The organism is Actinobacillus porcinus (assembly GCF_901764995.1).
Lineage (GTDB): Bacteria > Pseudomonadota > Gammaproteobacteria > Enterobacterales > Pasteurellaceae > Exercitatus > Exercitatus porcinus.
Genome location: NZ_CABFKI010000010.1, coordinates 1 through 57,671, shown reverse-complemented (window position 1 = coordinate 57,671; position 57,671 = coordinate 1). Strand labels below are relative to the sequence as shown.

51 protein-coding genes, 2 tRNA genes, 1 pseudogene and 1 CRISPR repeat array (1 of these 55 running past the window's edge) are annotated in these 57,671 nt (G+C 40.3%); of the genes and pseudogenes, 43 read left to right on the top strand and 11 right to left on the bottom strand.

Annotated elements, in window-relative coordinates:
• Positions 1–54: the final stretch of a Holliday junction branch migration DNA helicase RuvB gene (gene ruvB, locus E7T07_RS08200; protein ID WP_135710668.1), read on the top strand. It extends 954 nt beyond the left edge of the window; the window shows 54 of its 1,008 coding nt (coding positions 955–1,008); the start codon falls outside the window, past its left edge; its stop codon occupies positions 52–54.
• 39 nt (positions 55–93) lie between these two features.
• Here the strand turns inward: ruvB and E7T07_RS08195 are convergent, their stop codons facing one another.
• Positions 94–411 carry a DUF5339 domain-containing protein gene (locus tag E7T07_RS08195; protein WP_135710667.1) on the bottom strand — a complete coding sequence of 106 codons (318 nt, stop codon included), beginning with the start codon at positions 409–411 and terminating at the stop codon, positions 94–96.
• Between the two features lie 463 nt (positions 412–874).
• On the opposite strand from E7T07_RS08195, the gene E7T07_RS08190 reads away from it, so the two are divergent.
• The 31 genes from E7T07_RS08190 to cas2 (E7T07_RS08040) all read left to right on the top strand — a co-directional run bounded on the left by E7T07_RS08190 (position 875) and on the right by cas2 (E7T07_RS08040) (position 32,781).
• Positions 875–2,437 (top strand): cytochrome ubiquinol oxidase subunit I, encoded by a 1,563-nt coding sequence (locus E7T07_RS08190; protein WP_135710666.1) that lies wholly within the window; start codon positions 875–877, stop codon positions 2,435–2,437.
• 12 nt (positions 2,438–2,449) lie between these two features.
• Complete coding sequence (gene cydB / locus E7T07_RS08185; RefSeq protein WP_135710665.1) at positions 2,450–3,586, top strand: cytochrome d ubiquinol oxidase subunit II; 1,137 nt, start codon at positions 2,450–2,452, stop codon at positions 3,584–3,586.
• Between the two features lie 257 nt (positions 3,587–3,843).
• Positions 3,844–4,248, top strand: a complete 405-nt coding sequence (ybgC, locus tag E7T07_RS08180; protein WP_135710664.1) for a tol-pal system-associated acyl-CoA thioesterase — start codon at positions 3,844–3,846, stop codon at positions 4,246–4,248.
• Between the two features lie 67 nt (positions 4,249–4,315).
• Positions 4,316–5,002 (top strand): protein TolQ, encoded by a 687-nt coding sequence (gene tolQ, locus E7T07_RS08175; protein WP_135710663.1) that lies wholly within the window; start codon positions 4,316–4,318, stop codon positions 5,000–5,002.
• Positions 5,003–5,074: 72 nt separating this feature from the next.
• Complete coding sequence (tolR, locus tag E7T07_RS08170; RefSeq protein WP_135710662.1) at positions 5,075–5,500, top strand: colicin uptake protein TolR; 426 nt, start codon at positions 5,075–5,077, stop codon at positions 5,498–5,500.
• A 37-nt stretch (positions 5,501–5,537) separates the two neighbouring features.
• Entirely contained in the window at positions 5,538–6,722 is a 1,185-nt protein-coding gene (gene tolA, locus E7T07_RS08165; protein ID WP_135710661.1) for a cell envelope integrity protein TolA, read from the top strand.
• 32 nt (positions 6,723–6,754) lie between these two features.
• Entirely contained in the window at positions 6,755–8,044 is a 1,290-nt protein-coding gene (gene tolB / locus E7T07_RS08160) for a Tol-Pal system beta propeller repeat protein TolB (RefSeq protein ID WP_135710660.1), read from the top strand.
• Positions 8,045–8,066: 22 nt separating this feature from the next.
• Complete coding sequence (pal, locus tag E7T07_RS08155) at positions 8,067–8,522, top strand: peptidoglycan-associated lipoprotein Pal (RefSeq protein ID WP_273405377.1); 456 nt, start codon at positions 8,067–8,069, stop codon at positions 8,520–8,522.
• Between the two features lie 211 nt (positions 8,523–8,733).
• Positions 8,734–8,809, top strand: a tRNA-Lys gene (locus E7T07_RS08150).
• A gap of 352 nt (positions 8,810–9,161) precedes the next feature.
• Positions 9,162–9,692, top strand: a complete 531-nt coding sequence (locus E7T07_RS08145) for a prepilin-type cleavage/methylation domain-containing protein (protein ID WP_135710658.1) — start codon at positions 9,162–9,164, stop codon at positions 9,690–9,692.
• Positions 9,692–10,426 (top strand): type II secretion system protein J, encoded by a 735-nt coding sequence (locus E7T07_RS08140; protein WP_135710657.1) that lies wholly within the window; start codon positions 9,692–9,694, stop codon positions 10,424–10,426. Before E7T07_RS08145 ends, E7T07_RS08140 begins: the two co-directional genes overlap by 1 nt.
• On the top strand, positions 10,423–11,100 hold the full coding sequence (locus E7T07_RS08135) for a DUF2572 family protein (RefSeq protein ID WP_135710656.1): 678 nt from the start codon (positions 10,423–10,425) through the stop codon (positions 11,098–11,100). The genes E7T07_RS08140 and E7T07_RS08135 overlap by 4 nt, the downstream gene beginning before the upstream one ends.
• Positions 11,084–11,377 carry a DUF5374 domain-containing protein gene (locus tag E7T07_RS08130; protein ID WP_135710655.1) on the top strand — a complete coding sequence of 98 codons (294 nt, stop codon included), beginning with the start codon at positions 11,084–11,086 and terminating at the stop codon, positions 11,375–11,377. Before E7T07_RS08135 ends, E7T07_RS08130 begins: the two co-directional genes overlap by 17 nt.
• Before the next feature lie 80 nt (positions 11,378–11,457).
• Positions 11,458–14,802 (top strand): exodeoxyribonuclease V subunit gamma, encoded by a 3,345-nt coding sequence (gene recC, locus E7T07_RS08125; RefSeq protein WP_135710654.1) that lies wholly within the window; start codon positions 11,458–11,460, stop codon positions 14,800–14,802.
• A 65-nt stretch (positions 14,803–14,867) separates the two neighbouring features.
• Positions 14,868–15,977, top strand: coding sequence for a murein transglycosylase A (gene mltA, locus E7T07_RS08120; RefSeq protein ID WP_135710653.1), 1,110 nt, complete (start codon positions 14,868–14,870; stop codon positions 15,975–15,977).
• The gene (tcdA, locus tag E7T07_RS08115; protein ID WP_135710652.1) at positions 15,977–16,741 is read left to right on the top strand and encodes a tRNA cyclic N6-threonylcarbamoyladenosine(37) synthase TcdA; all 765 of its coding nucleotides are present in this window, start codon (positions 15,977–15,979) and stop codon (positions 16,739–16,741) included. The genes mltA and tcdA overlap by 1 nt, the downstream gene beginning before the upstream one ends.
• A 68-nt stretch (positions 16,742–16,809) precedes the next feature.
• Complete coding sequence (gene znuA, locus E7T07_RS08110) at positions 16,810–17,784, top strand: zinc ABC transporter substrate-binding protein ZnuA (protein ID WP_135710651.1); 975 nt, start codon at positions 16,810–16,812, stop codon at positions 17,782–17,784.
• 56 nt (positions 17,785–17,840) lie between these two features.
• The gene (locus E7T07_RS08105; RefSeq protein WP_135710650.1) at positions 17,841–20,582 is read left to right on the top strand and encodes a YdbH family protein; all 2,742 of its coding nucleotides are present in this window, start codon (positions 17,841–17,843) and stop codon (positions 20,580–20,582) included.
• Positions 20,579–20,776: a YnbE family lipoprotein gene (locus tag E7T07_RS08100; protein WP_135710649.1), complete on the top strand. Its 198-nt coding sequence runs from the start codon at positions 20,579–20,581 to the stop codon at positions 20,774–20,776. Before E7T07_RS08105 ends, E7T07_RS08100 begins: the two co-directional genes overlap by 4 nt.
• A gap of 83 nt (positions 20,777–20,859) precedes the next feature.
• Entirely contained in the window at positions 20,860–23,469 is a 2,610-nt protein-coding gene (gene cas10 / locus E7T07_RS08095) for a type III-A CRISPR-associated protein Cas10/Csm1 (protein WP_135710648.1), read from the top strand.
• A 19-nt stretch (positions 23,470–23,488) separates the two neighbouring features.
• Entirely contained in the window at positions 23,489–23,899 is a 411-nt protein-coding gene (gene csm2, locus E7T07_RS08090) for a type III-A CRISPR-associated protein Csm2 (protein ID WP_135710647.1), read from the top strand.
• On the top strand, positions 23,896–24,597 hold the full coding sequence (csm3, locus tag E7T07_RS08085; protein WP_246046184.1) for a type III-A CRISPR-associated RAMP protein Csm3: 702 nt from the start codon (positions 23,896–23,898) through the stop codon (positions 24,595–24,597). The genes csm2 and csm3 overlap by 4 nt, the downstream gene beginning before the upstream one ends.
• Before the next feature lie 8 nt (positions 24,598–24,605).
• A complete protein-coding gene (gene csm4 / locus E7T07_RS08080) occupies positions 24,606–25,550 on the top strand; it encodes a type III-A CRISPR-associated RAMP protein Csm4 (RefSeq protein ID WP_135710646.1) in 945 nt (314 codons plus the stop codon).
• Positions 25,550–27,079: a type III-A CRISPR-associated RAMP protein Csm5 gene (gene csm5, locus E7T07_RS08075; protein WP_167874949.1), complete on the top strand. Its 1,530-nt coding sequence runs from the start codon at positions 25,550–25,552 to the stop codon at positions 27,077–27,079. Before csm4 ends, csm5 begins: the two co-directional genes overlap by 1 nt.
• Positions 27,079–27,999: a CRISPR system precrRNA processing endoribonuclease RAMP protein Cas6 gene (cas6, locus tag E7T07_RS08070; RefSeq protein WP_135710644.1), complete on the top strand. Its 921-nt coding sequence runs from the start codon at positions 27,079–27,081 to the stop codon at positions 27,997–27,999. Before csm5 ends, cas6 begins: the two co-directional genes overlap by 1 nt.
• 64 nt (positions 28,000–28,063) lie before the next feature.
• Entirely contained in the window at positions 28,064–28,354 is a 291-nt protein-coding gene (gene csx16 / locus E7T07_RS08065; RefSeq protein WP_135710643.1) for a CRISPR-associated protein Csx16, read from the top strand.
• Between the two features lie 8 nt (positions 28,355–28,362).
• On the top strand, positions 28,363–29,535 hold the full coding sequence (locus E7T07_RS08060; RefSeq protein WP_135710642.1) for a Card1-like endonuclease domain-containing protein: 1,173 nt from the start codon (positions 28,363–28,365) through the stop codon (positions 29,533–29,535).
• Positions 29,535–30,668, top strand: coding sequence for a CRISPR-associated ring nuclease Csm6 (gene csm6, locus E7T07_RS08055; RefSeq protein WP_135710640.1), 1,134 nt, complete (start codon positions 29,535–29,537; stop codon positions 30,666–30,668). Before E7T07_RS08060 ends, csm6 begins: the two co-directional genes overlap by 1 nt.
• 446 nt (positions 30,669–31,114) lie before the next feature.
• The gene (gene cas2, locus E7T07_RS08050; protein ID WP_135710638.1) at positions 31,115–31,399 is read left to right on the top strand and encodes a CRISPR-associated endonuclease Cas2; all 285 of its coding nucleotides are present in this window, start codon (positions 31,115–31,117) and stop codon (positions 31,397–31,399) included.
• Between the two features lie 9 nt (positions 31,400–31,408).
• Positions 31,409–32,482, top strand: a complete 1,074-nt coding sequence (gene cas1, locus E7T07_RS08045; RefSeq protein ID WP_135710636.1) for a CRISPR-associated endonuclease Cas1 — start codon at positions 31,409–31,411, stop codon at positions 32,480–32,482.
• 8 nt (positions 32,483–32,490) lie between these two features.
• Positions 32,491–32,781 (top strand): CRISPR-associated endonuclease Cas2, encoded by a 291-nt coding sequence (cas2, locus tag E7T07_RS08040; RefSeq protein ID WP_135710634.1) that lies wholly within the window; start codon positions 32,491–32,493, stop codon positions 32,779–32,781.
• Positions 32,782–32,954: 173 nt separating this feature from the next.
• Positions 32,955–34,348: a CRISPR direct-repeat array (repeat unit 37 nt; unit sequence GTCGAAAGACCTTGCCCTGTATCAAAGGGATTGAAAC).
• 219 nt (positions 34,349–34,567) lie between these two features.
• Here cas2 (E7T07_RS08040) and rlmB read toward each other — a convergent pair.
• Together rlmB and rnr are read right to left on the bottom strand one after the other, a co-directional pair.
• Positions 34,568–35,305, bottom strand: a complete 738-nt coding sequence (gene rlmB, locus E7T07_RS08035; RefSeq protein ID WP_135710632.1) for a 23S rRNA (guanosine(2251)-2'-O)-methyltransferase RlmB — start codon at positions 35,303–35,305, stop codon at positions 34,568–34,570.
• A 15-nt stretch (positions 35,306–35,320) separates the two neighbouring features.
• Positions 35,321–37,813, bottom strand: a complete 2,493-nt coding sequence (rnr, locus tag E7T07_RS08030; RefSeq protein ID WP_135710630.1) for a ribonuclease R — start codon at positions 37,811–37,813, stop codon at positions 35,321–35,323.
• Between the two features lie 257 nt (positions 37,814–38,070).
• Here rnr and pnp point away from each other — a divergent pair, with 257 nt between their 5' ends.
• The 3 genes from pnp to E7T07_RS08015 all read left to right on the top strand — a co-directional run bounded on the left by pnp (position 38,071) and on the right by E7T07_RS08015 (position 43,153).
• Positions 38,071–40,194 carry a polyribonucleotide nucleotidyltransferase gene (gene pnp, locus E7T07_RS08025; protein ID WP_135710628.1) on the top strand — a complete coding sequence of 708 codons (2,124 nt, stop codon included), beginning with the start codon at positions 38,071–38,073 and terminating at the stop codon, positions 40,192–40,194.
• Positions 40,195–40,279: 85 nt separating this feature from the next.
• Entirely contained in the window at positions 40,280–41,212 is a 933-nt protein-coding gene (gene nlpI, locus E7T07_RS08020) for a lipoprotein NlpI (protein WP_167874948.1), read from the top strand.
• Positions 41,213–41,296: 84 nt separating this feature from the next.
• Entirely contained in the window at positions 41,297–43,153 is a 1,857-nt protein-coding gene (locus tag E7T07_RS08015; RefSeq protein WP_135710625.1) for a DEAD/DEAH box helicase, read from the top strand.
• Between the two features lie 58 nt (positions 43,154–43,211).
• On the opposite strand, the gene dauA is transcribed toward E7T07_RS08015, so the two are convergent.
• Positions 43,212–44,957 carry a C4-dicarboxylic acid transporter DauA gene (dauA, locus tag E7T07_RS08010; protein WP_135710623.1) on the bottom strand — a complete coding sequence of 582 codons (1,746 nt, stop codon included), beginning with the start codon at positions 44,955–44,957 and terminating at the stop codon, positions 43,212–43,214.
• 184 nt (positions 44,958–45,141) lie between these two features.
• Between dauA and E7T07_RS08005 the strand changes: the two genes are divergently transcribed.
• A tRNA-Ser gene (locus E7T07_RS08005) sits at positions 45,142–45,231 on the top strand.
• A gap of 440 nt (positions 45,232–45,671) precedes the next feature.
• Here the strand turns inward: E7T07_RS08005 and cpxA are convergent.
• The 4 genes from cpxA to yejK form a co-directional block, all read right to left on the bottom strand.
• Positions 45,672–47,090 (bottom strand): envelope stress sensor histidine kinase CpxA, encoded by a 1,419-nt coding sequence (gene cpxA / locus E7T07_RS08000; RefSeq protein ID WP_135710621.1) that lies wholly within the window; start codon positions 47,088–47,090, stop codon positions 45,672–45,674.
• 50 nt (positions 47,091–47,140) lie between these two features.
• On the bottom strand, positions 47,141–47,842 hold the full coding sequence (locus E7T07_RS07995; protein WP_135710619.1) for a response regulator: 702 nt from the start codon (positions 47,840–47,842) through the stop codon (positions 47,141–47,143).
• 22 nt (positions 47,843–47,864) lie between these two features.
• Entirely contained in the window at positions 47,865–48,278 is a 414-nt protein-coding gene (bamE, locus tag E7T07_RS07990) for an outer membrane protein assembly factor BamE (RefSeq protein WP_135710617.1), read from the bottom strand.
• Positions 48,279–48,339: 61 nt separating this feature from the next.
• Entirely contained in the window at positions 48,340–49,356 is a 1,017-nt protein-coding gene (gene yejK, locus E7T07_RS07985) for a nucleoid-associated protein YejK (RefSeq protein WP_135710615.1), read from the bottom strand.
• 104 nt (positions 49,357–49,460) lie between these two features.
• Here yejK and E7T07_RS07980 point away from each other — a divergent pair, with 104 nt between their 5' ends.
• The 7 genes and pseudogenes from E7T07_RS07980 to E7T07_RS07950 form a co-directional block, all read left to right on the top strand.
• The gene (locus tag E7T07_RS07980) at positions 49,461–49,673 is read left to right on the top strand and encodes a YejL family protein (protein WP_135710613.1); all 213 of its coding nucleotides are present in this window, start codon (positions 49,461–49,463) and stop codon (positions 49,671–49,673) included.
• 18 nt (positions 49,674–49,691) lie between these two features.
• Positions 49,692–51,494 (top strand): DUF3413 domain-containing protein, encoded by a 1,803-nt coding sequence (locus E7T07_RS07975; protein WP_135710691.1) that lies wholly within the window; start codon positions 49,692–49,694, stop codon positions 51,492–51,494.
• Between the two features lie 191 nt (positions 51,495–51,685).
• Entirely contained in the window at positions 51,686–52,675 is a 990-nt protein-coding gene (locus tag E7T07_RS07970; protein WP_135710611.1) for an amidohydrolase family protein, read from the top strand.
• Between the two features lie 209 nt (positions 52,676–52,884).
• Positions 52,885–53,589, top strand: a complete 705-nt coding sequence (gene pepE / locus E7T07_RS07965) for a dipeptidase PepE (RefSeq protein ID WP_135710610.1) — start codon at positions 52,885–52,887, stop codon at positions 53,587–53,589.
• Between the two features lie 9 nt (positions 53,590–53,598).
• On the top strand, positions 53,599–54,891 hold the full coding sequence (gene dcuC, locus E7T07_RS07960) for a C4-dicarboxylate transporter DcuC (RefSeq protein ID WP_135710609.1): 1,293 nt from the start codon (positions 53,599–53,601) through the stop codon (positions 54,889–54,891).
• A gap of 45 nt (positions 54,892–54,936) precedes the next feature.
• Positions 54,937–56,202 carry a M20 family metallo-hydrolase gene (locus E7T07_RS07955; RefSeq protein WP_135710608.1) on the top strand — a complete coding sequence of 422 codons (1,266 nt, stop codon included), beginning with the start codon at positions 54,937–54,939 and terminating at the stop codon, positions 56,200–56,202.
• A 75-nt stretch (positions 56,203–56,277) separates the two neighbouring features.
• A pseudogene (locus E7T07_RS07950) lies at positions 56,278–56,517 on the top strand (transposase); the annotation flags it as partial.
• 143 nt (positions 56,518–56,660) lie between these two features.
• On the opposite strand, the gene E7T07_RS07945 reads toward E7T07_RS07950, so the two are convergent.
• From E7T07_RS07945 to E7T07_RS10980, 3 genes are all read right to left on the bottom strand, one after another.
• On the bottom strand, positions 56,661–56,990 hold the full coding sequence (locus tag E7T07_RS07945) for a hypothetical protein (protein WP_135710607.1): 330 nt from the start codon (positions 56,988–56,990) through the stop codon (positions 56,661–56,663).
• A gap of 99 nt (positions 56,991–57,089) precedes the next feature.
• The gene (locus E7T07_RS07940) at positions 57,090–57,305 is read right to left on the bottom strand and encodes a hypothetical protein (RefSeq protein WP_135710606.1); all 216 of its coding nucleotides are present in this window, start codon (positions 57,303–57,305) and stop codon (positions 57,090–57,092) included.
• A gap of 1 nt (position 57,306) precedes the next feature.
• On the bottom strand, positions 57,307–57,671 hold a 365-nt coding region (locus tag E7T07_RS10980; protein ID WP_167874947.1), incomplete at its 5' end, for a hypothetical protein.

The window sequence follows — 57,671 nt, the reverse complement described above, 5'->3', positions numbered from 1 at the left end:
ATTGCTACTTCGCAAACCTATCGCCATTTTGGGTTACAAAAGTTAACGGAATAAAAAGAAAAAGGCTTATTCATTATAAATAAGCCTTTCTCATTAGTTGGTCTCTTCTTGTCCTTTATTTAAATGGGTTAATTTAGCCAGACCGTGATCACAACTTTTAATTTGTGTGGCTAATTCCATTTCAAGAATTTGTTTTTTACTTTGGTTAAGTTTGCTTTGAATTTTATTAATTTGTGTATGTGTGCCGGGTTGATTTTTAGCTTCGGTGATTAATTTATCTGTTTCACTGAATAACTTTTGGCATTGTAACGGTAATTTTTCATCTACTTTTTGCTCTGCAGCTTGAGCATTGGAATGAATAAATAAAAGACCAGAAAAAAGCGCGGTCAAAAAAATAGCGTATTTTTTCATACTGAAAATCCTTAGAAAATTTTGTCGCTAAATCCATATAACATATATAAAAATACGTTTATAGTGGGCATTAGCCATAAATTCTTACAATAAAATTGAACAGAAAATAACAGAATCAAAAGGGTTTGTCTATAGCTTTACTCAAAATGCGTGGAGTTATGTTGTAAATTGTGAGAAAAAACGTATAATTTGCGCTAGATCAATTTTTAAAATTTTTATTTATTTCATAAATTTGATTTTATTTTTAAAAATGTGATCTGGGTAACATTTTCACTATTTTTTATCCTTACAAATAGTAGTAGAATGAGTACCATTTTAGAGTTATCTCTATAGATATCGTGCTTAGTGCGGTTGTTGTGGAGTTAATTCTATATTCACACAAAAAATGTAGATCGTTGCTTTGTGTGGCTGGGGTGGTTACATTAGTAATCATGAGCTTGTAGCATTTACAAGGAGTTACGAGATGTTAGACGTTATAGAACTCTCTCGTTTGCAGTTTGCGTTAACTGCGTTGTATCACTTTTTGTTTGTGCCTTTAACATTGGGTCTTTCTTTCCTTCTTGTGATCATGGAAACGACTTATGTGGTAACGGGCAAACAAGTTTACAAAGATATGACAAAATTCTGGGGCAAATTATTCGGTATTAACTTTGCTCTTGGTGTCACAACCGGTATCACAATGGAATTCCAATTTGGTACTAACTGGTCATATTATTCTCATTATGTGGGCGATATTTTCGGTGCGCCATTGGCGATTGAAGCATTGCTTGCATTCTTCCTTGAATCAACATTCGTTGGTTTATTCTTCTTCGGTTGGGATCGTTTATCAAAAGGTAAACATTTGCTAACAACTTATTGTGTGGCATTTGGTTCTAACTTATCGGCAATGTGGATTTTGGTGGCAAATGGCTGGATGCAAAACCCGGTAGCATCAGAATTTAACTTTGAAACCATGCGAATGGAAATGACAAGTTTTATGGATTTATGGATGAACCCTGCGGCTCAAAGTAAATTCCTACACACATTATCTGCCGGCTATGTTTCTGGTGCCATGTTTGTTCTTGCAATCAGCTCATACTATATTTTGAAAGGTCGTGACCTTGGTTTTGCAAAACGTTCATTCTCAATTGCTGCAACCTTTGGCTTTATTGCTTCTATTGGTGTAATGATTATGGGGGATGAGTCCGGCTATGATGTGGCGAAAACACAACCGGTTAAATTAGCCGCAATGGAAGCGGAATGGCATACTCAACCTGCACCGGCTGCATGGAATGCACTTGCTATTCCTAACCAAGCAGAACGTAAAAATGATTTTGCGATTTCAGTGCCAATGTTAGGTGGTATTATTGCAACGCGTTCTTTAGATAAACAATTCCCGGGTTTAGTTGATCTTGAAGCACGCAATGAAGAACGTGTACGTAATGGTATGGTTGCCTATGGTTTATTAGAAGAGCTACGTGCACAGAAAAAAGCAGGCCAAATTGACGAAGCTACAAAAGCGCAATTCTTAAATGTACGTGAAGATTTAGGCTATGGTCTATTATTAAAACGTTATACAGATAAAGTGGTTGATGCGACTGATGCTCAAGTGAAAGCAGCGGCGGCAGACAGTATTCCTAATGTCGCTCCTGTATTCTGGTCATTCCGCGTTATGGCTGCAGTAGGTGGTTTGCTCATTATGCTGTTATTGGGGGCATTTGTGCAAAACTTACGTGGCAAAACAGAACAAAGTGGTTTGTTACTTAAAGCATTATTATGGGGCTTACCATTGCCTTGGATTGCAATTGAATGTGGTTGGTTCTTAGCTGAATATGGCCGTCAACCATGGGCAATTACCGATGTATTACCTGTGGGTGTGGCTAACTCATCATTGGGTGTGGGTGATCTTTGGTTCTCAATTGCGTTGATCTGTGGTCTTTACACAATCTTCCTTGTTGTAGAAATGTATTTAATGTTCAAATTTGGTCGTTTAGGGCCAAGTTCATTAAAAACAGGTCGTTACTACTTCGAGCAATCAACTAAATAGTAGGAGTTTATTATGATTGATTATGAATTTTTACGCTTTATTTGGTGGGTGCTTGTTTGTGTACTTCTTATCGGTTTTGTGATTACAGACGGTTTCGATATGGGGATGGCGAATTTGCTTCCTTTCATGGCGAAAAAAGAAGTTGAAAAACGCATTTTAATTAACTCTGTGGCACCACACTGGGATGGTAACCAAGTTTGGTTATTAACAGCCGGTGGTGCAATGTTTGCTGCTTGGCCACTTGTTTATGCTGCTTCATTTTCAGGCTTCTATATTGCAATGATTTTAGTGCTTGCGGCATTATTTTTCCGTCCGTTAGCCTTTGATTATCGTTCAAAATTAGATGATGCAAAATGGCGTAGTGCATGGGACTGGGGACTATTTATCAGTGGTTTCGTACCAAGCTTAGTCTTTGGTGTGGCATTTGGTAATTTATTACAAGGTGTGCCATTTGAATTCAACGATTTAATGCAAGTAAAATACACGGGTTCATTCTTTGAATTGCTTAATCCATTTGCATTACTTTGTGGTTTAATCAGCTTTGCTATGTTAACGACTCATGGTGCAGCTTGGTTACAAATGAAAACCACTGCAGAGCTACGTAATCGTGCACGCGCGGTAACCCAAGTAGGGGCATTTGCAACCTTGATTTTATTTGTATTAGCCGGGGTTTGGTTGTTGTTTAAAGAAGGTTATGTTGTGACAAGTGAAATTGATCACTTTGCACCATCATCACCATTAGGCAAAACTGTAGAAACAGCGGTTGGTGCATGGTTCAATAACTATAATGAAATGCCTGTGTTATATGTTTTACCGGCATTAGTTGTAGTGGGTGCATTAGCCAATATTGGTGCATCAAAAGCAAATCGTTCAGGTTCTTCATTCTTCTTCTCATCATTAACAATGATTGGTGTGATTTTAACCTGTGCAGTTGCGATGTTCCCATTTGTGATGCCATCAATCACACACCCTGAAATGAGTTTACTCATGTGGGATTCCACATCAAGTGAATTAACCTTAACCTTAATGTTAGGTTTAGCGTTAGTGTTTGTGGTGATTTCATTGGCATATACTATCTGGTCGTACGTGAAAATGTTTGGTCGTTTGGACGCTGAGTTCATCGAAGAAAACAAAAACTCATTATACTAATGTAAGGAGATATTTATGTTCTATGCAATTTGGGTAGTGGGCGTGTTGGCTGCGATCTGGGCAAGCGTTACAATCACCAAAAAAATTGAAAATAAAGGTGGTTTTGATTCTAAATAATCAAAATACTTAATTTATACAAAGAGCTCGTTAAGGGCTCTTTTTTTATTCTGATCATGCAAAGATCTATTGCTAATAAATTAGACTAGTTCTACAATATGCGCGTTTTTAGCCGCAAAAAGGATGAGGTAGCTAACTCTATGACAAGTAAGGAATTTGTTTTTCCTGTGCGAGTGTATTACGAAGATACTGATGCGGGCGGCGTTGTGTATCACGCACGTTATTTACATTTTTATGAGCGGGCGAGAACAGAATTTTTACGTTCCTTAAATTTTTCACAGCAGGCTTTATTAAATGAACGTCAATTGGCTTTTGTGGTCAAATCCATGTCCATTGACTATAACGTGCCGGCAAAGCTTGATGATTTACTGACTGTGATGACTCAAGTCACTGAAATTAAAGGGGCAACAATTTTATTTACTCAGCTTTTACAACGAGCTGAAACCGTGCTGAGTACAGCAACAGTTAAAGTGGCTTGTGTTGATCTTAGCAAAATGAAACCCGTAGCACTTCCTAAAGAAGTTAAAGCTGCATTTTTAAACTAAGTTTTGTGAGAAAGGGTTTATAAAGAATAAACTTCTTTAAACAAACGCTTATTACTTGGAGTTATCAATGACTGCTGAATTGAACTTTTTAGATTTATTTCTAAAGGCGAGTATCGTTGTTCAAATCGTTATTCTTATTCTTATTTCGTTCTCTATTATTTCTTGGGCGATTATTATTCAGCGTAGCCGTATTTTGACGAGCGCGTTAAGAGATTCAAATGCATTTGAAGATCGTTTTTGGTCCGGTGAAGATTTGAATAAATTATATGATGGTTTATCAAACCGCAGAGATGCTAATTTAACCGGTAGTGAGCAAATTTTCTTCGCGGGCTTTAAAGAGTTTTCACGTTTAAAACAAGTAAATCCAGACGCACCTGATGCCATTATTAAAGGAAGCACACGTGCGATGAATCTTGCAATGAATCGTGAATTAGAAGATTTAGAAAATCGAATTCCTTTCCTTGCAACGGTTGCTTCTGTAAGCCCTTATGTGGGGTTGTTTGGAACCGTGTGGGGGATTATGCACGCATTTATGGCATTGAGTGGTGCAAAACAAGCCACCTTGCAAATGGTTGCACCGGGTATCGCAGAAGCCTTAATTGCAACCGCAATTGGTTTGTTTGCAGCGATCCCTGCGGTTATGGCTTATAACCGTTTAAGCTTGCGTGTAAATAAATTAGAGCAAAATTACGGTAACTTTATTGATGAGTTTACTACAATCTTGCAACGCCAAGTATTTGCAAAAAATAATTAATTTTCTCACCGCACTTTTGTGCTTATGACTAGAAAGTGCGGTTTATTTTGAACGTGTTTTACGAGGTTTACTATGGCGTATCGCCGTAATAAAGAGAGAAGTATTAAATCGGAGATTAATATTGTCCCATTTTTGGACGTATTATTAGTACTTGTATTGATCTTTATGGCAACAGCTCCGATTATTAGCCAAAGTGTTCAGGTGGATTTACCTGACGCGGTAGAAAGTCAAAATGTATCAAATGAAGATAAAGTGCCGGTTATTCTAGAAGTCGCGGGTATCGGGCAATATGCCATTTCAATTGAAGGTGAACGTTCTGAAGGATTAACGGAAGAAATGGTCACTCAAATTATGAAGGCAGAATTTGAAAAAGATCCTAATACCTTATTTCTTGTAGGTGGTGCAAGTACTGTACCTTATGAAGAAGTTATTAAGGCATTGAATTTGCTGCATTTAGCCGGAATTAAATCAGTTGGGTTAATGACCGATCCGATTTAAGCATTTTTATATTAATCCTCGTATTTAAGGATAAATTGTGACAACACAACGAAAAAAGAAAGAGACTAATGAATTTTTGATCTCGATTGTTTTGCATATTATTTTGTTTGGGTTGTTAATCATTGGCTCGTTTTTCACAAAAACCATTGAAACAATGGGTGGTGGTGAAGGAGATGGCGATGTGATCGGTGCAGTTATGGTTGATACAGGATCTGCTGCGCAAGAATGGGGACGCTTGAAGCAACAAAATAAAGGCTCTAAAGATAAAGCGAAACCAGTCACTGAGCCTGTGGTAGAAGATAAACCTGTTCCACCGGAACCAACACCACAGGAAAATTTAGAGCAACAACGCCAAGAGATTGAAAAACAAAAACAACTTGAGCAGCAAAAACAATTAGAACAACAGAAACAGGCGGCAGCAGAAAAAGCACGTCAAGAAGCGTTGGAAAAGGCTAAAGAAGAAGCCGAAGCTAAAGCCAAAGAAGCCGCAGAAGCGGCAAAACTGAAGAAAGAAGCGGAAGCAAAACGTTTAGCGGCAGCGGCAAAACAAGCGGAAGAAGAGGCTAAAGCGAAGGCGAAAGCGGCGCAAGAAGCGAAAGAAAAAGCAGAGAAGGAAGCCAAAGAAAAAGCTGAAAAAGAAGCCAAAGCGAAGGCAGAGAAAGAAGCTAAGGCCAAAGCAGAAAAAGAAGCGAAGGAAAAAGCCGAGAAAGAAGCCAAAGCGAAAGCAGAAAAAGAAGCCAAAGCGAAGGCCGAAAAAGAAGCGAAGGCGAAAGCTGCTGCAGAAGCAAAAGCCAAGGCAGATGCACAAGCAAAAGCGGATTCTAAAGCAAATCAAGCAGCTTTAGACGATCTGTTTGGAGCTGTGGGTGGTGGCAGAGCTTCAAAAGGTGGAAATGCCAATAAAGCAGGTTCTCAAGGTAGCGGTGCTGCATTGGGGGCTGGCGATGGTGGTAAAACAGGCGATCAATATGGCGCATTAATTAAAAAAGAAGTGAAACGCCGTTTATTGGTTGATCCGAGTTTGAAAGGCAAGGTATGTGATGTTCGCATTAATTTGGGACGTGATGGAACCATTATGGGATACCAACGTGTTTCAGGGCCTGATGATATCTGTTCAGCAGCATTAAGTGCCATTGCAAGAACGAAAAAAGTACCGGCTCCGCCGTCAGATGATATTTATAATAAATATAAATCATCGATTATTAGCTTTGATTTAAAATAGTTTTTAGTTAACTCACATAAAAGGTAGTCATAATGAAATTAATCGCTCGTGTAATGAGTGTATTTGCAGTATTATTTTTTGCAATGAATACTGCTCATGCAGATGACGAAGTTCGTATCGTTATCGATGAAGGTGTGGACGGCGCGCGTCCAATCGCAGTCGTTCCGTTCAAGGCAAATGGTTCCGTACCGGCTGATATTGCTGAAATTATTTCAGCGGATTTGCGTAATAGTGGAAAATTTAACCCATTACCTGTCAGTCAAATGCCACAACAACCGGGTTCAGCTTCTGAAGTGACGCCTGATGCGTGGTCTGCATTAGGTATTGATGCAATCGTTGTTGGTCAGGTTACACCGGCAGGTGCAGGTTATAATATCGCGTATCAATTAGTCGATACTATTGGTGCTTCAGGCAATGCCGGAGCAGTATTAGCTCAAAATTCAATTACGGTTCAGCCAAAATGGATTCGCTGGGGGGCTCACCAAGTCAGTGATGAAGTATTTGAAAAGATGACGGCAATTAAAGGGGCATTTAGAACGCGTATTGCTTATATCGTCCAAAAAAATGGTGGTTCGCAACCTTATGAAGTGCGTGTGGCAGATTATGATGGATTTAATCAATTTGTTGTAACACGTAGTTCACAACCATTAATGTCGCCGGCATGGTCGCCGGATGGTCAGCGTTTAGCATACGTTTCTTTTGAAAATAAAAAATCTCAATTAGTTGTTCATAACTTAGGTTCAGGTCAACGTAAAGTAGTTGCATCATTCCCGGGTCATAATGGCGCACCTGCTTTTTCCCCTGATGGTTCTCAGTTAGCCTTTGCCAATAGCCAAGATGGACAATTAAATATTTATGTAATGAATTCGAATGGTGGACAGCCGACACAGTTAACACGTGGTGCAGGTAATAATACTGAACCAAGTTGGACGCCTGATGGTCGTATTCTGTTCACATCCGATAGAAACGGCTCACCGCAAGTTTATTCAATGAGCGCGTCAGGTGGCGGTGCTACATTGGTAGGCAGTGGGCGTAGTTATAGCGGCCAGATGAGTTCTGACGGTAAATCAATGGTGATGATTTCAGGTGATAATGTTGTGAAATATGATTCCGCAACAGGTTCATCACAGGTGTTAAGCTCAACTTTCTTAGATGAAAGTCCAAGCATTTCACCAAATGGAATTATGATTATTTATAGCTCTACCCAAGGACTAGGAAAGGTGCTACAATTAGTGTCCGCAGACGGACGCTTTAAAGCTCGGTTGCCAGGAAGTGATGGGCAAGTAAAATTCCCTGCTTGGTCACCTTACTTAACTAAATAAAGAAACTCTAAGGAGATTTTTGATGAAATTAGCAAAATTATTATTAGTTGCTCCAGTATTAGCATTAGCTGCATGTAGCTCATCTGACAATGATGCGAACGCAACAAACGGTGCTAACGCTCAACAATTCGGTGGTTACTCTGTTGAAGATTTACAACAACGCTACAACACTGTTTACTTCGGTTTTGACAAATACAACATCGAAGGTGAGTACGCTCAATTATTAGATGCTCACGCTGCATACTTAACAGCAACTCCAGCTGCTAAAGTATTAGTAGAAGGTAACACTGACGAACGTGGTACTCCAGAGTACAACATCGCATTAGGTCAACGTCGTGCAGATGCAGTAAAATCATACTTAGCAACTAAAGGTGCTAACAACGTTTCTACTGTTTCTTACGGTGAAGAAAAACCAGCAGTGTTAGGCCACGATGAAGCTGCATACAGCAAAAACCGCCGCGCTGTGTTAGCATACTAATTTTGAATTGATTTCAAATTAGCGAACAGGCTCTGAAAAGAGCCTGTTTTATTTTTGTTCTGAAGTATAAGCAAAATTCATAAAATATGGTATGTGATTGTTGACTATTCATCCAATCAGACAAGTTTTTTGAAAATAGTTGTTGATTATTAAATTTAAATCCGTATTATATGCACCCGTTGCAACGCATTATTTGTTGTAATGATTAAGTGGGTCGTTAGCTCAGTCGGTAGAGCAGCGGACTTTTAATCCGTTGGTCGAAGGTTCGAATCCTTCACGACCCACCAATTCAATTTCTTAGTCTAATCAAAAAAATTTTTTTATCCGTAGGATTGTGTCTTTTTACGATATTCTGTCGATTTTACACAAAGCTAAAAGGACGGTTGATGAGCTTGTCGAACCATAAGGCATTTTAGCGATTTTTCACACAAGACTTACGTTTTGACAAGTTTAACAAGCATTTTATTGAAAGATAACCAAATCGTTATTTCTACTTCTATTCATTATTTCCGAAAAGTATCACCTTAAAAATCTAAATTTGTGATCTCGATTCCAAATTCTTGCACATCTGCTTTTCGATTTCTTATCTTCACTTTAAAGTGCGGTTGGAAATAGGAGAGATTTTATACCTGAGGTTTTATGTCTAAAGGGATTACCTTACTGGAGTTGCTAGTTGGGATTTTTATCCTAAGTTTGGTTGCATCGCTAACAATTCCAACTTGGCAGCAAAATAATACACAACAAATTTTAGTGAAAGAACAGCACAAACTTTATTTATTTTTACGTCAAGTTCAAGCTCGAGTGGAAAACTCCTCTGATATTTGGCTCATTATGGCGAGTAAGCAAACCATTCCTAAACGTTGGTGTATCACTGCACAACGAAAATCTGAGGCATTGTGTGATTGCCTTTTTCCGGAATCTTGTGCAGATAAGGTCACCGCGCATTTTTATTACCCTTATTTCCCTGAGCAAACAATGATTGTGGCAAAACAATATTTTCCCCTAGAAGTGACAAAATTTAATGGTATTCGAAATACTTCGCCTTCAGGCTGTTTTGTATTACAAGCCGGTGACAGTCGCACCTTATTTTCTTTTTCTAATCTTGGCACATTAAAGTTAAAAGATTATCAATCTTTGAGTGCTTGTACATCAGGCACAGGAGATGAGTAATGCGATATTTTTACCTAAAGCCATATTCCGGACAAGGGCTGCTAAGTCTTATGGTGAGTCTCAGCCTTTCCGCTTTTCTCTTGCTTGTGATTATTAGTTTTTACAGCCAAACACAACAACAAAATAAAAATATGATGTTGCAACTTCAATTACAGGCTGAATTACAACGTATGGTACAGACGATTGGGCGTGATGTTCGCCGAGCAGGTTTTAGAGCATTAATCGCAGGATTGCAACAAAATAACCTGATGTTATTTGAACAAGACGATTTAGGAACGAGTGTCACCATTCAACAAGCGGATAATGAAGATCTCAATAGCTGCCTGTTATTCTTTTATGACTTGAATGGAAATGGTTGTATCGGATCAGCCTATAAAGGGAAAAGCTGTGTGAATAACGGTAAAAATTCTACTTCCGAAATTGGCACAGAATTATTTGGTTATCGCTTAAATAAAGGCATGATTGAAAGTCGGCAAACCTATAAAAACACCGTAAGTCAAACTTGCCAACAAGAAGAATGTCGCAGTTATTTACAACAATCCGCTTGTAATGTCGGCGGCTGGACGGATTTATTGGATGATACCGAATATGTAATAACGCAATTAGCATTTAACTGGTTAGCTGAAAAACAAGGCATTGAAGTAAAACTGGCAGGATATTTGAAAAACCATCCTGATATAGCTTATGAAACGAGTATAGTCACCCCATTGCTGAATCAGGGGGAATTTCGATGAAACTGTATCGCGGTATGATGACGTTAACCTTGCTTATTTTACTCAGTGCTATGCTGTTTATCGTGCTACTTTTTGATGATGATATCTTACGATTACATTCGGCATTAACATCACAACGCCAGCATTATGTTCAACACAGTTTGGCATTACAAGCACAAAGCCAAGCAGCAAAATCTTCAGTTTGTTCAACAGTGCCCTTAGAAATGACGGGAACGGTCTATTTGGCCTCATTTCAACAGGAGGATTTTGTTGATGATAATCAACACCATATCTGGTGTGAACGCAAGGCTTTGTTTAAAAAATCCCCAACTAAGGCAACATTTGCCGGTGAGTTTGATACTTATCTCGATAAGGATAAGATTGATTTATTCAAATCACAATTGCAACCACCACCCGATCCCCACCCAACGGATAAAAATCCCCATTTTTACTGGTTTTCGGATGCTCAAACAGAATGGCAACTGACAGGAAATATTTATGCAGTCATTGTGGCAGAAGGGGATTTGCACATTTCAGGCAAAGGGAAAATTAGCGGCACGGTGATTACAAAAGGGCAATTAACCGTTGATCCGAGTGTAACGATTAGTTATCGCAAAGCTACGGTTCAATGGGCGGTTCAACAACAAAGTCAATGGCATCGCGCGGAGAAAAGTTGGTATGATTTTACGCCTTAAACCACCAAAAGGAATGAGTTTACTCACCTTGCTGATCAGCTTAAGCATCTTTAGTGGCATTTTTCTAGCAGTGAATCAATGGACGGCTTATCAACGCAAAAGTGCGGTGGAAATTTACCAACGTTATCAAGCCATTCAAATTGCGGAAAATCAAAAGCAGCGACAATTTTTAGGCTTGGAATGTGAGAGTACAGTCTCACAAAATGGTATTCGTTTTCAGGTTCAATGTGGCGTACCGCTCATTGTGCGCTATCCGGCCGGCGAAATTCGCTTGTGATTGTTGGATAAATTACTTGCAGAACAGCAAAATCTCTCGGAAAATAACCGCACTTTGATTTCAAAATTTGAGATAGTGCCGTGTTTTATATTTATCATTCCAATGACTTAGATGTTCAGAAAGATATTTTGCTGACTTTAATGGAACAAATTCCTTCCGATCCTTTTGTGCCTGAAACCATTATGGTGCAAAGTCCGGGAATGGCGCAGTGGCTGCAGTTGCAAATCGCAGAAAAGAAAGGCATTGCGGCGAATCTCAAATTCCCTTTACCCGCGAGTTTTATTTGGCAGCAATATGTAGATAATCTGCCCAATGTTGCCGAACAAAGTCAATTTGCCAAAGACGCCATGGCGTGGCGTTTAATGACGCTCATTCCACAAGCCAATGTGGCGCAACTCAATGCCTATTTACAATCTTCCAGCGCGTCAGAGCAACAAAAACGTTATCAGCTGGCCCTGAAAATTGCAGATCTGTTTGACCAATATTTGGTTTATCGTCCCGATTGGATCGCGGCTTGGGAGCGCGGTGATAACGCTTATATTGAACAGCAAATTAAAAATCAAAAACTCACGGAGCACGAAAAACTTTTCCAACAAATTCAGCAAGACATTCAATGGCAAGGCGAACTTTGGCGTGCGTTAGTGGCGGAGGTGCAAGCGCAACATAAAGAAAGTGCGGTGCAACATCGCGCTAAATTACACAATGCTTATTTGAATTTATTGCAACAACAAGCACCACGGAATTTGCCTGCACGTTTATTTGTTTTTGGTATTTCCGCGTTGCCGAAGACCTATTTGGAAACCTTGGTCGCCATGTCCACCCATTGCGATATTCATTTATTTTTCAACAATCCTAGCCGCGAATATTGGGGCGATATTGTGGATCAGCAATTCGCGCAAAAGTTAGCATTAAAACAGCGTCAAGCGTGGAAATCCGCAGAAAAAAATACCGCACTTTTATCAAATATCTCTGCGCCAACGGAAGAAACCCAAGATGGCGAACTGTTGCAGGTGGGCAACCCTTTATTGGCAACTTGGGGCAAATTAGGGCGTGATTTCTTTTATTTGCTCAGTCAAGTGGATGGAACCGATATTCAATTTTTCACGGAGTTAACGGGAACGTCCCTTTTATCTCAAGTGCAAAACCGTATTTTAAATTTGAAACCAAATAAAACGGCGTTATTAACCCTTGCCCCAAATGACCGCACTTTAACATTCCATGCTTGCCATAGTCCGATGCGAGAAGTGGAAGTGTTACACGATTATTTGTTACAGCTTTTCCAACAAGAACCCACATTAACACCGAAAGATATTGTAGTGATGGTGGCAGATATTGATCAATATACGCCTTATATTCAAGCAGTCTTTGGGCAATATCAGCGTTATTCTCAAGGTCGGTTAGAATCACGTTTTATTCCGTTTTCCATTTCAGACGGTAAGTTATCGGAAAATGATGTGCTGTTGGCGGCATTTCTTTCCTTGCTTAAATTGAAAGAAAGTCAATTTAGCGCAGAAGAAGTGTTGGCTTTGTTGGATATTCCTGCTGTGCGTGAGAAATTTCATATTGAACTCCGCGAGTTAGAAACCCTTCGCCATTGGGTGATTGATGCGGGCATTCGTTTTGGCTTAAAGGAAACTACCGGCAGCGCACGAAACTTGAATGCGTGGCAGGCGGGTTTAGAGCGGATGTTGCTCGGTTTTGCCCTTTCTGAGAAAAATGCCATTTGGCAAGAAACCCTAGGCTTTGATAATGCGTATGGCTTAAAGGCGCAGTTGGTGGGGAATTTAGTGGCTTATTTGGAATGTTTGCAGCAATGGCATCAAACATTATTGCAAGATCATACCATGGCAGAATGGCAAGAAATATTGACCGCACTGGTGGATAATTTCTTTGCGCTGAATAGCGACAACCAAGACACCTTGCTGTACATCAAAGATTGTATTCAGTCCCAAGCGGATTTATTGGCAGACATTCATTTTGAACAAGGGATTAACATTGATGTGATGGCCGAAGTGATGGCGGTGAAGCTGAATGATAACGACAATAGCCTTAAATTCTTAGTGGGCAAAGTGAGTTTTTGTACCCTTTTGCCGATGCGTGCCATTCCGTTTAAAGTGGTTTGTTTGTTAGGGATGAATGATGCCGATTATCCGCGCCAGCAAACCCCAAACAGCTTTGATTTAATGCAATATCATCGTCAAAAAGGGGATCGTTTCCGCCGCGATGATGACCGTTATTTATTCTTAGAAGCGTTGCTTGCGGCACAAGATTATTTGTACATCAGCTACGTGGGGCGTTCAGCCACGGATAATCAACCTTTAGAACCTTCGGTTTTGGTGAGTCAACTGTTGGATTATATTAATGATAATGCGGAAGATGAGCAAAAAATTGCTGTTCAGCAACATGCCATGACGATTTTTAGCCCCGAAAACTTTAGCGAAAATCACCGCACTTTTGCCAAAGAATGGTTGCCCTTGGCGAATCGTCAACAGCAACAACCCACAGATTTTGCGGCTCAACCTTTAACGGCACCAAAGGAAAGCATCGAGTCCATTGATTTTGCGCAGTTAGTGCAATTTGTGAAAAATCCTGTCCGTTATTATTTTGAAAAACAGCTGGGTGTGTATTTGAGAAATAATGATGAACTGATTGCGGATGCGGAAAATTTTGAGTTGAATGGTTTGGATTTGTATCAAATTAACCATGCGTTGTTAACCTGCAGCGAGGAAGAATTAGATGATTTTTTCCACAAATTACGCTTAAAAGGTGTAAGCCCGCGTGGGCATTTTGCCACGGTGTATGAACAAAAAGTGCGGTCAAATATGGCGGAGTTTCGTGAAACCTTACGAGATTATGTGCAGCAATTGCCGCAGACAGAATGGGTTGAGCTTGAAGTGGAAACAAGTCAGGGAAATCTGTTGTTACAAGGGGCGTTGGATCAGCTTTTTGGTGATAAAAAACAGCGTATTGTTTGGCGCGTAGGCAAAATGAAAGACAATTTCAAAATTGAGCATTGGTTGATGTATTTGTGGCAAGTGGCCACCACAGGGCGACAAGAAAGCCCATTGTTGTACTATAAAGATGACAAGGGCGTACAGTGTTTTCAATTTGAAAAATTAGATAAAACGGCGGCACTTAAGCAGCTTACTGTTTACGTTGAGGCTTATTTGCAAGGCTTGCAGCAGATTCAATTGATTCCTACGGTGGATTTGAGCAATGGGTTGAAAATGAGCGAGAAAAGTGCGGTTGATAAGGTGGCATTTTTATCAAAAATTGCTTATGGCAACGGACAATACGGAGAAAAAGCCGATTTTTATTGGCAACGTGTCTTTATGCAAACACAAAACTGGGATTTTGAAAAAATGAGTAAACAAATTCAAGATTGGTTTGCGCTTATGTTAACACCGCCGAAAAAGGATAAATAAATTTTAGTGGCTTATTCTTTGCTATAATGCCCCTTTTTCGCGGTTATTACCTTTAGGATAGTTTAATGAAAAAAAATTTAGCATTTAAAGCAATGGCATTGCTGTCAGCCTGTATTTTGACGGCTTGTTCGTCTTCTAACAATGCACCGAAGAGCGCTCAACGCGCAGCAACCAATACACAGCAAGAAATGATGCAATTTGGCGCAAAATATCAAGGGCGTCATTACAGTTCAACCCCATTTACCACAGTTTCTCGTATTGATAATGAGAGCGGCATTGTGAATCAAGGGGATTTCTTAACGCAGTTGTCCAATGTGCGGAGTTATTCGGGCAAAATTATGGCTAATTTTGCCGAAAATTATAGTCGTATTCAGCAATGGGTCGTATCCGGGGCAGATGTGAATGAGCTGGCGAACTTTGGGATTCGTCCACAAATTATGTCGGGTATGGATGGTTTCCAAAATGTGTTGATGACAGGATATTATTCACCGGTCATCAAAGTCCGTGGCTCAAAACAGGGGGAATTTAACCAGCCGATTTATTCCTTACCTGCAAACAAACGCTTTAGTCGCGCGCAGATTTATGCTGGTGCTTTAGCAGGGAAAGGCTTAGAGCTGGCTTATAGCAATTCCATGATTGATAATTTCTTACTTGGCGTACAAGGCAGTGGTTATGTGGATTACGGCAATGGGCAGTTACAATATTTTGCTTATGCGGGGCAAAACGGTTTCCCTTATTATTCCGTTGGTCGTTTATTAGTGGAAGATGGCGAAATTCCAAAAGAGAAAATGTCTATTCAAGCGATTCGCGATTGGGCAGCGCGTAACCCGTCTCGCTTACAAGGTTTGCTGGAGCGTAACCCATCTTATGTTTTCTTCAAGTACGATCCTTCGGGCAAAGTGAAAGGGGCGGCTGGCGTCCCATTAGTGCCAATGGCATCAGTGGCAGCCGATCGTCATTTGATACCGATGGGGACAGTGTTGTTAGTGGAAGTACCACAAATGGACAATGATGGAAATTGGACAGGCGAACATAAACTACATTTGATGGTGGCGTTAGATGTGGGCGGTGCGGTAAATCATCACCATTTCGACTTATATCGTGGCATTGGTGATCAAGCCGGTCATATTTCAGGTTTGTCTAAACATTACGGACGGGTTTGGGTGCTACGCTAATGACAGAACGTATTGATAATTACGAACAACGATTCGGCGGCATTGGCCGCCTTTATACCGCAGAAGGCTTGGCGCGTTTACGTCAAGCCCATATTTGCGTTATTGGTATTGGCGGCGTAGGTTCTTGGGTGGTAGAAGCGTTGGCTCGTTCGGGAATTGGCAAAATAACCATGATCGATATGGATGATATTTGCGTCACCAATATCAACCGCCAAATTCACGCAATGACAGGAAATATTGGGCAACTCAAAACAGAAGTGATGCGCGACCGAGTGGCACTTATCAATCCCGAATGTGATGTACAAATTATTGATGATTTTCTCACTCAAGAAAATTTGGCGGAATATCTTAGTGGCGGTTATGACTATGTGATTGATGCCATTGATAATGTAAAGACCAAAGCCGCACTGATTGCCTATTGCAAACGCCATAAAATTCCTGTGATTACCATTGGCGGTGCCGGCGGTCAAACGGATCCCACTCAAATTCAAATCGCGGATTTAACGAAAACTATTCAAGATCCTCTCATGTCAAAAGTGCGGTCAACTTTGCGCAAGGATTACCATTTTAGCCAAAATCCTAAGCGTAAATTTGGGGTAGATTGCGTTTTCTCTACGCAACCGTTGATTTTCCCCAAAATGAGCGAAGGTTGTGTGGTATCCGCCACAATGAATTGCGCCAATGGTTTTGGTGCCGCAACCATGGTAACGGCAACCTTTGGTTTTTTTGCCGTATCGCGCGTGATAGAAAAATTGTTGCGATAAACCCTATTGCATTTTTTCTAAATTTTTGTACTCTTGTTGAGAATTATTTTCAAATAGGAGCTTAAACGATGAATTTTACGAAGACTATTTTAGCCACAACTTTATTAAGTACAGCCCTTTATGCCCAAGGGGAAATTGTCACATCAGTGAAACCTTTGGGTTTTATTGCTTCGAGCATCGCCGATGATGTCACCAATGTGAATGTTATTGTGCCCGCCGGTGCATCGCCCCACGACTACAATTTAAAACCGACAGATGTTCAAAAAATCAAGTCTGCGGATTTAGTGTTGTGGATTGGCAAAGATGTGGACGGCTTTCTTGACAAAAGTATTCATCAGATTGATCAGAACAAGGTGATTGAACTTGCTAAGTTAGAGGCGGTAAAGGCTTTACTTGGTCGTTCCGCAGCACATCATCATGATGACCATGACCATGACCATGACCATGACCATGACCATGACCATGACCATGACCATGACCATGACCATGACCACGCCCATAAACACGAAGTCGATGAAAACGGGTTAACGGTAAACTGGCATATTTGGTATTCGCCGGAAATCAGCAACGTGATCGCCCATCAACTGGCAGAAAAATTGAGTGAAAAATTTCCCGCACAAAAAGCCCAAATTGCAGAAAACTTGGCGAAGTTTAACCGCACTTTAACGGCTAAAAATGAGCAAATTAAATCCCAACTGTCCGCTTACAAGGATAAAGGATTTTATGTGTTCCACGATGCTTATGGTTATTTCAACGATGCTTATGGCTTAAAACAAATCGGTGAATTTACCATTAATCCATTAGTCGCCCCAGGGGCAAAAAAATTAGCGCATATCAAAGAAGAAATTGCGGAGCATAAAGTGGCTTGTCTTTTTGCTGAACCGCAATTTACCCCGAAAGTGATCGATACCTTGAGCAAAAACACCGGCGTAAAAGTCGGGCGTTTAGATCCTATGGGAGACGTTATTCAGCTCGGTAAAAATGCCTATGTGAATTTCTTGCAATTTACCGCCGACAGTTATGCAGAATGTTTGAGTAAATAGGGAATTTTCTGCAATTTGACTTGTCGTAATAGCAAGATTTTTTTCAGGTAAGATGTATGTGGAAGCGTTGGCTGTTAGGCTTGATTGGTGGTGGGATTTTATTCTTGGTCGCGTTAATTTTAACGCTTCCTTGGTGGTTTTCACCCAAACAGGCAGAACAGCTCGCTAACCGTTTTTTAGCCCCTGATTATTCTCTTCAGCTTGCAGACTCATGGCAACTTAAACTCACGGGTCTGCAACTGGCTCATCTTAAGCTTCAAACCCCAACTTGCCTCCTTGCGGATGCCGAGCAAGTAAAGCTAAATTGGTGGAATTTTAGACGCTTAAATATCGAAAATCTCACCCTAGATTATGGTTGTGTCACGCAATTACCGACCGATCCAAACTCGCAAAGTGCGGTAGATTTAACCGCACTTTTTGCCGCGTTGCCAATCAGCGAAGTGGATGTCTCGCATTTTCAGCTCAAAAACACGGCGAGTCTGACACAATCAAATTTACAACAATTATTGCAAGCTGATATTGCATTGAACGCCCAATATACAGGCGAAGCCTTACGATTTTCCGCTCAAGTCAAAGCAGAAAGTGCGGTGATTTTGCAACATCATTCTGAATTAACCCCGGCAAATGGATTATGGCGTTGGCAAGGGCAAACCGATTATCAACCCGAACCACAGAAAACCTATCATCTTACGTCTTCAATACAGCTGGAAAATAACCTATTAGCCTTGCCGCAACAAGGCTCTCTCGATGTTTCTTGGGATAATGCGGATTTTTCGGTGGCGAAAGGAACGGTAGGGTTAAGCTGGCAAGGTGAAAAAGGGCAAATCAGTGGGCAAGATCTTGTCCGTAATCAGCCCTTGTTAGATGTGCCTTTTACTTGGAATAACAAAGGGTTAGAAGTGACTTGGGGAACGCTTTACTGGACTTTTGACGGTTATCAACCGGTGAAAGCATTCTTGGGGCTGAATATTAAAAAGCCTGAACATCAGTGGCTTCCGCTGAATACGGATTTAAATATGATTTTTCAAACCTTTGGCGAATTTGGCAAAGGGGAAATTGTGATTTCAGGGCAAAACGGTGAAATTGGCGGTGGGGAACGCTTTGATCAACTGCATTTTGATCTTAAAACCCGCGGCGACTTACGCTATAACACGACTGTGGCGCAAACCAATTTGGAATATAAAGTACGCGGTACTTTTGCTGAGCCTTGGATGGTCTTTAGTCAAGGCGCGATTTTCAAAATGGATAATGTTCAATCGGAGACTAAACTTCATGTTCGTTTACCTTTGGATAACGTGGTTATCGGGCGTTATGGTTTAGAAGGGCGTTTACAAGCCACCTTACAGGGTTCAACACCGCAGTTTGAACAATTAGATCTCAAATTGGATGGATATGCCCACGAATTTATTGCCGGTGTCAAAACAGTCTTTGATTTACGTGATGAACGGCAAAATTTACGTTCTGCCGAACTGAAAGCCGCAAACCGTTGGGACTGGAATGTTAAAGGGAGTGCCATTTGGAAGGCATTGAAAACTAAGGTGAATCTCAACGGGCTAGGTTTTTGGGAAGCAGACCACATTGAGCTCACAAAACTGAATGCCAATTCGGGCGATGTTAATATTACAGAAGTCAAAATGTCGCCCCTTTTTCTCGAGTTAAAAGATCGTTTACGTTGGGATTACGAAAAAGAGAAAATCCGTGGTTTGTTACAAGCACAAACGGATTGGCTTGAATTTGCCTATGGTGGTCGCTTTGAGCATCCTATTTTTGGCGTGGGCATTGACGGCAAATCCATTGGGGATTTTAGTATAGCCGGCGAGCTGAAGGCAGGATTATTAGGGCCGTTGGAGATCTCAGGTCATTACCAAAAACAGGCGTTAACAGGAAAAATTGCATGGAAAGAGCAGTCTGCTAAAGTATTCCAATCCTTATTCCCACAGAAATGGGAATGGATCATTCATCGCGGCACTATCAAAGGAAAAACGGATTTTCTGATCGATGAAAATGGGGTGTTATTGGATGGTGAGTTGAAAGTGAAAAAGGGCGAAATCCAATTGCCCGATGGGGAAATCAAAGGATTAAATATTGATTTTCCATTGCATTATCAAGATCTTACTTTACAAGCCAAAGCACAAAAACCATTGAAGTTTTATATGGACAGTATTCGTCTTGGTGCACTTGAAATCCAACGCGCCAAAATGAACGCCTATGGTTATTATCCTAATTCATTGGCGAAACCCTTAATTCTCTCTCAAGTTCATTTGGATGTGTTTGATGGGGACGTCACCGTAGATAAGCTCAGCTTGCCACAACAACAATTGGCGGTGTTAAATCTAAAAAACATTGATTTATCCAAAGTACTTACCATGGCGCAATATAATCAAATTTATATGCAAGGACGTATTAACGCTACGTTGCCATTTCGGTTTAATCATAAAGCATGTTTAATTTGTCAGGGGACAATCACCCAAGCAGAAAAGCTCAATTTGAAATTAGATGATGAAGTTGTAAAAGGGCTCAAAGCCGGTGGTTGGACAGAAAGCATTTTAGTGGATGTGGTTAAAAATTTGGATTTAGAGACCTTTAACGCCAAATTAACGCTTTTGCCCACAGGCGAAATGGATCTTGCCGCGTCTATTAAAGGATATAACCCTGATAAGAAAACCTATAACCCCATTACATTGAATTATACGCACAAAGAAAATATGTTTGAGCTATGGAAAATGATAGACTATGGCTCGCAATTCGAACAAAACCTTGAATATCGACTTTACCAACAAGCGGAAAAAACGGAATGAAAAAATTTGCTAAAAAACAACCGCACTTTTTACTTTTTGCAGCCTTAGTAAGTCTATTTACGCTATCCGCCTGCACCCCCACCATTCAACTCGACACCCCAAAAGAAGGGATTACGATTAATATGAACGTGGTAGTGGATCACAAAATTAGCGTAAAGATGGATGAAAAATCGCAAGAAGTGATGGGGAAATAGTCGAGAATTACAAATTTGCATTTCTTCCTTTCCTTTTGAAATTTGCCTATAATCTTTTCAACTTATCACCAAAAGGAAGAACTATGTCATCATTACTTTTTGCATCTTGCCGTGTGGCGTTTGCGGCATTGGTTCACGATTTAGGGAAGTTTGCAGAGCGTGCCAAACTTCCGATTTCGCAGGATACGCTTGATGCCCACAAAACGCTTTATTGCCCTTTCAATCAAGAGGGGAATTATCATTCCCACGTTCACGCTGCTTATACTGGCTATGCCATTGACCAAATCGAGCCTTATTTACCACCGTTAATTGAGGGGGAACTTTATCCTTTCACTTCACGCCAACAAAATAAAGATAACAGCATTACCAACTCTCTTATCAATGCGGCAGCCGCCCATCATAAACCCGATACTTTTTTGCAATGGGTGATTGCGACTGCAGATCGTGTGGCTTCGGGTTTTGAGCGTGAAGAGTTTGATAAATACAACAAAGCCGAAGCGCCTAATCATTATCAAGCCCGTTTATTGACCTTATTTGAGCAGATCAAAATCAGTGAACGTGCGGGGGAAATTGAGAGCAATTCATTTGCTTTTCGCTATCCGCTTGCGCCCTTAAGCGCACAAACGATTTTCCCTGTGTCTCGTCATCAAGTCGAAACCGATAATAATGAAATCGCACAAAAAGCCTATTTAAAATTGTGGGAACAGTTTGTGCAAGGTTTGGCGGAAATGCCGGCATCGCACCGTAAAAAATGGGATATATGGCTCGATCATTTTGATACCGCCTACCAATGTTTTACCGGCAGTATTCCTTCTGCAACAGCGTTTGGCGTAAAACCGGAAGTTTCTTTGTATGATCACAGCAAAACAACGGCGGCATTAGCCACCGCACTTTGGCGTTGGCACGAAGAAAATCAGCAGACCGGGCAAGATCAAGCGGTGAAATTAGCAGATCGTTTTGCAAGTTGGGACGAACAGAAATTCTTGTTAATTCAAGGGGATTTTTTCGGGATTCAAGATTTTATTTTTTCCGGCGGTAGCGATAGCAATAAACAAGCGGCGAAATTATTGCGTGGACGCTCTTTCCAAGTTTCACTGTTTACCGAATTAGCCGCCTTGAAATTGTTGCAAGCCTGCGAATTACCAAGCACCAGCCAAATTATCAATGCAGCAGGTAAATTTTTGATTGTTGCGCCCAATACCGCCAAAATTAAAGCCACCGTTGCACAAGTACAAAATGAATTAAATCAATGGTTTGTTGAAAATACTTACGGCTTAGTCGGTTTAGGTTTAGCCGACAAAGAAGCCAGCTGTAATGATTTTATCGGCGATAAATTTAAAACGCTGATTAAAGGCTTATTTGAACAGTTGGAAGAGACCAAACTACAACGTTTAGATTTAACGGATAGCACGTTGTCGGTACAAAATATCAGTTATCCTTACGGGATATGCCGCCTAAACCGTTATTTCCCGGCGGAAACGGAATATCGTCCGGAAGATAAAAACAGCGGTTTATCCCGAATTTCTAAAGACCAAATTACCATTGGCGAGCAGTTGGTCAAGAAAAACCGTATTTTAATCTGTGCGTCAGCGGCGGAAATATTTAAAACCCACAAAACTGCCAGTTTGAGTTTACCGATTTTCGGCTACAACGTCATTTTTACGGAAAACGAAGCGGAAACCGGCAAATTTGGCGAGTTGGTCAATGCGCAGCAACTTTATCGCTGCTGGGATTTTTCTATTCCGAATAGTCTTGATCAATCCGTATGGAACGGCTATGCACGCCGTTATATTAACGGTTATGTGGCTAAATTTAGCCTTGCTGATGAATATACGTCTGATAAATATCAAAATGCAGATTTAGCGGAAATTGAAATCGATAAAATTAAAGCCTTTGATTTTATCGCTTGTGAAGATCGCCAATTAAACGGCGAAAAATACGAAGGTTCGGCGGCATTGATGACCTTAAAAGGCGATGTGGACAATTTAGGCACGATTTTCCAAACCGGCTTAAAAACGCCAACTTTTGCGAAAATGGCAGCACTTTCACGACAAATGAACCAATTTTTCAGTTTGTGGTTACCGACTTATTGCCAGCAACATAGCCCGAATATGTACACGGTGTTTGCCGGTGGTGATGATTTCTTTTTAATTGGGCCTTGGCAAGCAACGCAAAAAATGGCAGGCGAAATGCACGAAGAATTCCGCCACTATGTGGCTGAAAATGCGGATATTCATTTTTCTGCCGGAATGGTAATGAGTAAAGTCGGGTTACCGGTTCCTCGTTTAGGCGATTTAGCGGAAGATGCCCTTGAAAAGGCGAAAGGGATTGATGCAGGCAAAAATGCGGTAACCATTTTTAATAAAACGGTGAAATGGGAAAATTGGCAATCACTTTGCGATTTGGAAAATGAAATTCACCGCTTGGCAAAAGCATATCAAATTTCAACATCTTATTTGTATTCTTTAATTCGTTTGGCGGAACAAGCAGATAATTCAACGAATATTGAAAACACAATGTGGCGTAGCCGTTTTTATTATCGTACGGCACGTTATGTGGTGGATAAATTAAACCCTGAGCAACGTAATAATGCGTTAAAACAAATTACGATTTCACTAGGTGAAAATGGGATTGAAAAATACAAAGGTAATTTTGTTATTCCGTTATTTAACTATTTTTATTCAAAACGCTAATTAATATTAAGAGGTGAAAATGAGTATTCAAAATTTAATTAAATTTGGTGAACGAAAATCATCAGAAATTTTTTCTGAAATTGCCAAACAAGCCGCAGAAGAAATTAAATCTAATGCAAATGTCAATAAATCGACACAATTACGTAAATTTTATGATGAATTGGCAATGTGGAATGAACGAGTGCAATTAGCTCAGGCAGATAAATTAGCGAAATTTAATGAATTAGAGCCGTTTATCAAAATGTTAAAAGCAAAGGTGGCTTATGCCAAAGGGCGTAAACATATTGATGATAAGTTTATGGCGGTTTTTAATCAAACCATTGATGAAATTAAATGCCCACAAACATTAAAAGAAGCCAAATTATTTATGGAAGCCGTAATGGGTTATTGCAAATATTATGAAGAAAAATTAAATAAGGAACGTAAATGATGAAACTAACAAATATTATTGAAATTAACGCAAAATTAGTGTTAAAAACCGGTTTACATATTGGTACAGGCGATAGCGAAATGCATATTGGCGGTATTGATAATTCTGTAATTAAACACCCCATTACTCAATCGCCTTATATTCCCGGCTCAAGTTTAAAAGGCAAAATTCGTACATTATTAGAATGGCGTTCGGGAGCGGTAAAAAATGCACCACTTACCTTAAATGAGGCAAACGGACAAAATACCGAAGCAGTGAAAAATATTTTGCGTTTATTCGGCATTAGTGGCGACACCAAAAATGATAAAAGTGCGGTGGAAGAAATCGGTGTTTCTCGCCTTGCATTTTGGGATTGTGCTTTAAATCCAGAGTGGGAAAATGCCATTCGTGAAGATAACCAACTTTTAACGGAAGCCAAAAGCGAAAATACAATAGATAGAATTACATCTATGACTGTAAATGGTGGGGTTCGTCAAATGGAGCGTGTTCCGGCAGGTGCGGAATTTGACTTCAAATTAACCCTACGCCAATTTGAAGGCGACAGCGAAGAGTTATTAGAACTGATCTTAAAAGGCTTACGTTTACTGGAATTAGATAGCCTTGGCGGTTCAGGTTCTCGTGGTTATGGTAAAGTGGAATTTCAACAGCTCACCGTAGGCGGCAAAGCGCAATCCTTACCTGAAAACCCATTTGCATAGGGGGAAAAATGAACACCTATCGTTTTATGCTTTCGCCGCAAAGTGCTTTCGGCACGCCATTAGTGGGCGATAGTTTATTCGGGCAGCTTTGCTGGGCGATTGTTAATCGTTTTGGCGAAACACGCTTGAATGAGTTGCTTGATGGCTATGTTGAACAACGCCCGTTTATGGTGGTATCTGATTGTTTTCCAAAGGGTTATTTACCTTTGCCGACAATCCCTTCTCGCTTTTGGCAAACAAATGAAAGCCACAAAGCTGATCGTAAAAAATTGAAAAAAATCCAATGGATTAAATGGGAAGACGCTCAAAAAAGTGCGGTCGAATTTTGGCAAGAAAAAGCGATTGCATCAAATTTCAAATTTGAAAAAGAGAGCCAAGATCAATATCACAACACCATCGATCGTGCCAGTGGGACGACAGGCGAAGGGGCTTTTGCACCTTACGCCACCGAGTTGACTTGGTTTAACCGCACGCAACAGTTTGATCTTTATATTGTATTAGATGAAAGTCGTTTTTCTCTTGCGGATCTACAGCTGATTTTAAATGACGTCGGACATTTCGGTTTTGGGCGTGATGCCTCTATTGGTTTAGGCAAATTTACCGTTGCAAAAGAAGTGCAAGCGGTTGAATTTAAACAAGAAAATGCAAATTGCTATTTCACCTTAGCCAACGCAGCCCCACAAGGCTTAGGCTTAAACAAAGACAATAGTTACTACCAAATTACTACCCGATTTGGACGGCACGGCGATATTCAGGCACTGAGTTCAAGCCCATTTAAAAAGCCGATTATTTTAGCTAAGTCCGCAGCAATTTTTACGCCAAATGAGTATAAAGTGCAGTCATTTTTGGGCAATGGTTTAACACAGATATCAACTACTCAAACCAACGCTGTTCATCAAGGTTATGCACCGGTATTTAATTTATGTGTGGATTTCACTAAGGACGAAAAATAATGAAATTTATGCAAACTCACAAAGTCTATTTAACCCCAATTAGCCCTATTCATATCGGCTGTGGGGAAGATTTCGAGCCAACGAATTATGTAATTGATGAAAATGTTTTATATCATTTTGATCCGGTAAATTTAAAGCTAAATGAACAACAACGGATTGATTTATTAAATCGAGCAAACAACTTAGATTTATTAGCTATTCAACGTTTCTTTTTAAAGAATAAAGAGCAAGCGGTCTCTTTTGCGAATTATTTTGCGGATGTTGTAAGCGGATTGGCTAATGACTATAAAAATAAAATAGGTAAAGTCGCACAACGTGAAAATGATGGTAATAAAGTCATCAATAATTTATTTATTGAACGAACAGCCTATTTACCTTTAAAACATTTACCTTATATTCCGGGAAGCAGTTTTAAAGGTGCTTTGGCAACCGCTTTACTTAATTATGAACATAAGAAACGAAATTATCCGAAAGTACGTAAAGAAGATAGCAAAAAATTGGTTCAATTCTATCTTGGTGAATTCGCTGAAAGCCGTTTACGCACGGTTAAATTTGGTGATTTTATTCCGGTTAAACCGGCACATTCAAAAATCTTTTATAGTTTAAACTTTAAAAAAGTTCCTACTCAAAAAGGCGGAAAAGGAAAAGGCAAAGGCATTACATTAAGACGTGAATGTATTTTGGCAGGACAATATCGCACCTTTCAAAGTGAATTAACTTTATGGGAAGGGGAAAATCTTTCGGTTAAAAGCTATTTTCAGCTTTTAAATGATTACCATAAAGCCATTTTTGCCGCTGAATGTGGAATGCTTTTTCAGCGTAAATTAGTTTCCAAAGAATGGGTTTCAGGCGTATTGAAATTAATTGAAACTAATAAAGTTGCGCTCGTTCGATTGGGTAAAAATGGTGCAGATAGTAAAGTTTATCAAGGCGATGTAGCGCAAATTAAAATTATGAAAGGGAAGGGGGAAAAGCCGGATTTTCGTTCTAGTGCGACCACGGTATGGCTTGCTGCGGGGCAAGAAAGTCAATCTTCCGATTTACTGCCTTTGGGCTGGGCAATTCTTGAAGTCGACCCTACGGAAGACAATGAGCTGTTAAAACAATGGTGTGAAGCGCAACCTAAACCACAATTTGATCGTGCTGCATTGATTGCCAAAAGACAAGCGCAAAAAGATGAAGTTGAAGCCCAAAAACAAGCCAAATTAGCCGAAGAAAAAGCCAAAGCGGAAATACTTAACTCACTTTCAGATAATCAGCGATTAGTGGAAGAAAAATTAGCTCAATGGGCGGTACAAGAGAAAAAACCATTTACGGCTTCGCCGATATTTAGTGAAGCGAAAAAATTATTGGAAGAAGCGCAACAATGGGATAAAGCGGATCGTCAATATCTTTATGAAAAAATTGATCCGACAGAATCCAATAAAGGATTACAAAAATATGTTGATGGTTTAAGTGGATTTAATAATTTAAAAGCTAAATCTGCAGTGGAATTTAAAAAACTACGCAATAAATTGGTGGTAGAATAATGCAAAATTCACTTCCCATCGCTCGTTATCAATTTACATTTAAAGTGAGCGAGCCGATTATTTTACCCGAATATGCAGGCTCGACTTTGCGTGGTGCTTTCGGACGAGCATTACGCAAAATTGCCTGTATGACAAAACAAGCGGATTGCAAAGGCTGTCCGCTTTATCGAACGTGCCCTTATACCAATATTTTTGAAACGCCTGCGCCTGAAACTCATCAAATTCAACAATTTAGCCAAGTACCGAATGGTTATATTATTGAACCACCTGAATGGGGTGCAAAAGAATATCAAAAAGGCGATATTATCCATTTTAATTTAGTGTTATTTGGGCGTTTAGTTTCGCAATTGTCTTTAATTGCTTTTGCGTTTAAACGTGCCTTTGAATATAACATCGCAGGCGGAAAAGGCGAATTAGTGGATATTGCATTTTTTTCACAAAATCAGACCGCTTGCCAATCTATTTTTGAGCAAGGAAATATTCTTGATCATCAAGCAGAAATCCTTATTCCCACCGATTTACCTAATAAAATGGAATTAGAAATTTTAACGCCACTGCGTTTACAAGATAACGGCAAACCATTAAAACCCAATGAAATTAATTTAAACCGTTTTTTAATTAGTTTGGCAAAACGTATTTCATTATTAAGTGAATTTCATCATCAACCGCTTAATTTAGATTTTGATTATTTAATTTCATTATTGCCACAAGTTGAAGATCAAAAACAATTAAAATGGCAAGATTGGACAAGATATTCTTCTCGCCAACAACAAAAAATGAAATTAGGCGGTGTAATTGGAAAATGGGAATTTCATAATGTTCCGAATGAATGGGCAAAATTGCTTTATATTGGGCAATGGCTACATAATGGCAAAAATGCCACTTTCGGTTTGGGGAAATATCAGATTACAAATTTGTAATTTAATCTCAAATTAAAAAATATCGTTTAAACTTACCGCACTTTTTATCAGAATAAGGAAAAATATGGCGGTCTGGTTTATTTCAAGACATCAAGGTGCAATTGATTGGATTAAGCAACAATCTATTCATATTGATCGTTTTGAAAGCCACTTAGATGTTAATTTAATCCAAGCGGAAGATACCGTTATTGGTACGCTTCCTATTCATCTTGCGGCAGAAGTTTGTCAAAAGGGAGCAAAATTTTATTTTTTATCAATTAACGTACGCCCGGAACAACGCGGCACAGAATTAACACAAGCACAACTTGTAGAACAAGGCTGTGCATTGCAAGAATTTTATATTGAAAAATGTTAGGAGTCATTATGCAAAAATATGATATTCACGTTTGTTTGGTTTCAGGACAAGCTGCACCAAATTTATTACCTATTTTAGATACGGAATTTAAGCCGAAAGAAATTGTATTGATTGTGTCAAATAAAATGAAAGAAAAAGCCAATAATTTGGCTGAAATTTACAAAAAGAACAATATTAAAGTGATACAAAAAATGTTGAGTGATGAATTTAATTTTTCAACAATGGAACAAGAAATTTATGCTATTGCAGAAGAATATCTTGATAAAAATGTCGCTTTAAATGTTACGGGTGGCACAAAATTAATTGCGATTGCAGCTCAAAATGCTTTCCAAACGGCTGGAAACCCTATTTTTTATGTAGATACAGATGAGAATCGTATTATCTTTATTTCTAAAGATGAACAAGGACACTGGATTGAAGATAAAATGTTACAAACCAATGTTAATCTTAGTGATTATTTTGGTTCTTATGGTTTCCAAACATTCTGCCATTCGCAATCTGACATTAAAGAAGAATGGTTAGATATTCCAAAGTTACTTATACAGTATTACGATCGTTACGCTAATGTTATTCCACTTTTAAATAAATATGCCTCTTTAGCGGAAAAACAAGGTTTAAAAGTGGAGATTTCTAAAGAAGATCAGCGAATTAATTTACTTGATGATGTATTGGCTGAATTTGATGATAAATATGATTTGATTGAATATAGAAATAATCAAATTAATTTCAAAAATCAAGATGTTCGTTTCTTTCTTAATGGTGGTTGGTTAGAAGATTATACTTTCAATCTTCTAAAGGATATTAAGCAGATTGATGATATTGGTTGTAATATTGAAGTGGCTAATCTTCATTATAAGCAAGAAAAAAGCGATTTCTCTAAAAATAATCAGGGGAATAAAAACGAGTTTGATATTGTTTTTATGGCTAAAAATAAATTACATATTATTGAGTGTAAAACACAAAAGCTGGATAAATCCGGTGGCGTGAAAGCAGAAGATATTCTGTATAAATTAGAAACCTTAAAAGATTATGGTGGATTATTCACCAAAAAATGTTTAATTAGCTATTGTTCTCTTCCTGAAGCTATTTTAAATCGTGCCAAATCGCTCAATATTAAAATTATCCAAGGAAAAGATTTATTACGTTTAAAATCACTGATTCAAGACTGGATTGCACGCTAATGAACACTTATAACAAACGCATTTTACTCTCTGTAACAGGAATGTCGCCAGCAGTTGTGACTGAAACCCTTTATGCTCTTGTAACAGAAAAAGGATTTATTCCTACAGAAATTCGAGTTATTACCACATTACAAGGTAAAAATAAATTACTCGATGTTTTATTACGCCGTGGCGCATTGGCGGAATTTATTGCAGATTATGGCGAAAAATATGGTTTTTCACATATTCATTTTGATGAAAGTTGTATTGAAGTGATTAACGATACAAGCGGTGAAAAATTATCGGATATTCGCACACCTGAAGAAAATGATTTAGCGGCAAACCAAATCGTCAAACTTGTCGGACAGCTTTGCCAAGATGAACATTCGGCAATTCACGTCTCTATTGCCGGCGGTCGCAAAACAATGGGATTTTTCTTAGGCTATGCGCTTTCCCTTTATGGACGTAAGCAAGATAGCCTATCCCACGTTTTGGTTTCGGCAGAATTTGAAAATGTGCGAGATTTTTATTATCCGAAACCTTACCCTTGTGAAATATTCAATGATAAGGGCGTGGCTTTGGACGCTTCGCAAGGCAAAGTGATGCTGGCGGAAATTCCTTGGGTTCGGTTGGGGTTGGGGATTCCGGCAGATCTGCTTAATAATCAGATTTCCTATAGCCAGTCGGTCAATAATGCACAACAAATTTTAGAAAGCCCAAACATTTCTTTTATCGGCAGAATTGTGGATAGAAAAGTAAAATTGGGGGAGCATATGGTGAAATTTGCGCCACGAGGTTATACCTTTTTGCTTGCACTAGTGATATCCAAAGAACAACAATGGAAATTTGACTATAACAAGCAAGAAGCAAAAATCATTGAGCTTTACCTGCAAATCTACGAATTAGTGAAAGGAAACGATCTTAGTATGCAGGATCGTTTAACCGGTAAATATTATGAATTGGATATTCTTAAGAAAGTGTTGTCAGAGTCGGCACACGATATTAATGAAAAGGTACGCAAAGCCTTTTCCTTAGGTAAATCTGTGAAAGTACCCTATATTCCTTCCGCTAAAAATGGTTGTTATGAATTGATGATTGAAAGTGCAGATATTGATTTTTCTGCTATTCAATCTGAAATTCAACACCTTCTTTAATCTTTTCTATACAGGCGGTAGTTTTTTACCGCTTTAGCCTGATAACAAAGTTTATTCATTCAGTGTTTATTGGGGCTAATGTAATTAGCCCCTACAGCCGTTTTATATTAAGATATTTTGATAACTAAAATATTTCAAATCGATTAAAAAATTTGAAGTGGTAATTTTTTACCGCTTTTTACAAATTTGTAATTTTAAATATGCGTTGATACTTAATTTATTATACTCCCATTCTTAGAGAGAATTTGAAAATTTATTCTAAATAAGTTAATTAGAATATTTTACCACCTTAAATTTTAATCTAATCCATCAGTGAAAATTTTATCAAAATTATTACAAAGGAGAGTAAAAATGGGCGATATTTTAGAAGAAATCCAACAAATCATTTTTGCACATTGTAGTAATGATGAGCCGTATCTCTATGATCTCTTTAGGGAGGCTGAAGAATGGACACTACCCGAACTCGATATCTCATTGCTTATGATATAGCCGACAGCAAACGGCTTTATCGCATTCATAAGCAAGTGGAGGCTTATGCCATTGGCGGGCAGAAATCCTTTTATGAGTGTTGGCTAACGCCACACGAATTGGCAAAATTGAAGGAAAAAATGACCGCACTTATGGAAAATAGCGAAGATCGTATTTTTATTTATCAACTCCATCAAGACACAGAAGTCGAATTATTCGGCAAAGCAACATTACAATCCACGCAACCTTTTTTATTGATATAGGAGGGCATTATGTCTAGCTTATATATTGATCGCAAAGGCACGGAAATTAAAATGAGTGGTGATACCTTGGTTTGTTATGAAAATGAAGAACGGATCGGTACCATTCCTCTTGCGCCGATTGAGCGAATTTATTTGAAAGGCGATGTGAAATTACAGGCTTCGCTATTGGCTAAATTGGGAGAAAGAAATATTGGGATTATTTGCCTTTCAGGTCGTAAAAATATACCAACGTTGTTTATGTCGCAACCACACAATGACGCAGAACGCCGCCTCTCACAATATGAACTCTCAAACAATGAAGCGTTCTGCCTTGCTTTTGCCAAAAAACTGATCACGCTCAAACTTGTTACACAGAAAAATTGGCTGTGGCAAGCTTCCAATGCAAGACTAGATAAAAAAATCTTGCTTGTGCCAAAGGCAGAAGAGTTAGAAGGGCTCATCGGTAAGATTGAGCAACAGACAAATTTGGCATCTTTACGTGGTATTGAAGGCAGGGCGGCAAATGTTTATTTTACTGCGTTAAGCCTTTACCTTCCGCCTGCATTACGGTTTGCGGGTCGAAACCGCCGTCCGCCACGAGATCCGTTTAATGCGGTAATGTCATTAAGTTATACGTTGTTACATTCGGAAGCTGTTTTAACCGCCTATGGTGCAGGTTTGGATCCTTATATCGGTTTTCTTCATAGTTTAGATTATGGGCGTGAGTCGCTGGCTTGTGATTTAATTGAGCCAATTCGACCGCTTGTGGATAACTGGTTGTTGAGTTGTTTTCGTCAAAATATTTTGCGTGAAGAGCATTTTAACACCACGCAAGAAGGCTGCTTACTTGGTAAAGCAGGGCGCATTCATTTCTATCAAGAATATGAACGTGTCATTGCTAATTGGCGCAAAATGCTAACGGAAAATTGTTATGATTTGGTGCAATTGTTTAAGACTTGCCAATTGGATTGTTCGCCACAACGCCGTGCCAGCCAGCTTTCGCCAGCCAGTTTGTTGCAATATGAGCAAAACTGGAAACGCTTGTTGGAGAACTATTATTTTAATCAGCGCACAATGTTGAGTAATTATGAATTTTATTTTTAGGAGGCATTATGCATTTTTTAGTAGGTTATGATATTAGTGATGAAAAACGGTTGCAAAGAATTCACAAGGTAATGGCTAAGCACGCTACGCCTATTCAATACAGTATTTTTTTATTTGAGGGGGAGCGTAAGGGATTACAAGCCTGTATTGATGATGTAATGCGTTTTTTTCATAAAAAAGAGGATGATTTGCGTGTTTATCCGCTTCCTTCCAATGGTAAGCAATGGCAGCTAGGGAAAGCGGTTTTGCCCGAAGGGGTTATTTGGACAGCGTTGCCGTTAAATACGCAGGTTGTCTAATTACGCTCGAAAAGTGCGGTGTTTTTTGTTAAAATATCGCTGTTTTTGACAAGTGGAAGGAATAAAGTTGATGATTTTTCAATCAATTCAACAGCTAACTCTTCGGCTTCTCAGAAATTTTGGGAAGCCGTTGTTTAACTTATTGAAATGTAAGAAAAATAATCCCTTCCGCAGTCGAAAGACCTTGCCCTGTATCAAAGGGATTGAAACAGAATACCATTCTAGCTAATTGTAAAGGCTCAAACTGTCGAAAGACCTTGCCCTGTATCAAAGGGATTGAAACTGCTCAACCGCATCAGATAAGATCTGAAATATTTTGTCGAAAGACCTTGCCCTGTATCAAAGGGATTGAAACGGATTTTTTCCGCTCGCATTTGTAAAAACGTTTTTTGTCGAAAGACCTTGCCCTGTATCAAAGGGATTGAAACACCGTAACCATTGAAATATACATTATCCCCCCAAGTCGAAAGACCTTGCCCTGTATCAAAGGGATTGAAACGTTATCAAGTTTGCGATTTTGATGTTTATCTCCATCTGTCGAAAGACCTTGCCCTGTATCAAAGGGATTGAAACGTTAGCTCGGATCTTGACTCCTCCGTTGTAAAAACGTCGAAAGACCTTGCCCTGTATCAAAGGGATTGAAACTTTATGCTCCTATTTGTAGTTAAACCATCAAAGCGTCGAAAGACCTTGCCCTGTATCAAAGGGATTGAAACGCCATATACGATCCAACGTAAACGCCCACGCTCCGGTCGAAAGACCTTGCCCTGTATCAAAGGGATTGAAACTATCTCTGTTTTTGACTCATCTGTTGTGAAGATGTCGAAAGACCTTGCCCTGTATCAAAGGGATTGAAACGTCCCCCGCGTAACTACTGTATTCGTTCCATAGCGTCGAAAGACCTTGCCCTGTATCAAAGGGATTGAAACGCTTCAAATTGAATATATTGCTTATCGTTCATAGGTCGAAAGACCTTGCCCTGTATCAAAGGGATTGAAACAGCATTCAGGCTGCGGATTTTTTCGGCGCGCATTTGGTCGAAAGACCTTGCCCTGTATCAAAGGGATTGAAACAGATGAAGTCAAACCGGTTACAAAAAACATTAAGCCGTCGAAAGACCTTGCCCTGTATCAAAGGGATTGAAACATATGGTCTAAAAATTGGGCATTAAGGTGGATTGTCGAAAGACCTTGCCCTGTATCAAAGGGATTGAAACCCTTTTTTCTTCGCGCAGTTGTAAAAATGTTTTGTCGAAAGACCTTGCCCTGTATCAAAGGGATTGAAACCCATAATAAACGCGTGACCTGTACTCACACCAGTCGAAAGACCTTGCCCTGTATCAAAGGGATTGAAACTCATCTAACGTTCCGTTGTCGCTCTCTTGGCAGTGTCGAAAGACCTTGCCCTGTATCAAAGGGATTGAAACGGTGAAAGCCCACACACCCAAGCAAGCTAACAGTCGAAAGACCTTGCCCTGTATCAAAGGGATTGAAACACTCTTCACGTTTTTTATATTCACTTTGTGTTGATGTCGAAAGACCTTGCCCTGCTTCAAAGGGATTGAAACGTTGAATACTAGATGAGATTGAACCAACAGTATTAGTCGAAAGACCTAAACTACATTATTGGTGATCGAGTCCATTAAAACTAATATGCCAAAATAACGCCCAAAGAAAGTCGTATCCATAACAAGGTGTAATAGACAAATTTGTTTACAGCCTTATTTGTTTAGCGTTTATCCAGGCGCTGAGTGCGGTCATTTTGACCGCACTTTTCATTCCCCAATTTACCCCAATCTTTGACGCACAATTTCAAACAAACACACCCCTGTTGCTACGGAGACGTTTAATGATGACACGGAGCCGGCCATTGGGATGCTGATTAATTGATCGCAACATTCGCGGGTTAAGCGGCGCATACCGTCACCTTCCGCGCCCATGACCAACGCTAGCGCACCGGTGAGTTTGGTTTGGTAAATGGTTTCGGTGGCTTCGCCTGCGGTTCCCACTACCCAAATATTATGGCTTTGCTGAATATCACGTAATGTACGAGCCAAATTAGTAACGCGAATTAAGGGCACAACTTCTGCTGCGCCACAAGCTACTTTGCGCGCAATTGAAGTGAGTTGTGCGGATTTGTCTTTTGGCACAATAACCGCATCCACACCCGCTGCATCCGCCGTACGTAAACAAGCCCCAAGATTATGGGGATCGGTCACGCCGTCAAGTACCAACAAAAATGGATTTTGTTTATTGGCAAGAATAACATCCAAATCGTTTTCATTGAGTTCTTTCGCAGGCTGCACGCGCGCAATCACCCCTTGATGAACTTCGCCGTTGGCTTTGTTATCCAAGGTTTGGCGATTAAGAAATTGCACAGCGATGCCTAAATGGTGTAACTCGTTAAGTAAGGGTTGTAACCGTTTGTCTTCACGCCCTTTGAGCACAAAGACTTCGATAATACGTTCAGGCGTTCGTTCTAAAAAGGATTTTACGGCATGAATACCGTAGATATTTTCGGACATTTTGTTTCCTTTAATTTATTTTTTTCTTGATTTATTGGGTTTCTTGGCTTTGTCTGAAACTTTCGATTTTTTCACCGCACTTTTTTGTTTTTTCAATTTGCCTTTGTTTTTAGGCGCTGAAAGTGCGGTGGTTTTTGCGGCAATTTTAGCTTTGGTTTTTGCGGTTTTTCCCACTCGGCGCGGTGTGCGTTTGCTTGAAATTAAGCTGAAATCCACTTGGCGTTGATCTAGGTTAGCCGCTTCAACTCGTACGCGTACTCTGTCGCCAAGACGGTAAATCATGCCTGAATTTTCGCCAATTAAGCGTTGTCCCGCCGCATCATATTGGTAGTAGTCATTATCTAAGGTGGACACATGAACAAGCCCATCAATAAAGAGATCGTCTAATCGGACAAATAAGCCAAACCCCGTGACTGACGAAATGACGCCATCAAATTCATCGCCAATATGATCCTGCATAAATTCGCATTTCAGCCAATCCGCTACTTCGCGTGTGGCATCATCCGCACGCCGTTCCGTCATGGAGCAATGATCGCCTAATTCGTCCATTTCATCAAGGCTATAATGATAACCGCCTGTTTCGGTGGTTTTGCGTTTGGAGCCTTTGCCTTTGGCAAGTAAATATTTGATCCCTCGGTGTAAGGTTAAGTCAGGATAACGGCGAATTGGCGAGGTAAAGTGGGCGTATTCTTCCAATGCCAAGCCAAAATGCCCGATATTATCCGCATTGTAAACCGCTTGACTTAAACTGCGCAGCAGCATCGTTTGGATAAGTTCATGGTCAGAGCGTTCCTTCACTTGCACCAATAATTTGGCGTAATCCGCCGTGGTGGGTTTCATTCCCCCTTCAAGAGTTAATCCCAACTCACTTAAAAAGGCACGAAAGGCGGTTAATTTTTCTTCACTCGGGCCGGCGTGAATACGATAAAGTGCAGGCTCTTGATGACGTTCCATAAAGTTTGCGGCAGCAATGTTGGCTAAAATCATACATTCTTCAATGATTTTATGGGCGTCATTACGTTCAACAGGTTCGATACGTTCAATGCGTCCCAATTCATTGAAAATAAATTTACTTTCAATGGTTTCAAAATCAATGGCACCGCGCTGATGACGCGCCGCCAGCAAGGATTTATACATGGCATGCAATTCTTCCAAATGAGGGACTAAACCGGCGTAACGCTGACGTAATGCTTCATCGCCATCCAAAATTTTTGCCACTTTGGTATAAGTTAAACGCGCATGCGAGTTCATCACCGCTTCATAAAATTCATAACTTTTCAGTTGACCTTTATTTGAAAGCTGCATTTCACAGACCATACAGAGACGATCCACTTGTGGATTGAGCGAACAAAGTCCATTGGACAAAATTTCCGGCAACATAGGGATCACGCGATTTGGGAAATAGACCGAGTTACCACGATTGCGCGCTTCTGCGTCTAAAGCAGAACGTAGGCGAACATAATAGCTCACATCCGCAATGGCGACCCATAAACGCCAGCCATTTTTTTCTTTGCGACAATGGACGGCGTCATCAAAATCGCGCGCATCTTCGCCGTCAATGGTCACGAGCGGTAAATCGCGTAAATCTACGCGCCCTTGTTTCGCTTCTTCAGGCACTTCTTCGCTGAATTTTTTTACCGCTTTTTCTACTGCGGGTGGAAATTGATGGGGAATATCGTGGTTGCGAATCGCAATTTCCACTTCCATGCCTTTTGCCATATTGTCGCCGAGAATTTCAATAATATCGCCTACCGGCGCGCTGAAACTGGCGGTACGTGGGCGTAATGCGACTACAACGACTTGTCCCATACGCGCGCCCATACGGCTTTCGTTTGGCACCAAAATATCGCGTCCAATTCGGCTGTCATCAGGTACCACATAACCAATGCTGTCTTCTAAGAAAAACCGTCCAACGATTTCTTTTTTACGGCTTTCTAACACACGAACAATGCGCACTTCTTGACGGCCGCGGCGGTCAAAGCCACTTTTTTGTGCCAACACAAAATCACCGTGCATGACCCGTTGCATCTGGGTGTTGGGAATAAACAAATCTTTTTCGTTGCGGCTATTTTCTAGTTGTAAAAAACCGTAGCCGTCATGATGCCCAATCACCGTCCCTTTTAATAAATCTAACTTTTCGGGCAGGGCGTAACATTGGCGTTTAGTAAAAACTAACTGACCGTCATTTTCCATTGCGCGCAAGCGGCGGCGTATGCCTTCCGCGCGTTCTTCATCTTGAATACCAAAAATATCGAGCAAGTCATCGCGTTTCATGGGCTGATTTTGCTCGCGAATGACTTGCAAAATAAATTCACGACTTGGAATAGGATTTTCGTATTTCGCTTGTTCTTGTAGATAGTTCGGATCGAGATGAATAGGATCTAAAAGTGCGGTTGTTTTTTTGCGTGTTTTAGTTGTCGTTTTCTTTGTCGATGATGTTTTTTTCGTTGTTATTTTCTTTGTTGTTTTAGTTGTTTTAGTTGTTTTAGTTGTTGTTTTACGCACCATAGCGTTTCTCCCTTGAATTTAAATAGGGTTATTGCGAGCAAGTTTAATACTTGGTTTCAGAAAGAACAAGCAATTTGCAAATAAAGTTACCAATCCCGCCAAAAGGCGAGTATAATACGGCAGTTTTATTTTCCGTTTTAGCGTGCGGCTATCAAAAATGATTTTACGCCGTCAAACCAAGATTGTTTTTGCTAGTCGCAATTTGGAAAATGAAACTTATTATTGAATTAAAAAGTTTATTTAAAAGGAACAACAGAGTGAATCCAATTGTAAAACAATTTAAATATGGTCAACATACAGTGACCTTAGAAACCGGCGCAATCGCGCGTCAGGCAACGGCTGCTGTTATGGCAAGCATGGATGACACAACGGTTTTCGTGACTGTTGTGGCGAAAAAAGACGTTAAAGAAGGTCAAGACTTTTTCCCATTAACGGTGGATTATCAAGAACGTACTTATGCCGCGGGTAAAATTCCCGGTGGCTTCTTTAAACGTGAAGGTCGTCCTTCTGAAGGTGAAACCTTAATCGCTCGTTTAATCGACCGTCCAATCCGTCCTTTATTCCCTGAAGGCTTCTTAAACGAAATCCAAATTATTGCAACCGTTGTGTCGGTTAATCCACAAATCAGTCCTGATTTAGTGGCAATGATCGGTGCTTCAGCCGCTCTTTCATTGTCAGGCGTGCCATTCAATGGTCCAATCGGTGCAGCGCGCGTTGGTTTTATCAATGATCAATTTGTGCTAAACCCAACCATGGCGGAACAAAAACACAGCCGTTTAGATTTAGTGGTGGCTGGGACAGACAAAGCCGTATTAATGGTTGAATCTGAAGCAGACATTTTAACAGAAGAACAAATGTTAGCCGCTGTAGTATTTGGTCATCAGCAACAACAAGTGGTGGTGGAAGCCATTAAAGAATTTGCCGCAGAAGCAGGCAAACCACGTTGGGACTGGGTTGCACCGGAACCGGATACAGCATTAATCAACCAAGTGAAAGCCATTGCTGAAAGCCGTTTAGGTGATGCTTATCGTATCACTGAAAAACAAGTGCGTTATGAGCAAATTGACGCTATTAAAGCGGATGTGATTGCGCAAATTACGGCACAAAACGAAGAAGTGAGCGAAGGCAAAATTATTGATATTTTCACCGCACTTGAAAGTCAAATCGTACGCGGTCGTATTATCGCAGGCGAACCACGTATTGATGGTCGTACTGTGGATACCGTTCGTGCTTTAGATATTTGCACAGGCGTATTACCACGTACTCACGGTTCTGCGATTTTCACGCGTGGTGAGACACAAGCGTTAGCAGTTGCAACTTTAGGTACGGAACGTGATGCGCAAATTCTTGATGAATTAACAGGCGAACGTCAAGATACTTTCTTATTCCATTACAACTTCCCTCCATATTCTGTAGGTGAAACAGGTCGTATTGGTTCGCCAAAACGCCGCGAAATCGGTCACGGTCGTTTAGCAAAACGCGGTGTTGCAGCCGTAATGCCAACCTTAGCGGAATTCCCATACGTTGTTCGCGTGGTGTCTGAAATTACTGAGTCAAATGGTTCATCATCAATGGCGTCAGTTTGTGGTGCATCTCTTGCCTTAATGGATGCCGGTGTGCCAATCAAAGCGGCCGTTGCGGGTATCGCAATGGGTCTGGTGAAAGAAGATGAAAAATTTGTTGTTCTTTCAGATATCTTAGGTGATGAAGATCACTTAGGCGATATGGACTTCAAAGTAGCGGGTACGCGTACCGGCGTGACTGCGCTTCAAATGGACATCAAAATTGAAGGGATTACCCCTGAAATTATGCAAATCGCATTAAATCAAGCGAAAAGCGCGCGTATGCACATTTTAGGTGTCATGGAACAAGCGATTCCTGCACCACGTGCGGAAATTTCTGAATATGCACCGCGTATTTACACCATGAAGATCGATCCGAAGAAAATTAAAGACGTGATCGGTAAAGGTGGTGCAACGATTCGTGCATTAACAGAAGAAACCGCTACGTCAATTGATATCGATGACGATGGTACAGTGAAAATTGCGGCAGTTGATGCTAACTCCGCACGTGCAGTGATGGCGCGTATTGAAGAAATCACTGCGGAAGTGGAAGCGGGCGTGGTTTACCAAGGTAAAGTGACACGTTTAGCGGATTTCGGTGCTTTCGTTTCTATTCTTGGCGGTAAAGAAGGCTTAGTCCATATTTCTCAAATCGCAGAAGAACGCGTTGAGAAAGTGACTGATTACCTTCAAGTGGGTCAAGAAGTGACCGTGAAAGTGGTTGAAATCGATCGTCAAGGTCGTATTCGTTTAACCATGAAAGACTTGAGTACTACTGCGGAAGCTCCGGCAGCAGAAGCCGTTGTTGATCAAGAATAATTCATAAAGAATCGACCGCACTTTGAGATTGAAAGTGCGGTCGTCATTTCTGTTATTCCTAAGGCAAATTTTAATGATACAGATAATGCGTTGGTTCAAATTTGGGATACTCTTTCCAAGTTTATGCCTTGCTTTGCTCTCGGGTTGTGTAAGCAATTCAACAGGGATTTTTGTGTCTAAAAATAGCATTGTGCTGGCGGAACAACATCCTAACGTGCATTTTGAACAGGAAGTGATGATTGCACGAATCAGCCAAATGCTGATTGTAGGGCAATTGTCAGCAGCAGAACGCGCGGATTTACATTTCGAGCGCGGTGTGCTTTATGACAGTTTGGGGCTTTGGGCATTAGCGCGTTACGACTTTACCCAAGCACTTGCGCTGCAACCACAAATGGTGGCAGTGTATAATTATTTAGGTTTATATTCGTTATTAGATGAAGATTTTGACGGTGCCGTAGATGCTTTTAACGTGGTGCTTGAACTTGATCCTAACTATGAATACACCTATTTAAACCGTGGTTTAGATTTCCATTACACGGGACGTTATAGCTTAGCGAATCAGGATTTTCTGCACTTCTACGAAGCAGATAAAGCCGATCCTTATCGCGTTTTATGGTTATATTTCAACGACTTGAAATTTAAGCCGAAAGAGGCAAAACAAAATTTAGTACAAAGATCGGAAACGCTTTCTACTGAATATTGGGGAACCTTCATTGTTCAATATTATTTGGGCAAACTTTCCGTACAAGATTTATTAGACAAAGCGAAAGTCTTTGTTGATCCGAATTCTCCACAATATGCGGAAATTCTAACGGAAACCTATTTTTATCTCGCAAAACAAAAACTCAATATGGGCAATATGAACGAAGCAGAAGTGCTGTTCAAATTAGCCGTAGCAAATCAGGTGTATAATTTCGTTGAGTATCGTTTTGCATTGTTTGAGTTAGAGCGTTTAAAAGATAAAACCCCTAACACTCAAACCGAACGAGCCGTGGTGCAAAAACTAGATAGACTGTAAAGTGCGGTCGATTTTGTTTATGTTTTACCACAATATGTTATACACGAGAGCCTTGTGCTTTCCTTTTATCAATTCGAGTATTTAATGACTGAAACCAATACTATTACTTTTGGCGACTTAGGCTTGCCGGATTTTATCCTTTCTGCTGTTTCTGAAATGGGCTTTACGACTCCATCGCCTATTCAACAAGCTTGTATTCCACACCTTTTAAACGGACGTGATGTGTTAGGTATGGCACAAACAGGTAGCGGAAAAACAGCCGCTTTTTCTTTACCCTTGTTGGCACAAATTGATACCAACGAAAAATATCCGCAAATGTTGGTGATGGCACCAACTCGCGAACTGGCGATTCAGGTCGCGGAAGCTTGTGAACAATTTACGAAACACGCAAAAGGTGTTCGTGTTGTGACGCTTTATGGTGGTCAACGTTATGACATCCAACTTCGTGCTTTACGTCAAGGCGCACAAGTGGTGGTGGGCACACCGGGACGTATTTTAGACCATATTAACCGTGGCACACTTGATCTTTCATCGCTCAAATTTATCGTGTTAGATGAAGCCGATGAAATGTTGCGTATGGGCTTTATTGATGATGTGGAAACCGTGATGGCTGAATTACCGGAACAACATCAAACCGCCCTTTTCTCCGCTACCATGCCTGAGCCGATTCGCCGTATTACCAAACGTTTTATGACGAATCCGCAAGAAGTGAAAATTCAATCCACACAACGTACTAACCCTGATATTGCGCAAAGCTGTTGGTATGTGCGTGGTTTCCGCAAAAATGATGCGCTCTTACGTTTCTTAGAAGTGGAAGATTTTGATGCGGCGATTATTTTCACCCGCACTAAAACAGGAACCTTGGATGTCACGGAATTATTAAATCAACGTGGTTTCCGCGCAGCAGCGCTGAACGGCGATATGACGCAACAATCCCGCGAGCAAACCTTAGAGCGTTTGCGCAAGGGCAGCCTTGATATTTTAGTGGCAACGGATGTGGCGGCTCGTGGTTTAGATGTGGAACGCATTAGCTTGGTGGTGAACTATGACATTCCATTAGACGCAGAAAGCTATGTGCATCGTATCGGTCGTACCGGTCGTGCCGGTCGTTCAGGAAGCGCGATTTTATTTGTGGAGCCACGTGAGCGCCGTCTATTAGGCAATATTGAACGCTTAATGAAAAAGCCAATTGAAGAAGTGAATTTACCGAATCATGAACAATTGCAAGCTTGCCGCCGTGCAAAATTTGTGGCACAAATTACCAAACAGCTTGAACATCATGATTTAGAGCTTTATCGTAGCTTGTTGGAAGATTTATTCACAGCAGATCAAGATCAAGAAGACATTGCCGCTGCGATGTTAATGTTGCTTCAAGGTAAACAAAAATTAATTCTTCCACCGGATCCGCCAATGCCTAAACGTGGCGAACGTGGTGATCGCCGTGAGCGTGGTGAACGCCGTGATAATCCTCGTTCACAAGAACGCCGTGGCTATGGCAATCCGCAACCAATGGATTTATATCGTATTGAAATTGGTCGTGCAGATGGGGTAGAAGTCCGTCATATTGTGGGGGCCATTGCCAACGAAGGGGATATCAATAGTCGTCATATTGGTCATATCAAACTTTATGATGATTATTCAACCATTGAATTGCCACAAGGTATGCCGAAAGAGTTATTGAAGCATTTTGAAAAAGCGCGTGTGTTAAACAAAAAAATGCAAATGTCATTTGTGCGTGAAGTTCAAGGTGGTGAGCGTGGACGTTCGGATAACCGTGATTCTCGCCGTGGCAGTGATCGTTTTAACGACCGCGAAGCTCGTTTTAATGAGCGTGGTTTTAAAGGTGATCGCAAATTCTCAGGAAAAAATGACCGCACTTTTAAAGAACAGGGTCGAAAAGAATTTCGTGAGAAAGGCTTTAAAGGCAGTCGTCATCGCTAGTTGATGAGATAAAAAAAGGGCGCAAGCAACGAGTTGTTTGCGCCTTTTTTGTTACGGCTTATCGATTCAATTCACTTTCTTGCAAACGAATTTTCGCGTAGGTTTCCATTAAATCAGCACTGAAGTTAATGCGTTGCAATTCAGGCACGGTATTGGCTTTCACCAACATTCTTAAGGGCTGAAATTGCATATTGCACATATAAAGTTGCTGGTGTGGCAACATATGTTGTACAAAACGGGTTAAGGCGTGAATTCCCCCCGTATCAAGAACATTCACCGCTTCGCATTGTAAGACGATATGGCGGATTTCATGATCGGTATGAACCGTTTTATCGTGTAATTCCGAAAATAGGTTATCTGCCGCAGCAAAGAATAACGGGCCACTTACACGGTAAACTAAAACATCTTCTAAATCATCGGGATGGGTTGTTTCGATGGTTTTAGTCATTTCTGCAATGGTGCGAATAAACAGCAAGCTTGCGAGTAGTACGCCAACGGAAATGGCGATCACCATATCGAAAATAACGGTAAGCAAAATACAAACAACGAGAACAGCAATTTCATTTTTTCCGGAACGGCGGATAAGCGCAATAATATTGTGAATATCGGCCATATTCCATGCAACGAGCAATAGCAATGCCGCCATGGAGGCGAGCGGAAGATAAGAAAGTGCTTGTGCAAAAACAAGTAGAGAGAACAGTACAAATAAACCATGCACCACGCTAGCGATAGGGGACGTTGCGCCTGCTTTTACGTTAGCGGCTGAACGCGCAATGGCAGCGGTTGCGGTAATTCCCCCTAAAAATGGTGCAACAACATTACCTATCCCTTGGGCTAATAATTCATTATTGGAATGGTGTTTGGTGTCTGTCATGTTGTCGAGTACGACAGCACAAAGTAAAGATTCAATCGCGCCGAGCATTGCCATAGAAAAGGCTGCCGGTAAAAGTGCTTGAAGTGTATCAAAGTTCCATTGAATGACTTCTCCTTGTGCATTGGGAATATTCCAAGGCAACATAAAGCTTGGTAATACATTGGGAATACCATTGCCTACTGTGCCATCAGGTAGAGTATATTGGAAAGCGGAACCAATGGTCGCGACTTTCATATCAAACTGACTTAATAGTAATGCCAGTAATGTCCCCACAATGACCGCAGGTAAATGCCCTGGAATGGCAATTTTTAAGCGACGCCATTGGGTTAAAACGGCTAATGTTACGATACCAACCAGTGTATCTGCCCAGTTGATAGAGGGAAGTGCGGTGAAAATAGTCTGTACTTTTTCAATATAATGGGCAGGCATTGCAGGAATATTCAGCCCAAGAAAATCTTTGATTTGTAAGGTCGCAATCGTAATACCAATACCACAAGTAAACCCTAGTGTGACAGGTAATGGAATATATTCAATTAATCGCCCTAAACGGAATAACGCCATGAGGATTAAAATTAGCCCCGAAAGAATCGTTGCCATTAATAATCCGCCCAAGCCAAATTGTTGGGTGATAGGGTAAAGAATGACCACAAAGGCAGCCGTTGGCCCGGAAATATTAAAGCGAGAGCCACCTGTAAGCGCAATGATGATACCGGCAATAATAGCGGTATACAGCCCATGTTGCGGCGGAACACCACTGGCAATGGCTAACGCCATAGAAAGAGGAATCGCGATAATCCCAACCGTTAAGCCCGCCATCACATCTTTGGTAAAATGTTTTTTGGTATAGCCTAAGCGCAAGCTGTCTTTAAGCGCGCTGAACGGTTTAACCGCTAAGAATGCATTTTTGTTTAAGAACCATTTCTTCAACATATAACAACCTAAAAAAGAAGAATAAAGTGCGGTTATTTTACGCTTAATTTTGAAAAAATGTTATAAGTTAGCGCAATAAAATCTAAAAAAGACTAGACGAGCGGGCAGTAAATTCTTATAATTCCGCCCACTTCTTGCAGTGATAAATTTTTACAAAGAGATTTCAAGAAGTATATTCAAATGTGGTGAGATGTCCGAGTGGTTGAAGGAGCACGCCTGGAAAGCGTGTATGTGGGAAACTGCATCGGGGGTTCGAATCCCCCTCTCACCGCCACCTAAACCCCTTTTCTTGTTCGTCCTGTTCTATAATTCATTGAAAAACAAGGCTTTTTAACGCTTGTTTTGTTCGTGCTGTTCTTGTGGGTTGTTCCTGTTCGTAGAAAAAAGATCACTAAATGATCACTACAAACAGAAAAAAACGCTTTTTTTCTTTAGTGCATTTTTAGAGTGATCTTTTTTAAGCTAACTTATTCATTTGTAAGGCTTAAATGATGACTAACAACATGCTGGTACATTGGGGCTTGTTGATGTCTTGATGTTGCAAAGTCATCAATAGATGCTTATCTAATATCCCAGCATGGCAGAGCCATACTGGGTTATGCATAAATTAGCCCCTTTGGGGCTGAGAATTAGAGTGGTAATGGAGATTTTCTTGCGGTAAATATTGACGATTTATAACCACAAAAGCGTTTTTTATCGCTCATTTAATGACCGCTACCCCCCCCCCATATATAACGGTAGGGTCATGGCAATTCTTAAGCCGCCCAATGGGCTTTTTTCTGCCCAAATTTCGCCGTAATGTTGATGCACACTATGTTCTACAATGGCAAGTCCTAAGCCTGTTCCTTCAATTTTCTTCGTGCGTTCTTCATCCACACGGTAGAAAGGTTGGAAGATTTTTTTGTACTCTTCTTCTTTGAGACCTGCACCATCGTCATCTACATAAATCATAATATTATCTCCTTGACGTTTAATATGAGCGGAAATGGTATGAGATGTATATTTTAATGCATTGCGCAGAAGGTTTTCCAAGGCACTGGTTAGTGATTGTTTGTTTCCGAGCAAATAATAATACTCAGAGTGTTCAACTTCCTGTATGAAATGGAATTGAATTTTGCGTTGTTCCGCTTCAAATTCCGTATCTAAAATAACGTCATGCCACAATTTTTCCAATGGGAATACTTCGCGCTTAGAGTGAATATTCACTTGGTTACGAGAAAACTTGAGCAAGTCATTTATCATTAAATCTAAACGAGCAATTTCAGTTTCAATACGTGTAATTTCATTGCTTTCCCCTACACGGCGGCGCAGCAAGGCAGTGGCTAATTGTAAGCGAGTGAGCGGTGTACGCAATTCATGGGAAACGGATGAAAGTAGCATTTGGTGGGTTTTTAATAAACCATCAATGGCTTCAATCATGCGGTTAAAGGTTTTACCTACGCGGCGGAATTCGGATACCCCTTGGGTTTCTAAATCCGGTGTAACGATAAAGTTGCCCAACGCCACAGATTTTGCTGCAATATTTAGTTGTTTAAGTGGACGTGAGATATGTAAGGTTTGCCATAAGAGTAACGGTGAAGACAGTACCATAATAAAAATTAATAGCAATCCCGGGCGGTCAAAGATTTGGTTTACAAAATCCCGTTGTGGATCCACTTTTTGGGCAAAATATAACAAATAAGGTTCTTCTTTATTATCATCGGTGATTGACGTGAGATGAATGGTAAAAGGCCCTGCTAATTTAATATTGTTAAATGTTTTAACAAACGGTTTTTCTGGATTATTTGCGGTATGAGTAAATCGAGTGGCATCATCAAGTTCATCATCTAATGCCCCTATAAGCTGCTTGGTGTTGATTTTTAATAAGATTGGGTGTAGATCTTTGCTTTGCTCTAATGGCAAAGGGTGCTTTTTGAGCATTAATAATCGTGTTAGTTTATTTTCACGAATAGCCGTAATAATTTCTTGTTGGTAACTATGCAATTCTTTACCTGTTAATTCTGCATAATTGCGGCTATCCAGTTTGGGAATAAAAAATACAATGGATAAGAGAATAAGAAAAATAACCCAAAATGAAGTAAAGATTTGGAATGATAGCGTATTGGTGTAAGAGGGTAACTTTAGAAATTTCATGTTTTTTAATAAAAAAGTGCGGTGGAATTTGACCGCACTTTTATTGGTTGTTAATCCACTAATAAAATATAGCCACGTCCACGTAAGGTTTTAAACCAAGCGTGGTCATCGCTAGGTGTAGGTAATTTTCTCCGTAAATTTGACATGTGCATATCAATGGTGCGATCAAACGGCGTAAGCTCTTTGCCTAATGCTTCAACGAGTAAGATTTCACGAGATAATATTTCGCCTTGGTTTTGAATTAAGTGTAACAACAGTGCAAACTCAGAGCCCGTTAATCCTAAATCTTGACCGTTACAATAGGCTTGTTGTCGCCCTGTATTTAGCTCAAGATTTTTAAATCTGACGATATGCTCATTATTCGGCATACCACTTTCATCACCGGAACCCGTTACGACGGTGCGGCGTAGGATAGCTTTGATACGCGCAATCAGTTCTCGGTCGTTAAATGGCTTGGGTAAATAATCGTCCGCGCCTAATTCAAGGCCAATTACGCGGTCAATATCATCACCACGAGCCGTTAACATTAATACGGGCACGCTATAATTTTGGCGAATTCGTTTTAAGGTCTCAATGCCATTGAGTTTTGGCATATTAATATCGAGCAATACAATGTTATGCTGACTATTTAGCCTCTCTAATGCTTCTTCGCCATCATAGGCAACATCGACTTCGAACCCTTCCATCTCTAACAGTTCTGCCAGTAAATTCGAGATTTCAATGTCGTCATCGACTAATAAAATTCTAGCCATAGCTGAAATTCCTATCTAGATTTTATTTCCAGAATTGCCACCAACTAGATTCTTCTGCCACTGGCGCTTCAATAATGGCGTTATTGAACACTTCTTTATTTGAATCAGGCAACGGTTTATCTAATTCATAGTTTGTCACACGTTGGCTTTGATCAAAATAAACCACCAGCGTATGTTGTTCCGGGGTTTCATAACCTTTTTGTTGTAGGAATACGTAGTACCAAGTGTTGGTGCTAAAGGGATCTTGCAATACAGGTGTACCAAGTAAATATTGAACTTGAGGTTTGGTCATACCGGCTTGTAATTGTTTTACACTCGCTTCTTCAAGGTAGTTACCCTGTGGTACATCAATACGATAAACGATTTTTTCTACGCTAGAACAAGCAGATACAGCGAAAGCAACAAAAAGTGCGGTTAAAATTGATTTCATTTTCATAACATAAAACCTTATTTAAAAAGTTGAGCAAATAATACCTAAAGTTTGCTGAATTGCCAAATTAATTGTCTTTTAAATTGCGTTGCAATTGATCCCGTAAATTGGCCGGCAATCCTTTAATTGTTAAGGTGTCTGAAGCTTCATCCCAAATAATGCGTTGATTAATGAGTTCTGCATCAAAACTAATGGTCACCCCTTTGCCTGAGCCTGAAAATTTGGTTAATGTTTTCAAGGCAGATCGCACAGGCGGAATGGTTTCTTCGAGTCCATAATCTTGCTCCGTGGCAAATTCAATAAATGGACGCTCATTAAGAGTCGGTAACTCGGTAGAAAGTTCCCGTAATGCAATATCATCCCCAGCATTCATTTGCCCTTTGCAATATTCAAACACTTGCTTTTTCACTGCTTGCGTTTGTTCTTGGCTTAAGTCACCTTGATCGCAGTAGTCACTCACCGCTTGTAATAGGCACTGGTTTTGAACTTGCGGATTTAATCCTTCGTCTGCGCCCATAAAATCCATAAAAAAGTCGCCAATTTTACGTCCCACGCGCCCTTTGATAAAGGTTAGGTAACGGTTTGAGTTCGCGTCAATTTGCATTTCCGTGAGATTTATACGGGCGGCAATATCAAATTGATTGATGTTTAAATATTGGGTGCGATGAATTTCTAAGTTTTCATCCACTAACATACTAATGCGGCTATCGAGCAGGGCGATAAATAAGTAATCGGTGGCTAAAAAATTATATTGGCAAAGAACGAAAGTGCCGCTTTCTGCAAAAGGGTATTTGCTCAGTTCTGTGCTCAATAAGTTTGCGCTTTCGTGGCTAAACGGCAGAAAGTCTATTTCTTGCTCAAGTAGGCGATTAAGAGATTGAGCAAACACCGATTGTTCTTTAAATATGCCGTAGCCTTTGGCTTTGGTTTGGTAAGCTTGGTGTAATTCCAAGGTGAGTTGTTCAACTTCCGGTGTAATGGGTAAAAGTGTTTCGCGAAGTTGGGTATCGAGTTGAATATTGCCATCTTCAGTAGTTTGTTTAATGAGTTGATGTAAAACAATTTGATTGACTTTAATGCTCATTTTATCGTCCGAATAAATAAATTTAAAAAAATCTGCGTCATTATAACCGCACTTTAAGAGAAAATGTGGTAGGATCGCGAAATTAATCGTTAAAGGTTGTAAAAATGGCAACAAATTCAAAATTTCAAGATAAACAAGTAGATGCAATTTTAAATGATATGATTGCAGTTCTCGAAAAACATCAAGCCCCGGTGGATTTATCTCTGGTGGTTTTAGGTAATATGGTCACGAATTTATTGACATCCAGTGTGGGTAAAGGTCAACAACAAGCTTTAGCTAAAGCGTTTTCTGATGCCTTGATGAATTCGGTGAAATAAACTTAAGCGAGCAGAATGATGTTTTGGTTTAAAAACGGCAAACAAGTTTTTGGCATGCAATACCGCGAACAAACTTCGATGAAGATTTCGTGGGGGCATTGGTTTGCCTTTTTTAATATTATTTGGGCGATCTTGATTGGTTCGCGCTACGCCTTTATTATCGACTGGCCTGAAACCTTATTCGGCAAGCTTTATTTCTTTATCAGCTTATTAGGGCATTTTAGCTTTGTTAGCTTTTCACTTTATCTCTTAGTTTTATTTCCGCTTAGCTTTATCATTAAAAATGAGCGCACCTTTCGTGGTATTTCCGTTATTATCGCCACAATTTCCACCACATTGTTATTAGTCGATACGGAAGTCTTTGCGCGCTTTAATTTGCATTTATCCTCTGTCGTCTGGAATCTACTCGTTAACCCTGAAAATGGGGAATTATCGCGCGATTGGCAGATTTTCTTTACGCCTATGCCATTGATGTTATTGGCGCAAATGCTTTTTTCTCGCTGGGCGTGGTATCGTTTACGTAGCCTTGAGCGTCAGAAATGGTTCCGTGGCGTTGGGGTGGTGTTGACTTGTTTATTTATTGCGACCCATTTAATTTATGCTTGGGCAGATGCCTCTATTTATCGTCCAATCACCATGCAAAAATCAAACTTTCCGTTGTCTTACCCAATGACAGCGCGGACGTTCTTAGAAAAGCATGGCTTTTTGGATAAAGCAGAATATGAACATCAAGTGGATCACGATGGGCGACCTGATACGCCTGCGATTGATTACCCAAAACAACAATTGACCTACCAATCGCCAAACGAAGACAAGGCAAATTTATTGATTATTACGGTATCAGGATTGCGTGCCGATGCGGTAGTAAAAATGCCAAAATTGGAACAGTTTGCACAAAATAGCATGCAATTTACGCAGCATTACAGCACGGGCAGCACGAATAATGCGGGATTAACAGGGATTTTTTATGGTTTGAATGCGAACTATACGGATAGCTTGCTTAATCATAAAACGTCATCGGTGTTGATCGAGAAATTGCAACAGGATCATTATCAATTCGGCTTGTTCTCAGCCACGCATTTTAAAGAGAGTATTTTTGAGCAAGCTTTATTTCATAAGATGAAACTGCCAAAAGGGAAACGCACGATGCCGAATAACGAAAGTGCGGTGAAAAATTGGCAAGATTGGTACGCTCAACGTGAAGCTGAAAAACCTTGGTTCGCCTATTTGAATTTAGACTTGGCTCGTCTTGTTCGGGCGAAAAAAGCTACCACCTTAGCCGATGAACAGGCTTTCTATGATGAACAATTAGCGCAACTTGATCAGCAACTCGGGTTGGTTTTTGATACCCTTGAACGCGATGGTCAATTAGCAAATACGGCGGTTGTCATCACCGCTGAACAAGGCTATGTGTTCCAAACCAATGAAAAAGATGTGGTGAATAATTTTAGTGACGATGAACTTCATGTGCCGATGATTGTGGCGTGGAAAGAACTCGGTTCAGGTGTAGAAGAGAAGCTTTCGAGCCATACCGATATTCTACCGGCCTTGATGTATCATTTATTTTGGGTGCAAAATCCGGCGTCTGATTATAGTCAAGGGGATAATTTATTTGATTTTACCCAAACTCGAGATTGGGTGTTGGCGGCAAATCACCGTTGGTTCGCGATTATCACACCGGACGGCACGCAATATCATATTGATACGAAGGGAAATTATCAAAAATTTAACCGCGCTTATGAGAAAGTTTCATCCAGTCGCCCACCGCTGGGTTTATTCTTAGATGTGTTTAAACAAAGCAGATCTTTTATTGAAAAATAAGGCGCGTGCGTTTATACTACGCGCCCAGTATACGAGACTAGACGACAATGTTATTAATGAAAAATCTGTGAATTTTTTATAACATTTCAGGTTCGGCGCGCTTTCGTAAGCTGGATCTAAATCAATTCTTTTTTCATAGTCCCACTGTCTATCCGCTAATCTCATCTATTTCACCATTTACGGAGTAATATATGAAGAATCACGTTCGTAGTTTTAAAACTTATATCAGAGACGAAATTATCAAAAAAGGTGGCTGGGTAAATGCGCACGCACACGCTGACCGTGCTTTTACCATGACCCCTGAGAAAATTAGTATTTATCACAATAGTAATTTGCAACAAAAATGGGACTTAGTGGATGAAGTAAAACGTACGTCAACGGTGGAAGATTATTATGCCCGTTTTTGCCAAGCCATTGAATTGATGATTTCGCAAGGGGTCACGGCATTTGGGACATTCGTGGATATTGACCCTGTGTGCGAAGATCGTGCGATTATTGCAGCGCATAAAGCACGCGAAGTTTATAAACACGATATTACTTTAAAATTTGCTAACCAAACTTTAAAGGGTGTTATCGAACCAACGGCGAAAAAATGGTTTGATATTGGTTCTGAAATGGTGGATATGATTGGTGGCTTGCCATATCGTGATGAGTTAGATTATGGTCGCGGTTTAGAAGCCATGGATATTTTGTTAGATAAAGCGAAATCTTTGGGCATTATGTGCCATGTTCACGTTGACCAATTTAATACACCAAAAGAAAAAGAAACAGAGCAGTTGTGTGATAAAACCATCGAACACGGTATGGAAGGTCGCGTGGTAGCGATTCATGGTATTTCCATCGGTGCACATTCAAGAGATTATCGTTATGCCCTATACGAAAAAATGCGTAAGGCAAAAATGATGATGATCGCTTGCCCAATGGCATGGATTGACAGTAACCGTAAAGAAGAATTAATGCCGTTCCATAATGCCTTAACCCCGGCAGATGAAATGATCCCTGAAGGTATCACCGTTGCCCTAGGTACAGATAATATCTGCGATTATATGGTGCCACTTTGTGAAGGGGATTTATGGCAAGAATTAAGTTTACTTGCAGCAGGTTGCCGTTTCCCGAATTTGGATGAAATGGTGAATATTGCAAGTATTAACGGTCGTAAAGTGTTAGGTTTAGACGTGTAAGATAAAACCTTATGCATTTTTACCGCGCTTTAGTAAATTAGGCTGGCATTTGTCAGCCTTTTTTATTGACATACCTTTCCATTTAATACCTTTTTTGACCAGAACGTGACTGAGATCACAAAACGTAAATTTTCCGGAAAAATCGCTCGATCTTTCTTTGTTTCGTTACATAATACTTTTATGTTAGTGAAAATCATGGAGATCAACAGATGAAAAAGATGTTGTTAATGAGCGGTTCAAAATACAAAGAGACAGGCTATTTGGTGCATACCATTCCTTGGTTGAAAAGCTTTTTAGCGGATTATCAAGATAAAAAAGTCGCGTTTGTGCCCTATGCAGGCGTTCGCCAGTCTTTTGATGAATATGAACAGAAAGTCCAATCCGCATTGGCAGAGTTAAATGTGGAAATTCTTTCTGTTCATCGCGGAAAGAAACATGCGGATATCGTGGAACAGGCGGATGTTATCGCTGTGGGTGGTGGTAATACCTTTTGTTTGTTAAAACAAATGTATGAACATCATTTGATTGAATGTATCCGAGAAAAAGTCAACGCAGGGACACCTTATTTTGGTTGGAGCGCAGGGGCAAATGTGGCGAGTGCATCGATTATGACGACCAACGATATGCCGATTGTTTACCCACCATCCTTTGACGCATTAAAGCTATTTCCTTATCAAATCAATCCACATTTTATTTCGGGCAAAATGCAAGGGCATAACGGTGAAAGCCGTGAAGAACGTTTGGCTGAATTTTTAATTGCCAATCCGACCGCACTTGTTTACGCCTTACCGGAAGGAACGGCTTTACATATCGAAGGCAATCAAACAACGGTGTTAGGACAAACCCCGATTCTAATCTTTGAAAAAGAGATGAAATGTACTCAACATGAAGTGGGTTCAATATTGAATTATTAGGAGGGAACCATGGCTGAATTTAAATCAATCATTGCCATTCTAGGGATTTTAGTGACGATTTATTTGCTGATTAAAAAGTATGAAACGCGTACCGTTTTAATTGCAGTCGGCTTATTAATGGCAATTTTAACCCTTAACCCGATGGCGGCGTTGGATGCCTTTGCCAAGAGCATGACATCCGGCGGCTTAATTATGGCAATTTGTTCAAGTATGGGTTTTGCTTATGTGATGAAATATACGCAATGTGATACCCATTTAGTGCATTTGCTCACCAAACCTTTAAGTGGCTTAAAATTCTTTCTTATTCCTATCGCCACCATTATCACGTTCTTTATTAATATCGCCATTCCATCCGCTGCAGGTTGTGCCGCTGCGGTAGGCGCCACCTTAATTCCTGTCTTAAAAAGCTCAGGCGTTCGTCCGGCGATGGCAGGTGCGGCGATTTTGGCCGGCACCTTTGGTTCTATGATGAGCCCGGGTTCTTCCCATTCTGCCATGATTAGCGAAATGTCAGGCTTAACCATTACCGAAGTCAACTTATCTCATGCGCCTTATACCACCATAGCCGGTGCCATTGGCGCAGTCGTGTTGACCCTATTGGCATTAGCCTTTAAAGACTATGGTCAAGAGCATCGAGAGGCTTATTTGGCAGAAAATAAATCTTCTGAAAATACTTTCCATAAAGTGAACGTGCTATATGCCCTTGCGCCGTTGGTACCGTTAATTATTTTGGTTATCGGTGGTACATCATTGCAACAAACACCGGGATTGGAATGGACAAAAATGGGCGTGCCACAAGCCATGCTGATCGGGGCAATTTATGGCATTTTAGTGACGCGCATTTCACCCGTTAAAATCACGGAAGAATTTTTCAACGGAATGGGAAATTCTTATGCGAATGTATTAGGGATTATTGTTGCCGCCAGCGTCTTTGTGGCAGGCTTGAAATCAACAGGTGCCATTGACTCAGCCATTGATTTCTTAAAACATTCCAACGAATTTGTCCGTTGGGGCGCAACCATTGGTCCATTCTTAATGGGCGTTATTACAGGCTCAGGCGATGCAGCAGCGATTGCCTTTAACTCAGCCGTAACGCCACATGCCGTTGAATTAGGCTATACCCATGTGAATTTAGGCATGGGGGCAGCAATTGCCGGTGCTATTGGACGTACCGCTTCACCAATTGCGGGGGTCACTATTGTTTGCGCAGGCTTGGCGATGGTTAACCCGATTGAAATGGTAAAACGTACCGCACCAGGTATGATTTTAGCCGTGTTATATCTCGCCTTATTTATGTTGTAATTCAATCAGACCACCAAAGTGCGGTCTTTTTACAAGGAGTTTGTAATGAGTATTACGTTAGAACAATTAATCCATTGGCGTAGAGAGTTTCACCGTTTTCCTGAAATCGGCTGGGCAGAATTTTGGACAACGAGCCGCATTGCCGATTATCTCGAAGAAATGGGGTTTGAGATTCTCATGGGCAAACAAATCATCAACGAAGATTTTGTACGCGGTCGCCAACTTGCAGTGGTGGAAAAAGGATTAGCCAATGCCAAAGCCTATGGTGCGAAAGACAAATGGTTAGAAAAAATGGACGGCTACACAGGATGCGTGGCCATTTTTGATTCCGGCAAACCGGGGAAAACCATTGCATTACGTTTTGATATTGATTGCGTTAATGTGACCGAAAGTAAAGATCCTAATCATATCCCGAATAAGCTCGGTTTTAACTCAATCAATGAGGGATTCATGCATGCTTGTGGACATGATACGCATATTACGATTGGCTTGGGAACCGCACTTTGGATTGCCCAAAATAAAGATAAACTGACAGGCAAAGTAAAAATTATTTTTCAGCCTGCAGAAGAAGGCGTGCGTGGTGCCGCGGCGATTGCGGCAAGTGGCATTGTGGATGACGCCGATTATTTCGCCGGTTCTCATATCAGTTTTTGCGCCAATTCAGGCACGGTGATTTCTGATCTGCAAAATTTCCTTTCAACCACGAAAATTGATATTCGCTATAAAGGCAAACCTGCTCATGCCGGCGCAGCGCCACAGCTAGGGCGAAATGCGCTATTAGCTGCTGCGCATGCTGTGACACAACTACATGGTATTTCTCGGCATGGTGAAGGAATGACGCGCATTAATGTGGGCGTGTTAAAAGCGGGGGAAGGTCGAAATGTTATCCCAACCCAAGCCACAATCCAGTTAGAAGTGCGGGGCGAAAATAAAGCGATTAATCAATATATGGTTGATCAAGTGATGCAAATGGCGAAAGGCATTGCCGTGAGTTTTGATGTGGAATACGAAACGGAAATTATGGGCGAGGCCGTGGATATGATTAATGACCCGGAATTGGTTCAATTAATTGAAGAAATTGCGACAGCACAACCACAAATTAGACAGGTTCAGCCGACATACGCCTTTAACGCGAGTGAAGATGCCACGATTCTTGGTCGCCGCGTACAAGATCATGGCGGCAAAGCCATTTACTTTATTTTAGGCGCAGACAGAACAGCAGGGCATCATGAAGCCGAATTTGATATTGATGAAAACCAACTGCTGACAGGCGTGAATATTTATACGCAATTATTACAGCGTTTGAGTTAAAAATTCAATGTTCATGATAAGTTAGGGCGGAGATTAAATCCGCCCTAATTATTTAAATTGTGGGAGAGGCTCGATTATCCGGCTGATATTCGTAAAGCGATTTATACCACGAATGCCGTGGAATCGCTTAATAGCGTGATTCGTCGCGTGATTAAAAAACGAAATGTATTCCCGACGGATGATTCAGTTTTCAAAGTGATTTGGCTTGCGATTAAAGATGTATCAAAAAAATGGACAATGCTGATTCAGAACCGGAAACCGGCGATGAATCGATTTATGATTGATTTTGGTGATCGCCTAGACGATCACCGTTAAGTTGAAATGGGTGTTTACACAGAATTTGGGATAGGGTCAATAAGATTCGAATAATAAATAGCAATTTAGTTTTCATTATTTTTTTCCTTTAGATTTTCTTTTTGATATTCATATACTTTACTGCTTCCCGAAGCAATCACTCTTTACAGAGATTCATTCTGAGTTACTGTAGCAGCGCCTTTACCTACAACAGAAGAAACAGCACTAGATATTGCGGCATCTTTAATGCTGTTACCTTCAGATAAATTTTTGATGAAATCAGCAGAAAAACCAATTACGGCATTGGATTTAGAAAATATTGCCGCGTGGGTGGAATCAACAAGGACTTTACTTACAGAGCCCCCTAAATTATCAAGGCTACTTTCTTTTTTACCCGTAAAATAAGGAATTGATTCAGCGGTGGCATTAATACTTGCTTCTATACCAAATACAACTTTATAACTATTCGGTATGGAATGATAACCAGCCTTCACATCCATCCTAACTCTCTAGCAACATATTTAACATCCCCACCGATACGAGCAACTTCATTAGCCACTGTACCTGTTGTTGCTATCGTAGTAGTTCTTGTATCATTCCTGTTTTTTATTCTTCTCATATTTTTTAGCTAATCTAGCAGCAAATATTGACATATATATAACAAAAATAAACCAAGGAAATGCATATAACAAAAATGATAAAAAACTTTCTTTTACTTCCCCCCTAATATAAAGAGAAATATATACTATACAAGAAGAAGCACAAGCAGCAATGATTACCCTAAAAAGTGAAAGCAATATTTTTTTCATACTATTTACCTCCATCTTCTTCAGTAACAGATTCTATTAGCTTTGTACTTCCTGAATTAATAATTCGTTTTATATTATCATCTTTTATTAGCACCCCTGATACTTTTGAAACACCTAACGATGTTGCAGCATTAGTTAAAGAGTTTTCTAAATTTTTCCCATCTGATAAATTTTTTGCTGTATCAGCAATAAATCCTACTGTACTATTTGCTTTAGAAAACATTGTTGCATATGTAGAATCAACAAGAACTTTGCTTACAGAGCCCCCTAAATTATCAAGGCTACTTTCTTTTTTACCCGCTGAATTTACAATCCAAGTGCAACAAAAAAAGAAGTACTCATCAACTAGAATATAATTTTGTTTCC

Excerpts from the sequence above, each read along its gene's own strand:
- E7T07_RS08100 (WP_135710649.1), top strand. The coding sequence starts at position 20,579 with ATGAAAAAATTTGCTAAAAAACAACCGCACTTTTTACTTTTTGCAGCC.
- E7T07_RS08130 (WP_135710655.1), top strand. The coding sequence starts at position 11,084 with ATGATTTTACGCCTTAAACCACCAAAAGGAATGAGTTTACTCACCTTG.
- E7T07_RS07980 (WP_135710613.1), top strand. The coding sequence starts at position 49,461 with ATGGCAACAAATTCAAAATTTCAAGATAAACAAGTAGATGCAATTTTA.
- E7T07_RS08135 (WP_135710656.1), top strand. The coding sequence starts at position 10,423 with ATGAAACTGTATCGCGGTATGATGACGTTAACCTTGCTTATTTTACTC.
- cpxA (WP_135710621.1), bottom strand. The coding sequence starts at position 47,090 with ATGAAATTTCTAAAGTTACCCTCTTACACCAATACGCTATCATTCCAA.
- pepE (WP_135710610.1), top strand. The coding sequence starts at position 52,885 with ATGAAAAAGATGTTGTTAATGAGCGGTTCAAAATACAAAGAGACAGGC.
- E7T07_RS08015 (WP_135710625.1), top strand. The coding sequence starts at position 41,297 with ATGACTGAAACCAATACTATTACTTTTGGCGACTTAGGCTTGCCGGAT.
- cas10 (WP_135710648.1), top strand. The coding sequence starts at position 20,860 with ATGTCATCATTACTTTTTGCATCTTGCCGTGTGGCGTTTGCGGCATTG.
- E7T07_RS07995 (WP_135710619.1), bottom strand. The coding sequence starts at position 47,842 with ATGGCTAGAATTTTATTAGTCGATGACGACATTGAAATCTCGAATTTA.
- tcdA (WP_135710652.1), top strand. The coding sequence starts at position 15,977 with ATGACAGAACGTATTGATAATTACGAACAACGATTCGGCGGCATTGGC.
- csx16 (WP_135710643.1), top strand. The coding sequence starts at position 28,064 with ATGGCGGTCTGGTTTATTTCAAGACATCAAGGTGCAATTGATTGGATT.
- rlmB (WP_135710632.1), bottom strand. The coding sequence starts at position 35,305 with ATGTCCGAAAATATCTACGGTATTCATGCCGTAAAATCCTTTTTAGAA.
- tolB (WP_135710660.1), top strand. The coding sequence starts at position 6,755 with ATGAAATTAATCGCTCGTGTAATGAGTGTATTTGCAGTATTATTTTTT.
- cas2 (WP_135710638.1), top strand. The coding sequence starts at position 31,115 with ATGGACACTACCCGAACTCGATATCTCATTGCTTATGATATAGCCGAC.
- ybgC (WP_135710664.1), top strand. The coding sequence starts at position 3,844 with ATGACAAGTAAGGAATTTGTTTTTCCTGTGCGAGTGTATTACGAAGAT.
- csm4 (WP_135710646.1), top strand. The coding sequence starts at position 24,606 with ATGAACACCTATCGTTTTATGCTTTCGCCGCAAAGTGCTTTCGGCACG.
- E7T07_RS08190 (WP_135710666.1), top strand. The coding sequence starts at position 875 with ATGTTAGACGTTATAGAACTCTCTCGTTTGCAGTTTGCGTTAACTGCG.
- pal (WP_273405377.1), top strand. The coding sequence starts at position 8,067 with ATGAAATTAGCAAAATTATTATTAGTTGCTCCAGTATTAGCATTAGCT.
- E7T07_RS07970 (WP_135710611.1), top strand. The coding sequence starts at position 51,686 with ATGAAGAATCACGTTCGTAGTTTTAAAACTTATATCAGAGACGAAATT.
- bamE (WP_135710617.1), bottom strand. The coding sequence starts at position 48,278 with ATGAAAATGAAATCAATTTTAACCGCACTTTTTGTTGCTTTCGCTGTA.
- cas6 (WP_135710644.1), top strand. The coding sequence starts at position 27,079 with ATGCAAAATTCACTTCCCATCGCTCGTTATCAATTTACATTTAAAGTG.
- tolQ (WP_135710663.1), top strand. The coding sequence starts at position 4,316 with ATGACTGCTGAATTGAACTTTTTAGATTTATTTCTAAAGGCGAGTATC.
- cas2 (WP_135710634.1), top strand. The coding sequence starts at position 32,491 with ATGCATTTTTTAGTAGGTTATGATATTAGTGATGAAAAACGGTTGCAA.
- csm2 (WP_135710647.1), top strand. The coding sequence starts at position 23,489 with ATGAGTATTCAAAATTTAATTAAATTTGGTGAACGAAAATCATCAGAA.
- E7T07_RS08195 (WP_135710667.1), bottom strand. The coding sequence starts at position 411 with ATGAAAAAATACGCTATTTTTTTGACCGCGCTTTTTTCTGGTCTTTTA.
- csm3 (WP_246046184.1), top strand. The coding sequence starts at position 23,896 with ATGATGAAACTAACAAATATTATTGAAATTAACGCAAAATTAGTGTTA.
- E7T07_RS08145 (WP_135710658.1), top strand. The coding sequence starts at position 9,162 with ATGTCTAAAGGGATTACCTTACTGGAGTTGCTAGTTGGGATTTTTATC.
- dcuC (WP_135710609.1), top strand. The coding sequence starts at position 53,599 with ATGGCTGAATTTAAATCAATCATTGCCATTCTAGGGATTTTAGTGACG.
- E7T07_RS07955 (WP_135710608.1), top strand. The coding sequence starts at position 54,937 with ATGAGTATTACGTTAGAACAATTAATCCATTGGCGTAGAGAGTTTCAC.
- E7T07_RS08060 (WP_135710642.1), top strand. The coding sequence starts at position 28,363 with ATGCAAAAATATGATATTCACGTTTGTTTGGTTTCAGGACAAGCTGCA.
- E7T07_RS07975 (WP_135710691.1), top strand. The coding sequence starts at position 49,692 with ATGTTTTGGTTTAAAAACGGCAAACAAGTTTTTGGCATGCAATACCGC.
- csm5 (WP_167874949.1), top strand. The coding sequence starts at position 25,550 with ATGAAATTTATGCAAACTCACAAAGTCTATTTAACCCCAATTAGCCCT.
- cydB (WP_135710665.1), top strand. The coding sequence starts at position 2,450 with ATGATTGATTATGAATTTTTACGCTTTATTTGGTGGGTGCTTGTTTGT.
- tolR (WP_135710662.1), top strand. The coding sequence starts at position 5,075 with ATGGCGTATCGCCGTAATAAAGAGAGAAGTATTAAATCGGAGATTAAT.
- nlpI (WP_167874948.1), top strand. The coding sequence starts at position 40,280 with ATGCGTTGGTTCAAATTTGGGATACTCTTTCCAAGTTTATGCCTTGCT.
- cas1 (WP_135710636.1), top strand. The coding sequence starts at position 31,409 with ATGTCTAGCTTATATATTGATCGCAAAGGCACGGAAATTAAAATGAGT.
- csm6 (WP_135710640.1), top strand. The coding sequence starts at position 29,535 with ATGAACACTTATAACAAACGCATTTTACTCTCTGTAACAGGAATGTCG.
- E7T07_RS08140 (WP_135710657.1), top strand. The coding sequence starts at position 9,692 with ATGCGATATTTTTACCTAAAGCCATATTCCGGACAAGGGCTGCTAAGT.
- yejK (WP_135710615.1), bottom strand. The coding sequence starts at position 49,356 with ATGAGCATTAAAGTCAATCAAATTGTTTTACATCAACTCATTAAACAA.
- E7T07_RS07940 (WP_135710606.1), bottom strand. The coding sequence starts at position 57,305 with ATGAAAAAAATATTGCTTTCACTTTTTAGGGTAATCATTGCTGCTTGT.
- E7T07_RS08105 (WP_135710650.1), top strand. The coding sequence starts at position 17,841 with ATGTGGAAGCGTTGGCTGTTAGGCTTGATTGGTGGTGGGATTTTATTC.
- rnr (WP_135710630.1), bottom strand. The coding sequence starts at position 37,813 with ATGGTGCGTAAAACAACAACTAAAACAACTAAAACAACTAAAACAACA.
- znuA (WP_135710651.1), top strand. The coding sequence starts at position 16,810 with ATGAATTTTACGAAGACTATTTTAGCCACAACTTTATTAAGTACAGCC.
- dauA (WP_135710623.1), bottom strand. The coding sequence starts at position 44,957 with ATGTTGAAGAAATGGTTCTTAAACAAAAATGCATTCTTAGCGGTTAAA.
- mltA (WP_135710653.1), top strand. The coding sequence starts at position 14,868 with ATGAAAAAAAATTTAGCATTTAAAGCAATGGCATTGCTGTCAGCCTGT.